The 57671-nt window shown below is 68.8% G+C and carries 48 protein-coding genes and 6 pseudogenes (1 of these 54 running past the window's edge); 30 read left to right on the plus strand and 24 right to left on the minus strand.

What is annotated here, in order from left to right; genetic code table 11:
• The 3 genes from NCC78_RS01990 to NCC78_RS02000 all read left to right on the plus strand — a co-directional run.
• The coding region (locus NCC78_RS01990; protein ID WP_250791326.1) for an AMP-binding enzyme at window positions 1–710 on the plus strand (710 nt) is incomplete at its 5' end.
• Window positions 707–6307 (plus strand): non-ribosomal peptide synthetase/MFS transporter, encoded by a 5601-nt coding sequence (locus tag NCC78_RS01995; protein WP_250791327.1) that lies wholly within the window; start codon window positions 707–709, stop codon window positions 6305–6307. The genes NCC78_RS01990 and NCC78_RS01995, both read left to right, overlap by 4 nt.
• Before the next feature lie 184 nt (window positions 6308–6491).
• A complete protein-coding gene (locus NCC78_RS02000; protein WP_250791328.1) occupies window positions 6492–7715 on the plus strand; it encodes an MFS transporter in 1224 nt (407 codons plus the stop codon).
• Here NCC78_RS02000 and NCC78_RS02005 read toward each other — a convergent pair whose 3' ends face one another.
• Window positions 7716–8336, minus strand: a complete 621-nt coding sequence (locus tag NCC78_RS02005; RefSeq protein WP_250791329.1) for a YdeI/OmpD-associated family protein — start codon at window positions 8334–8336, stop codon at window positions 7716–7718.
• Between the two features lie 607 nt (window positions 8337–8943).
• Between NCC78_RS02005 and NCC78_RS02010 the strand changes: the two genes are divergently transcribed.
• A complete protein-coding gene (locus tag NCC78_RS02010; protein WP_250791330.1) occupies window positions 8944–9306 on the plus strand; it encodes a YciI family protein in 363 nt (120 codons plus the stop codon).
• A 393-nt stretch (window positions 9307–9699) separates the two neighbouring features.
• Here NCC78_RS02010 and NCC78_RS31935 read toward each other — a convergent pair.
• Both NCC78_RS31935 and NCC78_RS02020 read right to left on the minus strand, forming a co-directional pair.
• Window positions 9700–10046 (minus strand): annotated as a pseudogene (locus NCC78_RS31935) (DUF2267 domain-containing protein).
• 223 nt (window positions 10047–10269) lie between these two features.
• Window positions 10270–11481, minus strand: a complete 1212-nt coding sequence (locus NCC78_RS02020) for an MFS transporter (RefSeq protein ID WP_250791332.1) — start codon at window positions 11479–11481, stop codon at window positions 10270–10272.
• Window positions 11482–11564: 83 nt separating this feature from the next.
• Between NCC78_RS02020 and NCC78_RS02025 the strand changes: the two genes are divergently transcribed.
• Window positions 11565–11891, plus strand: a complete 327-nt coding sequence (locus tag NCC78_RS02025) for a DUF4326 domain-containing protein (protein ID WP_250791333.1) — start codon at window positions 11565–11567, stop codon at window positions 11889–11891.
• 17 nt (window positions 11892–11908) lie between these two features.
• On the opposite strand, the gene NCC78_RS02030 is transcribed toward NCC78_RS02025, so the two are convergent.
• Together NCC78_RS02030 and NCC78_RS02035 are read right to left on the minus strand one after the other, a co-directional pair.
• Window positions 11909–12304 (minus strand): nitroreductase/quinone reductase family protein, encoded by a 396-nt coding sequence (locus tag NCC78_RS02030; protein ID WP_250791334.1) that lies wholly within the window; start codon window positions 12302–12304, stop codon window positions 11909–11911.
• A gap of 86 nt (window positions 12305–12390) precedes the next feature.
• Window positions 12391–12624 (minus strand): annotated as a pseudogene (locus NCC78_RS02035) (aldehyde dehydrogenase family protein); the annotation flags it as partial.
• Here NCC78_RS02035 and NCC78_RS02040 point away from each other — a divergent pair.
• Complete coding sequence (locus NCC78_RS02040) at window positions 12587–12802, plus strand: hypothetical protein (protein ID WP_250791393.1); 216 nt, start codon at window positions 12587–12589, stop codon at window positions 12800–12802. The pseudogene NCC78_RS02035 and the gene NCC78_RS02040 sit on opposite strands and share 38 nt — an antisense overlap.
• A gap of 366 nt (window positions 12803–13168) precedes the next feature.
• Here NCC78_RS02040 and NCC78_RS02045 read toward each other — a convergent pair whose 3' ends face one another.
• From NCC78_RS02045 to NCC78_RS02060, 4 genes are all read right to left on the minus strand, one after another.
• On the minus strand, window positions 13169–14638 hold the full coding sequence (locus tag NCC78_RS02045) for a dihydrolipoyl dehydrogenase family protein (protein WP_250791335.1): 1470 nt from the start codon (window positions 14636–14638) through the stop codon (window positions 13169–13171).
• A gap of 468 nt (window positions 14639–15106) precedes the next feature.
• The gene (locus tag NCC78_RS02050) at window positions 15107–15580 is read right to left on the minus strand and encodes a VOC family protein (protein WP_250791336.1); all 474 of its coding nucleotides are present in this window, start codon (window positions 15578–15580) and stop codon (window positions 15107–15109) included.
• 470 nt (window positions 15581–16050) lie between these two features.
• Window positions 16051–17583 carry an amino acid permease gene (locus NCC78_RS02055; RefSeq protein WP_250791337.1) on the minus strand — a complete coding sequence of 511 codons (1533 nt, stop codon included), beginning with the start codon at window positions 17581–17583 and terminating at the stop codon, window positions 16051–16053.
• A gap of 117 nt (window positions 17584–17700) precedes the next feature.
• Complete coding sequence (locus NCC78_RS02060) at window positions 17701–19659, minus strand: beta-propeller domain-containing protein (protein WP_250791338.1); 1959 nt, start codon at window positions 19657–19659, stop codon at window positions 17701–17703.
• Between the two features lie 218 nt (window positions 19660–19877).
• Between NCC78_RS02060 and NCC78_RS02065 the strand changes: the two genes are divergently transcribed.
• Entirely contained in the window at window positions 19878–21029 is a 1152-nt protein-coding gene (locus NCC78_RS02065) for a hypothetical protein (RefSeq protein WP_250791339.1), read from the plus strand.
• Between the two features lie 27 nt (window positions 21030–21056).
• On the opposite strand, the gene NCC78_RS02070 is transcribed toward NCC78_RS02065, so the two are convergent.
• Both NCC78_RS02070 and NCC78_RS02075 read right to left on the minus strand, forming a co-directional pair.
• On the minus strand, window positions 21057–21407 hold the full coding sequence (locus NCC78_RS02070) for a PRC-barrel domain-containing protein (RefSeq protein WP_250791340.1): 351 nt from the start codon (window positions 21405–21407) through the stop codon (window positions 21057–21059).
• A 96-nt stretch (window positions 21408–21503) separates the two neighbouring features.
• A complete protein-coding gene (locus NCC78_RS02075; protein WP_250791341.1) occupies window positions 21504–21953 on the minus strand; it encodes a VOC family protein in 450 nt (149 codons plus the stop codon).
• A gap of 113 nt (window positions 21954–22066) precedes the next feature.
• On the opposite strand from NCC78_RS02075, the gene NCC78_RS02080 reads away from it, so the two are divergent.
• Window positions 22067–22501: a TIGR03668 family PPOX class F420-dependent oxidoreductase gene (locus tag NCC78_RS02080; protein WP_250791342.1), complete on the plus strand. Its 435-nt coding sequence runs from the start codon at window positions 22067–22069 to the stop codon at window positions 22499–22501.
• A gap of 16 nt (window positions 22502–22517) precedes the next feature.
• Here NCC78_RS02080 and NCC78_RS02085 read toward each other — a convergent pair whose 3' ends face one another.
• From NCC78_RS02085 to NCC78_RS02105, 5 genes are all read right to left on the minus strand, one after another.
• Entirely contained in the window at window positions 22518–23429 is a 912-nt protein-coding gene (locus NCC78_RS02085; protein ID WP_250791343.1) for a TIGR03619 family F420-dependent LLM class oxidoreductase, read from the minus strand.
• Between the two features lie 40 nt (window positions 23430–23469).
• Window positions 23470–23862, minus strand: coding sequence for a DUF2267 domain-containing protein (locus NCC78_RS02090; RefSeq protein WP_250791344.1), 393 nt, complete (start codon window positions 23860–23862; stop codon window positions 23470–23472).
• 125 nt (window positions 23863–23987) lie between these two features.
• Window positions 23988–24407 (minus strand): DUF2267 domain-containing protein, encoded by a 420-nt coding sequence (locus tag NCC78_RS02095; RefSeq protein ID WP_250791345.1) that lies wholly within the window; start codon window positions 24405–24407, stop codon window positions 23988–23990.
• 672 nt (window positions 24408–25079) lie between these two features.
• Complete coding sequence (locus tag NCC78_RS02100) at window positions 25080–25955, minus strand: flavodoxin (RefSeq protein ID WP_250791346.1); 876 nt, start codon at window positions 25953–25955, stop codon at window positions 25080–25082.
• A gap of 213 nt (window positions 25956–26168) precedes the next feature.
• Entirely contained in the window at window positions 26169–26393 is a 225-nt protein-coding gene (locus tag NCC78_RS02105; RefSeq protein ID WP_250791347.1) for a hypothetical protein, read from the minus strand.
• 603 nt (window positions 26394–26996) lie between these two features.
• Here NCC78_RS02105 and NCC78_RS02110 point away from each other — a divergent pair.
• The 4 genes from NCC78_RS02110 to NCC78_RS02125 all read left to right on the plus strand — a co-directional run bounded on the left by NCC78_RS02110 (window position 26997) and on the right by NCC78_RS02125 (window position 30809).
• Entirely contained in the window at window positions 26997–28199 is a 1203-nt protein-coding gene (locus NCC78_RS02110) for an NAD(P)/FAD-dependent oxidoreductase (protein ID WP_250791348.1), read from the plus strand.
• Between the two features lie 14 nt (window positions 28200–28213).
• Window positions 28214–29110, plus strand: a complete 897-nt coding sequence (locus NCC78_RS02115; protein WP_250791349.1) for an RNA polymerase sigma-70 factor — start codon at window positions 28214–28216, stop codon at window positions 29108–29110.
• Between the two features lie 475 nt (window positions 29111–29585).
• Entirely contained in the window at window positions 29586–29909 is a 324-nt protein-coding gene (locus NCC78_RS32350) for a TetR-like C-terminal domain-containing protein (protein WP_372495034.1), read from the plus strand.
• A gap of 90 nt (window positions 29910–29999) precedes the next feature.
• A complete protein-coding gene (locus NCC78_RS02125; protein ID WP_250791351.1) occupies window positions 30000–30809 on the plus strand; it encodes a carotenoid biosynthesis protein in 810 nt (269 codons plus the stop codon).
• Between the two features lie 392 nt (window positions 30810–31201).
• Here NCC78_RS02125 and NCC78_RS02130 read toward each other — a convergent pair whose 3' ends face one another.
• A complete protein-coding gene (locus NCC78_RS02130; RefSeq protein ID WP_250791352.1) occupies window positions 31202–31795 on the minus strand; it encodes a TetR/AcrR family transcriptional regulator in 594 nt (197 codons plus the stop codon).
• A 124-nt stretch (window positions 31796–31919) separates the two neighbouring features.
• Between NCC78_RS02130 and NCC78_RS02135 the strand changes: the two genes are divergently transcribed.
• Window positions 31920–32306, plus strand: coding sequence for a DoxX family protein (locus NCC78_RS02135; protein ID WP_250791353.1), 387 nt, complete (start codon window positions 31920–31922; stop codon window positions 32304–32306).
• A gap of 448 nt (window positions 32307–32754) precedes the next feature.
• On the opposite strand, the pseudogene NCC78_RS32665 reads toward NCC78_RS02135, so the two are convergent.
• A pseudogene (locus NCC78_RS32665) lies at window positions 32755–33821 on the minus strand (IS110 family RNA-guided transposase).
• Window positions 33822–34274: 453 nt separating this feature from the next.
• On the opposite strand from NCC78_RS32665, the gene NCC78_RS02145 reads away from it, so the two are divergent.
• The 9 genes and pseudogenes from NCC78_RS02145 (at window position 34275) to NCC78_RS02185 (ending at window position 41810) form a co-directional block, all read left to right on the plus strand.
• A complete protein-coding gene (locus NCC78_RS02145) occupies window positions 34275–34484 on the plus strand; it encodes a hypothetical protein (protein ID WP_250791354.1) in 210 nt (69 codons plus the stop codon).
• A 283-nt stretch (window positions 34485–34767) separates the two neighbouring features.
• Window positions 34768–35121, plus strand: coding sequence for a PadR family transcriptional regulator (locus tag NCC78_RS02150; protein WP_250791355.1), 354 nt, complete (start codon window positions 34768–34770; stop codon window positions 35119–35121).
• The gene (locus NCC78_RS02155) at window positions 35118–36188 is read left to right on the plus strand and encodes a hypothetical protein (RefSeq protein ID WP_250791356.1); all 1071 of its coding nucleotides are present in this window, start codon (window positions 35118–35120) and stop codon (window positions 36186–36188) included. Before NCC78_RS02150 ends, NCC78_RS02155 begins: the two co-directional genes overlap by 4 nt.
• Window positions 36189–36255: 67 nt before the next feature.
• The gene (locus NCC78_RS02160) at window positions 36256–36459 is read left to right on the plus strand and encodes a sigma factor-like helix-turn-helix DNA-binding protein (RefSeq protein WP_284706205.1); all 204 of its coding nucleotides are present in this window, start codon (window positions 36256–36258) and stop codon (window positions 36457–36459) included.
• Entirely contained in the window at window positions 36456–37112 is a 657-nt protein-coding gene (locus NCC78_RS02165; protein WP_250791358.1) for a hypothetical protein, read from the plus strand. Before NCC78_RS02160 ends, NCC78_RS02165 begins: the two co-directional genes overlap by 4 nt.
• Window positions 37113–37800: 688 nt before the next feature.
• Window positions 37801–38235, plus strand: a complete 435-nt coding sequence (locus tag NCC78_RS02170; protein ID WP_250791359.1) for a hypothetical protein — start codon at window positions 37801–37803, stop codon at window positions 38233–38235.
• 560 nt (window positions 38236–38795) lie between these two features.
• Window positions 38796–40366, plus strand: a pseudogene (locus NCC78_RS02175) (replication initiator).
• Window positions 40363–40559, plus strand: a pseudogene (locus NCC78_RS02180) (excisionase family DNA-binding protein). Before NCC78_RS02175 ends, NCC78_RS02180 begins: the two co-directional pseudogenes overlap by 4 nt.
• Window positions 40559–41810 (plus strand): annotated as a pseudogene (locus NCC78_RS02185) (tyrosine-type recombinase/integrase). The pseudogenes NCC78_RS02180 and NCC78_RS02185 overlap by 1 nt, the downstream one beginning before the upstream one ends.
• A gap of 1017 nt (window positions 41811–42827) precedes the next feature.
• Here the strand turns inward: NCC78_RS02185 and NCC78_RS02190 are convergent.
• From NCC78_RS02190 to NCC78_RS02200, 3 genes are all read right to left on the minus strand, one after another.
• A complete protein-coding gene (locus NCC78_RS02190; RefSeq protein WP_250791360.1) occupies window positions 42828–43406 on the minus strand; it encodes a hypothetical protein in 579 nt (192 codons plus the stop codon).
• A gap of 368 nt (window positions 43407–43774) precedes the next feature.
• Complete coding sequence (locus tag NCC78_RS02195) at window positions 43775–44443, minus strand: hypothetical protein (RefSeq protein ID WP_250791362.1); 669 nt, start codon at window positions 44441–44443, stop codon at window positions 43775–43777.
• A 405-nt stretch (window positions 44444–44848) separates the two neighbouring features.
• Window positions 44849–45067 (minus strand): hypothetical protein, encoded by a 219-nt coding sequence (locus NCC78_RS02200; protein ID WP_250791363.1) that lies wholly within the window; start codon window positions 45065–45067, stop codon window positions 44849–44851.
• A 481-nt stretch (window positions 45068–45548) separates the two neighbouring features.
• Between NCC78_RS02200 and NCC78_RS02205 the strand changes: the two genes are divergently transcribed.
• From NCC78_RS02205 to NCC78_RS02220, 4 genes are all read left to right on the plus strand, one after another.
• Window positions 45549–46370 carry an esterase/lipase family protein gene (locus tag NCC78_RS02205; RefSeq protein WP_250791365.1) on the plus strand — a complete coding sequence of 274 codons (822 nt, stop codon included), beginning with the start codon at window positions 45549–45551 and terminating at the stop codon, window positions 46368–46370.
• The gene (locus tag NCC78_RS02210) at window positions 46367–49504 is read left to right on the plus strand and encodes a hypothetical protein (protein WP_250791366.1); all 3138 of its coding nucleotides are present in this window, start codon (window positions 46367–46369) and stop codon (window positions 49502–49504) included. Before NCC78_RS02205 ends, NCC78_RS02210 begins: the two co-directional genes overlap by 4 nt.
• A 739-nt stretch (window positions 49505–50243) precedes the next feature.
• Window positions 50244–50759, plus strand: a complete 516-nt coding sequence (gene ybiA, locus NCC78_RS02215) for a riboflavin biosynthesis intermediates N-glycosidase (RefSeq protein WP_250791368.1) — start codon at window positions 50244–50246, stop codon at window positions 50757–50759.
• Between the two features lie 81 nt (window positions 50760–50840).
• Window positions 50841–51293 carry a hypothetical protein gene (locus NCC78_RS02220; RefSeq protein ID WP_250791370.1) on the plus strand — a complete coding sequence of 151 codons (453 nt, stop codon included), beginning with the start codon at window positions 50841–50843 and terminating at the stop codon, window positions 51291–51293.
• Between the two features lie 590 nt (window positions 51294–51883).
• Here NCC78_RS02220 and NCC78_RS02225 read toward each other — a convergent pair.
• A complete protein-coding gene (locus NCC78_RS02225) occupies window positions 51884–52480 on the minus strand; it encodes a hypothetical protein (protein WP_250791371.1) in 597 nt (198 codons plus the stop codon).
• A gap of 269 nt (window positions 52481–52749) precedes the next feature.
• Between NCC78_RS02225 and NCC78_RS02230 the strand changes: the two genes are divergently transcribed.
• The 3 genes from NCC78_RS02230 to NCC78_RS02240 all read left to right on the plus strand — a co-directional run bounded on the left by NCC78_RS02230 (window position 52750) and on the right by NCC78_RS02240 (window position 55191).
• Window positions 52750–53589 (plus strand): hypothetical protein, encoded by an 840-nt coding sequence (locus NCC78_RS02230; RefSeq protein WP_250791373.1) that lies wholly within the window; start codon window positions 52750–52752, stop codon window positions 53587–53589.
• A 1074-nt stretch (window positions 53590–54663) separates the two neighbouring features.
• Window positions 54664–55002 carry a hypothetical protein gene (locus NCC78_RS02235; RefSeq protein ID WP_250791374.1) on the plus strand — a complete coding sequence of 113 codons (339 nt, stop codon included), beginning with the start codon at window positions 54664–54666 and terminating at the stop codon, window positions 55000–55002.
• Window positions 55003–55191, plus strand: a complete 189-nt coding sequence (locus NCC78_RS02240) for a hypothetical protein (protein ID WP_250791376.1) — start codon at window positions 55003–55005, stop codon at window positions 55189–55191.
• A 580-nt stretch (window positions 55192–55771) separates the two neighbouring features.
• On the opposite strand, the gene NCC78_RS02245 is transcribed toward NCC78_RS02240, so the two are convergent.
• Window positions 55772–56506, minus strand: coding sequence for a protein kinase family protein (locus tag NCC78_RS02245; protein ID WP_250791377.1), 735 nt, complete (start codon window positions 56504–56506; stop codon window positions 55772–55774).
• A gap of 148 nt (window positions 56507–56654) precedes the next feature.
• On the opposite strand from NCC78_RS02245, the gene NCC78_RS02250 reads away from it, so the two are divergent.
• Window positions 56655–56960, plus strand: a complete 306-nt coding sequence (locus tag NCC78_RS02250) for a hypothetical protein (RefSeq protein ID WP_250791379.1) — start codon at window positions 56655–56657, stop codon at window positions 56958–56960.
• 205 nt (window positions 56961–57165) lie between these two features.
• On the opposite strand, the gene NCC78_RS02255 is transcribed toward NCC78_RS02250, so the two are convergent.
• A protein-coding gene (locus NCC78_RS02255) for a DUF7002 family protein (RefSeq protein WP_250791380.1) crosses the window boundary here: on the minus strand, window positions 57166–57671 show its 3' portion. The gene runs 127 nt beyond the window's last position; 506 of the gene's 633 nt are visible here — the last part of the coding sequence; its start codon lies beyond the right edge, outside the window; its stop codon occupies window positions 57166–57168.

The raw sequence follows: 57671 nt of genomic DNA on the forward strand, positions 1-57671 counted from the left end.
ACCCGTTCTCCGGCGAGCCGGGCGCCCGCCTCTACCGCACCGGCGACCTGGCCCGGTGGCGCGCCGACGGCACGCTGGAGTACCTGGGTCGCCGCGACAACCAGGTCAAGATCCGCGGCATGCGGGTCGAGCTGGGCGAGATCGAGGCGGCGCTGCTGGCCCGCCCGGACGTGCGGGCGGCGGCGGTCGTGGTGCGCGCCGACTCCGGCGAGCCGACTCTGGTCGGCTACCTGGTCGGGACCGTCGACGAGTCGGCGCTCGCCGCTGACCTGGCGCGTGAGCTGCCGGCGCATCTGGTGCCGTCGGCGTTCGTCCGGCTCGACGCGCTGCCGCTGACCCCGAACGGCAAGCTGGACCCGGCGGCGCTGCCCGCCCCGGCCGCCGGCGAGGCCGCCGACGCGTTCGTCGCCCCCCGCACCGACGCCGAGGCGCTGGTCGCCGAGGTCTACGCCGAGATCCTCCAGGTGGACAAGGTCGGGGCGCTGGACGACTTCTTCGCCCTCGGCGGCAACTCGCTGCGCGGCATGCGGGCGATGGCCCGCATCCGCGCCGAGGTGGACGTGGACCTGCCGATGCGGGCGCTGTTCAGCACCCCGGTGGTGGCCGACCTGGCCGCCCAGATCGAGCAGCGGATCGCCGCCGAACTCGACGAGCTCTCCGACACCGAGGTCGCCGCGCTGCTCGCGGCGGAGAAGGACGCCCCGTCATGACCGACCTGAAGGATCCGGCCCGGGACGCGGCCCGGCAGGCGCTGATCGCGCAACGCCTGCGCAGGCGGCAGGCCGCCCCGCCCACGGCCCGGATCACCCCGCGTCCGCCGGACGCCGAGGTGCCGCTGTCGTATGCCCAGGAGCGGGTCTGGTTCATGGACCAGCTCGCCCCGGGCGAGGCGGCGTACCACATCGCGGTGCCGCTGCGGGTGCACGGGCCGCTTGACGTCGCGGCGCTGCGCCGGGCGCTGGCGGAGCTGACCCGGCGGCACGAGTCGCTGCGCACCCGGTTCCCGGCCGACGCCGACGGCCGGCCGACCGTCGTGATCGAGGAGGCGGTGACCGTTCCACTGGCCATCGTGGACGCCGCCGACGAAAGCGCCGGGCAGGCGCTGGTGGACGCCGCCGCCGCCGAGCCGTTCGACCTGGCGAACGGGCCGCTGCTGCGGGCCCTGCTGATCCGGCTGGCCGCCGACGAGCACGTGCTGTTCCTCGGCAAGCACCACATCGTCGGTGACGGCTGGTCGGTCGACGTGCTGCTGCGTGACCTGATCACCCTCTACCGGGGCGGTCAGCCGCCCACCCTGCCCGTCCAGTACGGCGACTTCGCCCACTGGGAGGCCCGGGAGCTGGACGGGCCGCAGGCCCGCCGGCACCTGGACTTCTGGAAGCAGCGGCTGGCCGGGATCACCCCGCTGGAGCTGCCGCTGGACCTGCCCCGCCCGGCCACCCAGACCTACGCCGGCGACTTCGTCGAGTTCCAGCTGGACCGGGCGGGCACCGACGGGCTGAACGCGCTCACCCGCTCCTACGGCGGCACGCTGTTCATGACGCTGCTCGCGGCGTACCAGGTGCTGCTGTCCCGGCACACCGGGCAGGACGACTTCGCCGTCGGGGCGTCGGTGGCCGGTCGTTCCGCGCCGGAGCTGGAGAACGTGGTCGGCATGTTCATCAACATGCTGCCGCTGCGGGCCGAGCTGGCCGGTGACCCCACCTTCACCGAACTGCTCGCGCGTACCCGGCGTAGCGTGCTGGACGGCCTGGAGCACGCCGAGGTGCCGTTCGCCAAGGTGGTGCACGAGCTGGGGCTGCCCCGCGACGTGAGCCGCTCGCCGGTGTTCCAGGCGATGTTCGTGCTGCAGAACTACGAGATGGGCCGGTTCACCGAGGTGTCGGACGCCGCCGGGGTCACCTTCGAGTGGACGCCGATGGAGCTGCGCGCCACCCGCTTCGACTTCGAGCTGCACGCCGTCGAGACGACCGACGGGCTCTGGGGCAAGCTGGTCTTCAACACCGACCTGTTCACCCGGGACACGGTGCAGCGGATCGCGCAGCGGCTCACCACGCTGCTGCGGGCGGTGGTGGCCGCCCCGGACACCCCGGTCTCCGCGCTGGACCTGCTCCCGGCGGGCGAGCGGGAGCTGCTGGCCGGGTGGAACGACACCGCCGCCGACTTCCCGACCGCCCAGACGCTGCACGCCCCGATCGAGGAGCGGGCCGCCCGTACCCCCGACGCCGTGGCGCTCACCTTCGAGGGCCGTGGTGTCACCTACGCCGAGCTGAACGCCGCGGCGAACCGGATCGCGCACCGGCTGCGCGGCGCCGGGGTGGGCCCGGAGACCCTGGTCGGGGTCTGCGCGGAGCGGTCGGTGGAGCTGGTCGCCGGCCTGCTGGGCGTGCTCAAGGCAGGCGGCGCCTACCTGCCGCTGGACCCGGAGTACCCGGCCGACCGGCTCGCGTTCATGCTCACCGACGCGGACGCGCCCGTGGTGCTGGTGCAGGAACACCTGCGCGACGTGCTGCCGGCCACCGGCGCGCAGGTGCTGGCGCTGGACGACGCGGCGCTCTGGGCCGACCAGCCCGCCGAGGACCCGACGCCGTCGGCCGGGCCGGAGCACCTGGCGTACGTCATCTACACCTCCGGCTCCACCGGCCGCCCGAAGGGGGTGCCGAACACCCACCGGGGCATCGTCAACCGGCTCGACTGGATGCAGCAGACCTACCGGCTGGGCGCCGACGACGCCGTGTTGCAGAAGACCCCGGCCAGCTTCGACGTCTCGGTGTGGGAGTTCTTCTGGCCGCTGCGCGAGGGCGCCCGGCTGGTGGTGGCGAAGCCCGGCGGGCACAAGGACGCCGGCTACCTGCGCGACCTGCTGGTCGGCGAGCGGGTCACCACCGCCCACTTCGTCCCGTCCATGCTGACCGTCTTCCTCGTCGAGGACGGCGTCGAGGCGGCCACGGCGCTGCGCCGGGTGATCTGCTCCGGTGAGGAACTGCCGCTGGCCTCCGCGGTCGACTTCACCGCCCGACTGCCCTGGTGCGGGCTGCACAACCTGTACGGTCCGACCGAGGCGGCCATCGACGTCAGCTCCTGGCGGTGCGATCCGGCGCTGCTGGCCGGGCTGACCGGCGTGCCGATCGGCGCGCCGATCGCCAACCTGCGGCTGCACGTGCTGGACGCCGCCGGCAACGAGTGCCCCGTCGGGGTCGCCGGTGAGCTGCACATCGGCGGGGTGGGGCTGGCCCGCGGCTACCACCGTCGGCCCGCGCTCACGGCGGAGAAGTTCGTGCCCGACCCGTTCTCCGGCGAGCCGGGCGCCCGCCTCTACCGCACCGGCGACCTGGCCCGCTGGGTGGTCGCCCCGACCGCGTCCGGGGTCGCTCCGGCCGTACCCGCTCCGGCGGTCGACGCCGGGCCCACCGCGACCGGCCCGACGGCCGGGACCGGCGACGTGGCCGGCCGGCCGACCGGGGTGATCGAGTTCCTCGGCCGCATCGACCACCAGGTCAAGCTGCGCGGCCTGCGCATCGAGCTGGGCGAGATCGAGAGCGCGCTGCGCGAGCAGCCCGGGGTCACCGAGGCGGCGGTGATCGTCCGCGAGGACAGCCCCGGCGACAAGCGGCTGACCGCCTACCTGGTGGGCGCAGCCGAGCACGCCGAGGTGAAGGCGGCGCTGAAGGAGACGCTGCCCGAGTACATGGTGCCGAGCGCGATCGTCGGTCTGGACGCGTTGCCCCTGAGCCCGAACGGCAAGCTCGACCGCCGGGCGCTGCCCGCCCCGGTGGTCACCCGCGAGGCGTCGGTGGCGCTGGTGGAGCCGCGCGACGACACCGAGCGCCTGCTGGCCGGGATCTGGTCGGAGGTGCTCGGCGTCGACACGCTCGGCATCGACGACGACTTCTTCGACCTCGGCGGGCATTCCATGCTCGCCACCCAGGTGGTCGCGAAGATCCGCAAGGCCGGGCACGGCGGGCGGCCGGTGGGCGTGATGGACCTGTTCCAGCAGCGGACCATCCGCGACCTGGCCGCCTTCATGGCCGGCAGCGCCGGGTCGGAGGGGCCGCGCCGGCTGCTCTACGAGCTGACCAAGCCGATCCCGGCGGCGCAGCGGGTGCTCACCTACGTCTGCGTCCCCTACGGCGGCGGCAGCGCGATCGTCTACCAGCCGCTGGCGGACGCGCTGCCCGCCGGGTACGCGCTCTGGTCGCTGGCCATCCCCGGCCACGACGTCGGCCTCACCGAGGACGGCCTGCCCTTCGACGAGCTGACCAGCCGGGTCGCCGAGGAGATCCTGGAGCGCATCGAGGGCCCAGTCGCCCTGTACGGCCACTGCGGCGTGGGCAGCGCGATCGTCGCCGAGGTGGCCCGCAAGGTCGAGGTGGCCGGGCGGAACCTGACGGCGCTCTACATCGGGGCGATGTTCCCGTTCGCCCGCCCGAAGGGCGTGTTCGCCGCGATGCGCAACCGGCTGGAGCAGCTGCGCAGCAACCGGCACTACGCGAGCTGGCTCAAGTCGATGGGGGTGGACACCGACGAGCTGGAGCCGGAGCAGGCCGACCGGATCATCAGCAACATGCGGGCCGACTCCCGCGCCTCCGAGGAGTACTTCACCGGGCTACTCGACCGGCGGGCGCCCAAGCTGCGCGTGCCGATCATCTCGGTGGTCGGCTCCGAGGACCCGGTCACCGACTACCACACCGAGCGGTACGCCGAGTGGCAGTTCCTCAGCGACACCCTCGGCCTGGTGGTGCTGGACCAGGCCGGGCACTTCTTCCTGAAGTACCGCGCCGACGAGCTGGCCGAGATCGTCACGCGGGTCCACCCCGCGGTCGTGGCCGGCGACGTCGCGGAACTCACCCCTGCCGCCAGGGGCGAGGACGCCGGTTGGGTGGTCGCCGACCACCAGCGGATCGGCCTGGACGACCGGCCGGAGAAGGCGGTGGTCACGCCCTCCATGGCCCGGTTCGTCGCGGTCACCGCCGGGCAGCTCGTCTCCACCACCGGCTCCGCGCTGACCGCGTTCGCCCTGCCCATCTGGCTGTTCACCCGCACCGGCTCGGTGGCCGACCTGGGGATGCTCTGGGCCCTGGCGCTGATCTGCGGCGTGCTGATGCTGCCGATCGCCGGCGCGGTCACCGACCGGATCAGCCGCCGGAAGATCATGATGATCGCCAGCTCCAGCGCCGGCGCCATCCAACTGGTCCTCGCCGCGCTGCTCTGGACCGACAACCTCCAGCTCTGGAACATCTACCTCCTGGTGGCGCTGAGCCAGGTCGCCGGGTCGTTCCAGCGCATCGCGTTCCAGTCGGCGGTGCCGCAGCTGGTGCCGAAGCGCTACCTCGGCCACGCCATGGGCATCACCCAGCTCACCAACGGCTTCGCCATGCTGCTGATGCCGGTCTTCGCCGCCGGCCTGCTGGCCGCCATCGAGCTCAGGGGCATCCTGCTGATCGACGTGGCCAGCTACGTGGTGGCGGTGCTGACCCTGGCCGTGGTCCGCTTCCCCGACCTGCTCGGCTGGCGGCCGAAGGAACGGCTGCTCGTCGCCATCGCCAACGGGCTGCGCTACTCCTGGCAGCACCGCGGTTTCCGGTTGATGCTCGGCTACTTCGCGCTGGGCAACATCTTCCTGGCGCCCGCGCTGGTGCTCACCACGCCGCTGGTGCTCTCCTTCGGCACCGCCACCCAGGTGGCGCAGGTGGCGTTGGCCGAGGCGCTCGGCGCGGTGGCCGGCGGTGTGCTCATGTCCGTCTGGGGCGGGCCCCGGCGGCGGCGGATGATCGGCGTGCTCATCGGCAACCTGGGCACCGCGGTCGGCTGCGTGCTGATCGGCCTGGACGCCTCGCTGGCGATGATCTGTGTCGGCGCGTTCTGGCTGGCCATGGCGATGACCACGGCGCAGTCCATCTACGCCACCATCGTCCAGGTCAAGGTGCCGCAGCGCTTCCACGGCCGGGTTTTCAGCCTGAACCAGACCATCTCCTGGTCGACGCTGCCGATCGGGTTCGCGCTGCTCGCCCCGGGCGCGACGGCCCTGTTCGAGCCGATGCTCGCCCCGGGCGGGGCGTTGGCCGGGTCGGTGGGCGCGGTGATCGGCACCGGCGAGGGCCGCGGCATCGGTTTCGCCTACGTCTGCTTCGGCGCGGCGTTGGTGCTGATCACCCTCGGCGGGTTCGCGATCCGGCTGCTGCGCCGCTTCGACCTGGAGGTGCCGGATTCGTTGCCGGACGACCTGATCGGCGCGCAGGAGCGGGAGCGCCGGCTGGCGGCCCGCGCCGCCGAACGCGAGCAGGAGCGGGTGCCGGTGGCGGCCTGACCGGCGGGGGACCGCCGCGGTGCCGCATCGGCACCGCGGCGGCGCCCACCGGCCGCGTCCCACAGCCTCCTGGGGCGGCGACGACTGGTCCTGGCTGGCCGATGATCTCGCAACCGCATCGGGACAGCGCCGGACAACACCGTCGTTTCCGCCGCGCCTTGATCCCGCGCCTTAGCGTGGCTGGGTGGCAGCACCCCGCATGGCACCGCCGTCGGAGATGAGCCGCCGGCTGACGTTCCTGTTCGCGGTGGCGGCGGGAGTGGCCATCGGCAACCTGTACTGGGCGCAGCCGCTACTCGGCTTCATCGCCGGCGACCTGCGCGCCGCGACCGCGACGGCCGGCTGGCTCGTCACCGCGACGCAGGTCGGGTACGCCGTCGGCGTGCTGCTGCTCGTGCCGCTCGGCGACACGCTGGACCGCCGCCGGTTCGTTCCGGTGATGCTGCTGACCTCGGCCGCCGCACTGCTGCTGTGCGCGCTGGCGCCGTCGATCGGCGTACTCCTGCTCGCACTGGGCGTGCTCGGCGTGACAACGGTTTCCGGGCAGGTCCTCACCCCGCTCGCCGGGGACCTTGCCGGCGACGCCCACCGCGGCCGGGTCGTCGCTACCATCGGGTCCGGGACCCTCACCGGTATCCTGGCCTCCCGCACGATCAGCGGGTTCGTCGCCGATGCCGCCGGGTGGCGTGCGATCTTCGCTCTCGCCGCGGTCGTCGCCGTCCTGCTCGCGGTCCTGCTTCATCGCGCGATTCCACCGCTGGCACCGCGGACGCGCATGCCGTACCCGGCGCTCATCGCCTCGGTCGGCGCGGTGGTCATGCGCGAGCGGGCGGCCCGATGGACGCTGGTCCTCGCCGCCACCGGGTTCGCCGCGTTCTCGCTGTTCTGGACGGCGCTGACGTTCCTGCTGAGCGGCCCACCGTTCCGGTACCCGGTAGCGGTGATCGGGTTGTTCGGGTTGGCCGGCCTCGCCGGTGTCCCTTCCGGCCTGCACGGCGGTCGTCTGCACGACGGTGGTTGGTCGCTTCCGGCCACCGGCGCGGCCTGGGTACTGGCCCTCGGCGCCTTCGTCGTCGCGGCGTTCGCCGGCCGGTCCGTCGTACTCATCATCATCGTGATCATCGTGATCGATGTTGTCCTCCAGACGCAGGCCCTCCTCAACCGGGCGCGGCTGTTCGCCCTCTCCCACGAGGCCCGCAGCCGGCTCAACACGGCGCTGGCCACCGGCAACTTCATCGGCGCTGCGATCGGCTCCGCCGCCGCGACCGCGCTCTGGTCCGCGGGCGGCTGGACAGCGGTCACGATCGCGGGAGCGGCACTGTGCTGCTTCGCGCTCACCGTGTGGGCGCTCGGACGTCGGGGCCCACTCGTGATCGCTTCGCCGTCTGGGGCAGATGAGTGCACATGATCATGAAGATGTCGATTGCGGGGAGTTCGGAGGCTTGGCCTTCTGCGGGTAGATCGTTTCGTGACGGGCCAGCATGGCAACGAACTCGCCGATCTTCCGCTCACGGGTCTGCGCCCGTTTGACGGCATTGACGCGGTGGATGAGAGCGAACCGGTTGGTTTTGGTGAGTACGTCGAACATGGCCTGGGCGGCGGGGACGGCAGCGATGGCGGCGAGTAGGTCGGCCGGCACCTCGGCTTCCGACGGCGGGGCGTAGGCGGCCGCCCACCGCCCGTCCGCCTTCGCGGCTTCTACCACGACGCGGCCCGGGGGCAGCATTCGCCCCTGCGCCTCCAGCCGGGCCACGTGGGCGACGTTGCGCTGTGACCAGGAACTGCGGGGCCTGCGAGGGGTGAACCGGATCCAGGAGGTTTCCTGATCCCGTTTACGGGCCTGCCCGTCGATCCAGCCGAAACACAGGGCCTCGTCGACCGCCTGCTGCCAGGTCAGCGTCGTGACTGTGCCGCCCTTCTTGGTCAGGGCGAGCCAGACACCGGGCGACGTGGCGTGGTTGGCCGACAACCACGCGCGCAGCGCGTCGGCGTCCGCGACGATCAACTCATCCAGCTCGGCGCTCGTCATGACGGCAGGCTATAGCTACCCGTTGCCGCAGCCTCTGCCTGTGAGCCAGCCCGACTCGCCGGGGCCGGCGCGCCGGTCGCTCGGCGGACCGTCGGAGGCAGGACCTCCATGGTCAGGACGGTCTCGACGTCGGGCCGGCATGTCGGACTCCTCGTGCACGCGCCGGTTGCGGCGAGCGTCGACCACGACCACGGGCCTCTGACAATCGCCAGCGCCATCCACGGTGGCGGCCACACGCCGTACGAGCCGGCGACGCCCGGCGACCCAGCCGCGCACCTCAACCGCCCGGTCGGCGGCGTGACAGCGCGTTGCGGACGAGGTCGCGCCTCGACCGGGGGAATATGGAGCAAGGCGCTGCTGGTGTTGCCGAGGGAGCGTCGTCGCGCTGATCGCGGCTGGGCGCGGCGAACCGTTCGCACCCGCCGGGCTGGTGTTTCGGGGATGGGTGGCCGTCGCGGATGCGCTGGCGCGGCCTGCTACCGAGGGGCGAGACCACGCCGGGGCGATGGTTGGAAAATAGTTCCCCCGGGGGCGTCCAGAACAGGGGTGGCGGCTTCGACCAGGAGCCGCGACCCGGATGAGGAGCGCCGGACGGAGAGGACGCGGTATGAAGTACATGATCATGATGTTCGGTGGGGTCGGTGAGACGCTCGCGAACCGGTCGCCGGAGTGGATTGCCGGCATGCAGAAGCTCATGATGGAGATCGACGGTGAGCTGCGGGAGAACGGCGAGTTGGTGGCGAGCGACGCGCTCGTCGACCCGGCGCAGGCGAGCACCGTGCGCTTCCACAACGGCGCGCCGCTGCCGACGGACGGGCCGTTCGCGGAGGTGAAGGAGTCTCTCGCGGGCTTCTGGATCGTCGAGGTGAGCGAGGAGCGGGCCATTGAGATCGCGTCGCGGGCGGTCGCCTACATCGAGTTCCCGATGGAGGTCCGCCGCCTCATGGACCACCAGCCGCCCCAGTCGTGAAGCGGTGGTGAGCGACCAGTCCGTCGGGGACCTGCTGCGCGAACTCGCGCCGCGGGTCCTCGGCACGCTGGTGCGCCGGCACGGGCAGTTCGGCGCCACTCGATCCACCACCCGGCGAAGCTACCCGACAGGGACCACCACCGCGCTCCCCCAACCTGTGCGCGCGCAGCCACTGGTGATGACTTTGAAGTGCGAGCGACTCTGTCCGCCGCCCGCACGCCGACCCGCCCGCCACAGCGATCGCGGCTCCTTGCCGCAGGCGTTTCGTCATGGCTGGCAGCGGCTCGGCCCAACCCAATAGTCACCGACGGCACCCGGTGCGCGCTCGTCCCCCTCGGGCAATCGCGCGACGCAGGGGGACCTGCCGCCGGACCAGGGGACGGACGGCTCGGCTCACGCCCCGACTCCGCGGCCAACCGGGTAAAGGAGCTGCCGGATGTTCTTTGGCAGCTCGGCTTCCAGGTCCTCGAGTTCCTCGGCGCTCACCGCCTCGCGCAGGGTGATCAATACCGCGCGGGCGCCGTCAGCGGTCCGCTGGTCATCCAGTCCCGTGCGCGCCCGTACCTCATTGAGGAACTCCACGAGGTCAAGCTGTTCGGCGAAGTCCACTTCCTTGTGCAGGTACCCTCGGAACTCCTCGGGAAGCTGCGTGGCCAGGTCGCGGCCTCGCCGCCACTGATCCGTTGCGTCAATGTCGTGAGCGTGGCGCGGATGACGTTCGCTGCCTCCGTCGCCGGCATTCCCGCCCGCTTCCCCACCGCTTCGAGAAACTCGGCGTAGTTCACGGGTTCTCCCTCCCCGGACCGGCGTCGCGTCCCCAATTTCGAGGCGACGAGCGCCGCTTACCCGAGCGCTGTCTGGCAAAACGGCGCCTGTGGAGGCAGGCTGCGCGACGCGGCCGTAACTGCCTGAGGCCAACGGCGGGCCGGAACTCCTCGGCTTCTCGAGCGACGATCCGGCAGGTTACCGGCGAAGAACTCGGGCCTGCGTAGCCGGTCGGACCATGGTGAGGAACATGGCTAGGGCGATGGCCTGGATGCCGGCCACGGTAACGATCACGGCGGTGATCGAGTAGTCGTAGAGGGCTCCGGTGAGCAGCCCGCCGACCAGGGTCGCCGCGCCCAACCCAGCGGCGAAGATGCCGTACGCGGTGCCCCGCCGCGCGGCGGGGACGATGTCGGCGATGGTCGCACGCATAGTGGATTCCTGGATGCCGAGCACCGCGCCCCAGGCCAGGATCCCGGCGACTGCGGTCACCGGGGTCGTGGTGAACGCTGCCAACGGGATCAGGGCGGCCAGCACGGGTACGGCGGCCAGTACCCGGACGCCGGCCCGGTCGTACAACCACCCGGTGGCCAGCGCGGCGAGCGCGTCGACACCCATCGCGGCGGCGTACACGACGGGGACCACCGCCACCGGTACGACGTGGCGGGTGGCGAGGTGGAAGCTGAGCACTCCGAAGGTGGCGAAGCCGGCCGTGGTCAGCACCGTGAACGCCAGATAGGTCCAGAACACGCGGGGCAGCCGGCCGCCCGGCGGGGCGGGCGCGGCGCCGGGTCGAGGGCCCGGTTCGAAGCGACGCGGGTCGGGAACCCCGGCGCGTAGCCACAGCAGCACGAGCATCGCCGCCACGGCGGGTACGGCCAGGGCGAGGAACGCGGGCCGGTAGTTGTGGGCGGTGGCGGCCAGTACGGCGGCGACCAGCAACGGCCCGGCGACGCCGCCGGCCTGGTCGAGCGCCTCATGGACGGCGAAGCCCTTGCCGCGGCCGACTGCCGCAGCGGCGTGCGAGAGCATGACGTCCCTGGCCGGGCCGCGGATCGCCTTGCCGGCGCGCTCCGCGACGAACAGGGCCGCGGCCAGCCACAGCGCGGTGGTCAGCCCGAGAGCGGGCACGGCGATCATGGTCACGGCGTAGCCGACCAGGACGAGCGGCCAGTAGGCGCGGGTCCGGTCCGCGAGGGGTCCGGTGGCCAGCCGCCCGGCCAGGGCGGTCGCCTCGCCGGCGCCGGTGACCAGCCCGACGACGGTCGCGGATGCGCCGAAGGTGGCCAGGTAGGGGCCGATGACCGACCGGGCGCCCTCGTACACCACGTCCGACAGCAGGCTGACAACACCGAAGGCGGTCACGAACCGCCACGGCGTCCACCTGGTGGTGAGCGCGGTGACTCTCACCCGTGCAGTCTGGACTACCGGCAAGCTGCCCGGGTGTGGATCGCCCGACTACCGTTTGCCGGGGAGAACCGAGGAGCCGAGCCATGCAGGCAACCACAGTCGTCAACCTGAAGGGCCACCGCGACGACCCGGCGTACGCCGACGTGGTCTACGTCGGGCGCGCCATGTATCGCGGCGGCTGGCAACTCCCTCGCTCCCCGTTGTCCAGCCCGTACCGCCCCGGCCCGGACGGTACCCGGGACGAGGTCGTCGAGAAGTACCGCGCATACCTGCTCGACAGCCCCGAACTGCTCGCCCTCCTCCCGGGACTGCGCGGGCGCAGGCTCGGCTGCTGGTGTGTGCCGGAGCGCTGTCACGCCGAGGTGATCGCAGAACTCGCCGACTCGCCGCCGGCGTCGAGCCTCCGGTAGGAGTCCGGCGGAGCTGTTTAGTCGACGTGGTCCGCACGGGGCACGGTGCGGAGATGGAGGAACTCCGTCACGCCGATCATGCCGACGAGTTGGCGGACCACCGGCGGCATGTCGCGGCGGGTGGGGTCGTGCACGAGGCGGGGACCGGTGAGGGGCACGCGCCGGCCGCGGATCTCCAGCTCACAGCCGCCGGCGGCCAGCACGTTCCTCGCCCAGTCGCCCACCCCGTAGGTCAGGGCGGCGACGTAACCGTCGGACGTCCGGAAGATGTTGATCGGCGTGCGGTACTCGCGACCGGAGCGGCGGCCGCGATGGATGATGACGCCGAAGCCGGGCAGCCGAGCGGCCAGCGGACCGGTCACCCGGTTGGTGACGACCCGGTTGAACCGCGCCAACCGCTTGGGTAACACCATGGCCACCATGTTCCCCGCAGGGCGATCGAAGCGTCGGCCGACACGTCGATCGCTGCATTTGGTCTTGCTACCGGCCGACCGGTTGCTCAGCTGTTCTGTGGGAAGCCGAGGTTCACGCCGCCGTGGGACGGATCGAGCCACCTGCTGGTGACCACCTTGGCCCTGGTGAAGAAGTGCACACCGTGCGGCCCGTACGCGTGCGAGTCACCGAACAGTGAGTCCTTCCACCCCCCGAACGAGTAGTACGAGACCGGAACCGGGATCGCCACGTTGACGCCGACCATGCCGACCTCGATTTCATTCTGGTACCGCCGCGCGGCGCACGTCGCCGGTGCCGCGCTGCGCTCCCCCGGCACGCAGCTCTACCACCGCTTGGATGACGTGCGACTGCGCGGCCTGCTGCACCTGCTGCGCGAGGACGAGCGGGTCGTGGCGTTGGAGTCGGGCCCTGGTTCGTGGGCCGCGCCGTTTGGAGGCTGTGCGGTTGGCGCCGGGTGATGACGCGGCGGCAGTCACAGCCGGGCACTGCGGGACATCGTGGGGCGGCTGATCGGCTGGCCAGTGGCAGGCGGGTGATTCGAACATCCCAGGTCCGCCGCTGGGACTCCTGGCACCGCCACGCCACCCTCGCCCTGGCCGCCCTCGCCGTCCTGGCGATCTGCGCCGCTGACGCCGCCACCGACGGAGCCGACGATCCCACCGACACCAAATTGATCAAGCTGACCGTCAACGAAGTCCGCCGTCTGATCAACACCTTCATCATCCAGCCGATCCGCGACCTCGCTCACCGTCTGCGCTGGTCACAGTGGCGCCACCAAGTCGACATCCAACACATGCTCGCGGTCGAACAGAGCCGGCAACAACTCAGGCTTCCGGGGGCAGCATTTGATCCTGCTGCCGGCCCCGGAAGGTCTCCAGCAGCCTCAGCCAGACCTCACTGATCGTCGGGAACGCGGGCACGGCATGCCAGAGCCGTTCCACCGGCACTTCGCATGCGACCGTGACGGTGGCCGAGTGCAGCAGTTCCCCGACGCCGGGCCCGACGAAGGTGACTCCCGCTACCGTGCCGCGGTCCACATCGACCAGCATGCGGGCCTGGCCGCGATAGCCCTCGGCGTACTGGTGCGCGCCCGCGACACGTGCGATGTCGTAGTCGACCACCTCGATCCGGCGTCCGGCCCGCTCCGCCTCGCGCGTGGTCAGGCCGACGGACGCGACCTCCGGATCGGTGAAGACGACCTGCGGCACAGCCGCGCCGTCGGCGGTCGTGGCGTGCACGCCCCACCTGGCGTCGTCGACCGGCTCTCTCTTGGCGCGGGCGCCGATGGCGGCACCGACGATCCGGGCCTGGTACTTCCCCTGATGAGTCAGCAGTGCCCGGTGGTTGACATCGCCGGCGGCGTAGAGCCAGCCGTCGGCGACGGCGGTCACCCGCCCGGTGTCGTCCACGGTCAGCCAGTCGCCCGCGGTGAGACCAACGGTCTCCAGGCCGAGGTCCGCCGTCCGCGGGGCTCTGCCCGTGGCGAACAGGATCTCATCGGCGACCAGTTCTGCGCCGTCGGCCAGCGTCATCCGCACCTCGCCGTCCTCGCGCGCCACGTATGTCACAGAGGCCCCGAACCGGATGTCAACGCCGGCTTCGCGAAGCCCGTCCGCGACCAGCTCGCCGGCGAACGGCTCCATCCTCGGCAGCAGTCCGGCGTCGCCGCGGACCAGCATGGTCACCTGGGCGCCGAGCGCCTGCCAGGCGGTTGCCATCTCGACGGCCACCACGCCGCCGCCGACGATCGCGAGACGGCCTGGTACGTGGTCTGCGCTGGTGGCCTCACGGCTGGTCCAGGGGCGTACGGTGTCGAGTCCGGGTGTGTCGGGCAGGGCCGCGCTGGTGCCGGTGCAAATGGCGACGGCGTGCCGTGCGGTCAGCCGGACGGTGTCGCCGTCAGGGGTCTGCACCGCCACCTGGCGGGGGCCGACGAGCCGGCCGTGGCCGCGTATCAGGTCGACGGAAACCGCGTCCAGCCAGTCGACCTGGGCCTCGTCGTTCCAGTACGCGGACATCTTGTCACGATGCGCGAGGACCGCCTCGACGTCCAGCGGCCCGACCACCGCCCGGCGCAGCCCGGGGACGCGGCGGGCGTCGGCGCGTGCCAGCACCGGCCGCAGCAGCGCCTTGCTGGGCTCGCAGGCCCAGTACGAGCACTCGCCGCCGAGCAGTTCGCGCTCCACGATCACGCTGCTGAGCCCGGCGGCGCTGGCCCGGTCGGCCACGTTCTCGCCGACCGGGCCAGCGCCGATGACGACCACGTCGTAGGTGCGCGGTGCCTCGTTCGTCACTGCCACCTCCATCACTGCGTCTGAAACTCTGTCAAGCTTGCGGCTTCCGCAGAAGCGGGGCTGCCGGGCCGAGGCGCCCTGGTCGTGCCTGCGGTACGCCGGCTCGCCGCCGAAGCGCCCGCTGATGCCGCTGCATGCCGGCGATGGTGCCCGAGGCCGCGCCTCGGGTCGCCGAGGAGGGCCGTGAGCCTGGCCTGGATCTCGGCTGAACGCCGTTGTGCCCTGGTCCCCGGTCGGCCCAGCCGCGCCACCGTACGGCGTATGGCTGTGGTCACGCTCAGGCCGCGGAGGGCGCCCCGGCGGCAGCCGCCTCTCGGTGCCTGGCCCTGCCCTGCGACGCACTGGTCCTTCATCGGGGAGCTGCGCGGCGACGCGGCCGACGAGATCCAATGCGCATCGAGGGCGGAGCGGGCCGGCCGCCACGTAGGCTGGTCCCGTCCCGTCGTGCCCTCGGCGACTGAGGTGGTGTCAGCGACCGGGGGCCCGCTTCTTGACCTCCTGGAGTACCCAGCCGTTGCCGTCCGGGTCGCTGAAGGTGGCGAAGGAGCCGTAGTCGGCACGGGCGGGTTGCGGGCCGGCGATCCGCGCCTGGCCGGCGGCGCGGTGGACGATGTCTCCGCCGTCGTGGCCGTGGTATATCAGTCCGCCGGCATCGTGGAACACCTCGCTCACCTCGATGCCGCGACCCACGAGCTCCGCGCGGGCCTCCTCGATGTCCGAGACGACGAGGTACAGGCCCTGGGCCGAGCCGGGTGCGGCGGAAGTGATCCCAGTGCCGAACATGATCGAGCCCTCGGAACCGGGCGGCGTGAAGTGCACCGCCCGCCACTCCTCGCTGACGGCCTTGTCGACATCCAGGCGGAATCCCGCCGCCTCGTAGAAAGCCTTGGCCCGATCGACGTCGGATACCGGCAGCATGATGAGTTCGAGCTTCAGATCCACGGGATGTCCTTCCATCGCCTCGGTCGCATAGCGGACCGTCAGGGCACCTCTGCGGTCGCGGAGTGAAGCATATCGTCCTAGATGTACACCTATTGGCGAATCGTCAGGCGGTCCGGACTGAGCCCCCTTCACGCATGGGAGCAGTTGCTCCTACTCCGGGTTGGGGAAGCTTGGAGGGCCACGATGAGTACTGCGGTGACGAGAGTCATCGACCCGTGCAACAACCTGGCGCTGCGCAAGGCGGCCCCTCGGCGCGACCCGAGACAAGGCGCTGGCCTCGTCCGGTCTTCGTGCGACGCAGTTCAGCACCCGGCAGAAGCTCGGTGCTCACGGAGACATAACATCGGCAGCCTCGCTGACATGATCGCCATGGACTGCACGGCGATGGCCTCGGACCTCAAGCCGCTCGCGAGGGAAACCTTGACCGACGGCGTACGCGCCGGGAGTCCTCGGCCGGGACGATCAGCCGGTCAGCGCGGCGGGGGCGACGAGGAGCCGAAACCGGTGTCGAGGTCCGGCTGGCCAGGCATCGGTGGGCCTTCCTGCCCGCCGTGGGCAAGGCGACTGCGCCGATAGCCGTAGAGGAAGTAGACGACGATCCCCACCGCCATCCAGGCGAAGAACCGCAGCCAGGTCTCGACGGTGAGGAACAGCATCAGCACGGCGCAGGCAACCATCGCGAGAACCGGAATCACCGGCCCCCAGGGGACGCGGAAGCCGCGAGGCAGGTCCGGCCGGGTACGGCGCAACAGAATGACCGCCGCCGCGACGAGGACGAACGCGAACAGGGTGCCGATGTTGACCAGTTCGGCGAGTTCCTCCAGCGGGATGAACCCGGCGAGCACGGCCACCACCACGCCCACGATGACGGTGATGCGGTGCGGGGTGCCGAAGCGCGGATGCACCCGCGCCAACCAGCGCGGCAGCAACCCGTCACGACTCATGGCGAACGCGACCCGGCTCTGCCCCAGCATCAGGATCATGACCACCGTGGTCAGCCCGGCGAGAGCGCCGACGGTGATCAAGTTGGCGATGAACGGCTGCCCGACGGCCTGGAACGCCGCAGCGAGCGGTGCCTCCGTGTCCAGCTCGGCGTAGTTCTGCATGCCCACCACCACCAGTGAGACGGCGACGTAGAGCGTGGTGCAGACAGCCAGCGAACCGAGGATCCCGCGCGGCACGTCGCGATGCGGCACCCGGGTCTCCTCGGCCGCGGTGGCCACGATGTCGAAGCCGATGAACGCGAAGAACACCAGCGCACCCGCGGCGAAGATGCCGCTGATCCCGAAGTTGGCGGGGGCCTGCCCGAAGACGGCCTCCAGCAGGGTCGCATCGGCGCCGGCACCGCCCGACGCGGGCTCGGCCGGCGGGACGAACGGCGTGTAGTTGTCGCGCTTGACGAAGAACAGTCCGGCGACGATCACGAAGAGGACCACCGCCACCTTGATGGTGACCACCACGGCGTTCAGCCGCGACGAGATCTTGATGCCGGCGACCAGGACCGCGGTGAGGATCAACACGATCAACGCGGCGGGCAGGTTGAACGCGGCGCCCTCGCCCCCGGTGATGGCGGGCGGCAGCGTCACCCCGAGCGTCTCCAGGAGCACCGCGAGGTACTGCGACCAGCCCACGGCCACCACCGCAGCGGCGAGGACGAACTCCAGGATGAGGTCCCAGCCGATGATCCACGCGATCAGCTCGCCGAGCGCCGCGTACGAATAGGTGTAGGCGCTGCCGGCGACCGGCACGGTGGACGCGAACTCCGCGTAGCACAGCGCCGCCAGCGCGCAGGCGATGCCGGCCGCGACGAAGGACAGCGCGACCGCCGGCCCGGCAGTCTGGTTCGCGGCCACCCCGGTCAGCACGAAGATGCCCGTACCGATGATGACCCCGATGCCGAACACGGTGAGATCCAGGCCGGAGAGGTCCTTGCGAAGCCGGTGCTCCGGCTGCTCCGTGTCGCGCATCGACTGCTCGACCGATTTCCTGCGCAAGAGACTCACAACCAGTCACCTCACCGTCTCCCCGACCTGATGTTGCCCACGAATGACCCGAATCAGGACGAACAAACCTGGCGCGTCGTGCCTGCCGCGCCTTCTTGCGCAGGACCGGCGTGCCTGTCACGCCGTGCGCAGCCAGCCGAGGGTCTTCATGGTGGAGAGGCTGGTCGCCTCAAGGCCGGCGTCGGAAACAGTCCAGAGGACTCCGTCGACCACCAGTGACCGGCGGATCGGCGCCAGATCCTCGGGGCGCCCCGTGCCCCGCGTGTGGTCGACCGTGCCGACCTCGGTGAACCCGCCGTCACCGACTCGCAGAGCCAGCGCCACGTTGCTCGGCAGGCCCTTGCCGTGGACGGTCAGTGGGACCACCACCAGGCGTTCGGCCGGCCAGTAGAGGAACGCGTGCGGGTCGAACTCCGCCTCGGAGTGCCCCTGCTTGACGTGATGCTGGGCGATCCGGGTCGGCTTGGCCGGATCGGAGACGTCGAAGAGCGAGAGCTGGGTGCCCTGGACACGGCCCTGGTCGGACGCCTCCTGCCCGACACCGAGCAGCCGTCCTTCGCCGGACGGGTGCAGGTACGCCGAATACCCGTTGATCTTCAGTTCGCCGCTCACCTTCGGCGCCCTCGGATCATGCAGGTCGACGGTGTAGAGCGGGTCGGTCTGCCGGAAGGTGACGACGTACCCGGTGCCGCCGACGAACCGTACCGCGTATATCCGTTCCCCCTTGCCCAGTCCGGTGACTCTGCCGACCTGGGTCAGCGCCGTGCCGTCGGCGCGCAGGACGTACACGCTGGAGGTCGAGTTCGGCTTGTCGCCCCAGGTACGGCCACTGGTGGTGGCCACTCTCAGGTGCCCGTCCCACTCGGACATGGCGTACTGGTTGATGAGCCAGCCCGGTACGGACGCGGCGGCGACGTACCGCGGGGCACCCGCGCCCGAGATGTCGAACTGGTAGATCTCGGTGGTCTCGTCTTTGGGATCGGGTGCGATGTTCCGCGCGGTCAGCATCGGCAGCACCCGCCAGCGCTGGTCGTTGGCGACGTACAGCCGGGGTCCGTTGCTGTAGACGGTGTCGCCGTCGGCGATCACGGTGACCGGGTCGCCAGCGCCGAGCGTAGCCGCACCGAGGTCGAAGCTGAGCACGGTCACCAGCGACGTGCCGGAGTAGGCGGCCGGCCGGCTCACCCGTTCGCAGCCGACCCGTCCCGCGCTGGTTCGCCCGCCGGAGGTGACCTCGTACCGGGGCAGCCAGTCGTCGGCGGTGGCGTTGTCGATGATCTCGCGGTTGGCGGTGGTGCGCTGCTCATCGGTGGCCCGTTGCCGGTACGGGAAGTTCAGCCGGGGCGCGGAGCGGACCACGACCCGGACCGTCGTGCCCACCTGGCGGGCGTCCACCAGATTGCCGTCGATCCGGTATTCGCCGATGATCTTCGGCTCGCCGGACAGGTCGACCATGATCAGCTGGGGGCCGACGATGCCGTGCGGCATCGGGGCGCCTCCCGGGACGGCGCGCGCGCCTCCCTCGGGGACGGCCGGTTTCGCCATCCCGGCCCACCCGTCGCGGCGCAGCACCAGCGCCCGGTCACCGTGCAGCAGCAGGGCGTCTTCGGCCCCGCCGAACCCATCGGCACCCGGTGCCAGTTCCAGCTCTCCGGTCAGTCGGCGGGTGGCCGGGTCGACCACGTACAGCTTGCCGTGGCTCACGGTGACAATCCGCTTGCCGTCGGTCTTGACCAGGTCCGGTTCATCGGCCCCGGCCTCGTGGGTGTTGGTGCCCGAGTAGCCCTTGGCCGCCGCATCCGCCCGCCCCGCTGCGGCGGGCGCCTCAGCCTGTTCGGCGCGGCCGAAGCTACGCATGTCCCCGATCGGCCCGAACCCCCAGGGCCCGACGTAGGCCTTGGCAGCCGTCTTCAGCTGCCGCAGCGCCTCCGGGCAGGAGTCGAACGCGACGAGCCGCAACCCGCCGGCGGGCACTCCCCGGTCACGTGGCGGCGCGGGGGCCGGCTCCGCCGTACAGCCGGTGACCAGCGCCAGGCCGGCGACCAGGGCCAGCCCCATGACGCGAGCTGGAGTCATGACTCGGGGGACGCCGGTGGCGGCCGTTGGCTGGGGTACGTGGGCGCTGCTACCCGTCATGCCCCCTACGACGTGGCTGCCCCGGGCTGGGTTCCCGGCCGCTTCACAAAGAGTCCGGTTGATCACATTTGAAGGTAGATGTTGCGTTGCGTACATAGCACAACTCGTATGGCTACTCGCAGAGATGTGAAGCAGCATGTAGGCAAGGGTTTGGTGGGGTGGTTGACGTGGTCAGTACCTGTAAGACAATTCGGAATTTTAGCCGTTTCCCCGCCAAAGCCCAGCGGTTGGCGGATGCGGCGGCGCAGGAGCGCGAGCAGCGGCTCGGGAAGATCACCAAAAAGCGCAGCAGTAAGGCCGCGAAACTGTCAGCCGATGCTGGCGACCGGCTGCAGCGCCTGCTGGGCGACGACAACTGGACGGACTTGCGGCAACTCATGCAGCAGGAGCGGTTGACGTTTCGCGACCTGCTTCAGCCACCGCAAGGGTTGCGGTCGCCCTACGACGAACTCAACGAAGCCAGGAAACATAAGGCTGACGCATTCATGCGAAGTCGGGACATCAGCCGTGAGGCGATTGTCGCGATCGCGACCGACTACCACGAGGCGGTAGCCGACGTCTTCACGGCGGACGAGAACGTCACGGCCGGGTTCCACCTCTCGAGCAACCTCGACAAATGGCTGGGGCTGTCTCCGTTCCACGAGCACGCGCTTCCCTGGGGAGTCTACGAGCCCGACGACAGCGGCCCACACCGGTGGGAACTCTTCCGGCCGCCGTTCTTCGGGTTCAACTTCGGCTTCGTCCCGGTACACAACGACAACTTCGTCGTTGATCGCATCCATACGCTCAACCCGTCCGTCGGCGACGTCGGCATCTCGATCACAATGGACAACGGCGACGCCGGCGACTTCGACTACGCATCCGGCGACGGGTTCAGCTCGATAGCGTTCGCCTTCGTGCCGCCCACCACCGGTCTGGTCGAGGTCCTCATCGACGCGCAGTGCGTCGAGGCGACGCACCGCCTGGAAACAGAGGACGAATGGGGATGGTCGAACTCCCGCACAGGCCAGCTGAACTTCCTGATGCTCGACGTCCTGCATCCCAACGTGTCCGAGCCCTCATATGCCGAGATGTCGGTCCTCGACGAGGCGACCGACGATGACGAGAGCTTCCTGCAGGAGAAGTTGACCCGGGGTGCCCACTACTTCGCACAGCTGTTCAGCGCGGGACCGGTGCCGGCAGGTCAGTCCGTCGTCGTGTGCGCCGGGACGCGTTCGTTCGACAAGAGCGGCACCAACGACGTTGCCATTCACAGCACGTCCGACTTTCGGTGGTTCATCAGCTCCGTAGAGGTACGAGTCTCGCCGTAGGACACACCGGGACGCAGATCGGCGGGCTCAGCGGGGTCGGCTCAGCCGCTGCCATGCGCGGCGCAGGTCCGCCTGCACCGGGTGGTGAGCCGCTTCCTCGACCACTCCAGCCGGCGGGTCCTCGCCCGGATCGCGCATCTCGGCACCGGGTACCGACAGCACGACGCCCCGCTCGTACAGGTCGGCGATCTGCTCCCGGTGGGCGAAGCGGTGGGACTGCTCCGGCCCCGGCGGCGCCACGATGACGCCGTGGAAGATGTCCCACCGTTCGTCGGTGAGCACCTCCTCGACCACGCCGACGGGCGCCGAGTCGACGTCGTAGACCCGGGTGCCGACGGCGAGCGCGAGGTACGACAGCTTCGCGCCGAGATCCTGCACGACGTTCACGCTACCCGCCGCCTGATCACCAGGGGCCCGATCACGATGGTTGGTCTGGCCGTGACCAGGGCTGCCGGCGGGCGCCGATCGTCAGGCTCAGGCGGAGGCTGCCCGACCCATCTCGGCGAGGATCCCGGTGCCCTGACCGAGCTCGATCAGATAGCCGTCCGGGTCCCGCAGGTAGCACCGGATCTCGACGCCATGATCCTTGGGCTCGGTCAGGAACTCCCCACCCCGTGACCGCCACTGCTCGTAGACGGCTCGAACGTCGGTGACCCGGACGTTCATCGCGCTGCTGAGCGTGTTCGAATCCGGCGGCGCCTGTGCCTGCACGCCCGGCTTGTCGTCGGTCGGACCACCTTCGTCGTTGATCACGATGTAGCTGTTGTGCAACCGCAGGATCGCCGGCTGGCGTTCCCGCACCACGGTCGCGCCCAGCACCCGCTGGTAGAACTCCCGGGAACGGTCCACATCCCGCACGATCAGCAGGTGCGTGAGCACCAGCCCAGCCTCGGGCTGGAAGTAGTCGGGCGCCTCGCTGGCCATCACACCTCCCCCGGGTCCGATCGGCAGGGCGTACCCGCATGCGCCGCCGGCACACCCCGCCAGCTCGGCCACAACGAGTCACCAGGACCGGGGTCGGCTGTTACGGTCGGGCCGTGCCCGCCGACGACATCCGGCATCGGGTCCGGTCGGCCAGGGTGGCCCGGCTGACCACCGTCGGAGCCGATGGACGTCCCCACCTGGTGCCCGTGTGCTTCGTGCTGCTCGACGATGTCGTCTACCACGCGGTGGACGAGAAGCCCAAGCGCCACCGGCGGCTACGCCGGCTGGAGAACATCCGGGCGACGGGGCATGCCTGCCTGCTCATCGACGAGTACGACGAGGACTGGTCGCGGCTGTGGTGGGTCCGCCTGGATGGGCACGGCCGGCTGGTGCAGGACCGCGCGGAGGAGGCCGCGGCCCGCGCGGCGCTGGCCGACAAGTACCCGCAGTACGTCCAGCGGCCACCAGCCGGGCCGGTGATCGCGGTGGCGGTGACCGGCTGGTCGGCGTGGTCCGCGACGGACGCGGCAGCCGACCCGGCCGGGTGAGCGCCGGTCGGGGATGTCAGCGGCTCGGAGCCAGGGCGTCGAGCACCTCGTCGGCCCGGCGCAGCGACGCCTGCGCGTCGGCGCGGGGTGAGCCGATCTCCGGATCGAAGTTGAGGTCGACGAACACTTCCGTGATGCCGGCTTCGGCAAGCCTGCCGAGATCCGACCGGATCTGCTCGAGCGTGCCGGTGAGCGGCTCGCGCTCGGGCGGGCTCGTCGGGCGTACCCGGACCGCGCCACGGCAGACGAATCGCAGTGCGCGGGGATCCCGGCCGGCCTCCGCAGCGGCGGCCTTGACGGTCGCGACCGCCTCGCCGATGCCCGTCAGGTCCGCCTGGCTGCCACTGACCCAGCCGTCGGCGAGCCGGCCGGCCCGACGCAGCGCGGCGGGCGCCTGGCCGCCGAGCAGAATCGGCGGGTGTGGCCGCTGCACGGGCTTCGGCTCCAGACGCATCGGGGGGATCTGGTAGAACTCGCCGCGATGCTCGGCGACGTCGTCCTGCCAGAGGGCGCGGAGAACGGCGAGGAACTCCTCGGCTCGACGGCCCCGCCGATGCTTGCTCGCACCCGTCGCCTGGTACTCCTCGTCCGCCCAGCCGAGGCCGAGTCCGACGTCGAGCCGTCCGTCGGCGAGGATGTCGAGAGTCGCGGTCTGCTTGGCCAGCAGCACCGGAGAGATGAACGGCATGTTGAGCACCGCGACGCCGAGCCGGACCCGGGTGGTGTGGGCCGCCAGGAACGCCAGCGTGGTCAGCGGGTCCTGGACGCTGTGGTAAGTCTCGCTCCAGCCGAGGTCGGCGGGGACCAGGAGCCGCTGGAACGTCCAGAGCGAGTGGTATCCGAGCTGCTCGGCGCGGCGGGCAACGTGGACCATGCTCTCCGGGGTCGCCCACGAGCCGGAGACGGGCGGGGCGAATCCAACCTCCACCCGCGCACCGTACCCAGATCGGGCCAGGAAGTGGCTCGGTTCAGCCCCCGACGCCGCGGTCCAAGGGATGAAGCAGCCGCCGGATGTCCTTCGGCAGCTCGGATTCCAGGTTCTTGAGGTCTTCGGCGTTCACCGCCTCGCGCAGGGTCGTCAACACGGCGCGGGCGGCCTCAGCGCTCCGGTCGTCATCCGTTCCCGCGCGGACCCCCACCTCATTGAGGAACTCCACGAGGTCGAGCTGTTCGGCGAAGTCCACTTCCTTGTGCAGGTACCCGCGCAACTCCTCGGGGAGCTGCGTGGCCAGGTGTCGCGCCTCGCCGCCGCTGACCCGTTCCGCCAATGTCGTCAGCGTGGCGCCGACGACGTTCGCCGCCTCCGCCGCCGGCATTTCGGCCCGCTTCCCCACCGCTTCGAGAAACTCGGCGTAGTTCACGCGTTCTCCTTCCAGACCAGTCGGGGTGCGTCGCGGCGTCCGTGACCGGCGTCGAGAGATGCTCGCTCTCCTACGTCTACCTGCGGGCGCCGTTCCGCGCCGGCGCGCGCCCCGACCGGCTCGTGCTACGAGCCGGGACGCTGCCTGCCACCGGCACCCACCGGTTCGATCACCTGCCGGAACTCCTTGGGAAGCTGGGCCATCGCGTCCTCGAACTCGTCGCGGGAAACAGCCTCACGGAGCGTGGTGAGCACCGCGCGGACCCCGGCACCGGCGAGCGCACGGTCGATGGCCGGGTGGTCCGCCACCCGCCGCACGAACTCTTCGAGCCCGAACGACTTGGCATGTTCCTCCCTTCTGTGCGGTGGCGGTTTGCGCAGGTGATCGTCAAGGCCTTCGGGAAGCTGATAGGCAAGGTCCTCAGCCTGGCCGGCGCTGATCCGATCTGCCAATGTCTCCAACGTCGCGCTGGTGAGTGTCGCCGCCTGATCGGTCGACACCTTTGCCCGCGTGGCCACTGCGTTGATGAAATCCTCGTATTCCACCTGATTCTCCTCTCCGGTCCGATCGCCGTCGAACCACCAGTTACGAGCCCCTGACCTCAATGCGCCGCGGTTCGATTCGGTGCGCCTTGCCCACGCGTACGGTCAAACACCCCGCCGGAAAGACTCGCGTCGACGCTGTTCGGGTCGACGTCGCCCGGCGGCGTCACGAACGTGTTCGAACTGGCCGACCCTGCGTGCCCGGCGACGGAGGATCCCCCTGCGTTCCCGCTCCTTGATCTCACCGGTGATCCTCAACTGGTTTGTCGCGCAGCGAACTGGTACCTCGACAGCCTCCCGGGACCGGGGGTGACCCTGCCTCATCCCGATCGGGCGAATCACCAAGGCGCCCTATGGCGACATCCTCGACATCCCGACGGACCGGGACGCGACGGCGAGCGCGGAGCAGATCATCGCCGTCGTCGAAGAGCTCGGCGACGTCGTGAGCGCCCTGCGGACGCCGAGCCGGAACACAAGCCGGAGGTCTACCGCAGCCTCGGGCTACACCTGTCGTACGCCCCGGAAACACAAACGGTGCGGGCAAGTGTTGACCTTGCCGCGCACCGTTGGGATTCGGTTCGTGTCCGAGGGGCGAGTCGAACCCCAAGCACATGATCGAGATAGCCGCTGACCTGCGGCTATTCTGAAATTGCCGCTTTGGGCCGGGTTCTCAGGTCATACCGAGCCCGAGGTAGTCGGGTCGATTCCGGCCGGTCGCCCGACTCGCGCTGCGCTAGACCTCTGGCCGACAGCCAGCTCGAAGACCCGGCGAGCCGAAATGAACCCGCGAATGCCTCGAGGTGGCCGCCTGGCCAAGAGCGGGCCGTCCGCGCCAACCGGGCCATTCTGGCGCATGATCATGCGTCGAGCAGGCCGTATTGCCGAAGCCAGGCTTCGACGGCGGGACCGCCATCGTTGACTTCTTCGCCGCGGACGGCGAGCCCGGCGGCGACGACAGCGCCGCGACAGGAGGCCGCGTAGTCGCATTCGGTGGGTGCCCAGGCCGCTCATGGCGTGGGTGGTGACCGGGTGGACGGTCTTGCCGGTGAAGTCGTAGCTGTCGGCGAACGTCGACATGATCATGGGCGCGCGAACGTTCCGGATCCCGCTGGCCAGGAAAACGGTGTCGTACTGGTCGATCGACGCGAGCGGGTTGCCGATGGCCGGGCGGGCGTTGGCGTTCTGTTCGCGCACGTTGCGCTCGACGGTGTCGTGGTAGTCGTCGGAGTATGAATCGGCTGCTTCGATGCGGTGGACGTCGCAGCCGATGAGCTTGCTGATCATGCCCGCGAGCACTTCAGTGTTGCCAGTCGGCAGGTACTTACGGCCTCCGTAGTGGTAATTCCAGCCGGCACGGGAGAAGTACGCCAACAGCACCCTGGGCCGCTCGCTCGGTGTGGCAGAGGTGCGGGGTGAAGCGCTTGCTGTCGGCTGGCGGGGCGTCTCGGCCCCGCAGCCGCCGAGGGTGCTTCCGACCACGGCGCTGACCGCGCCCAGACCGGCGAAGCGCAGCAGCGACCGTCGTCGTACTGCCGGTGCCGGGTCATGCATGTCGTTCGCCTCCAGGGTCGTCGGCCTGCTGCCGCGGTGGCGGGCGCTAACGTTCGATCATCTGCATCTGGGCTTCGGTGTGGTGGCCGCCCTCGGCCGGGTTCGGCGGTCCAGGAGGGCGATCTGATCGGCGCTGAGCTCGATGGCGTCGGCGGCGATGTTCTCCTCCAGGCACGGTGGACGCGCTTGGTGCCGGGAATGGGAACGATGTCGTCACCCCTGGCCAGCGGCCAGGCGAGAGCGACCTGGGGCCGGTGTGGCACCGGTCTGGTCGGCAACGGCCTGCACTTCGTCGGCGATGCGCAGGTTGCGCTCGAAGTTCTTTCCGGCGAACCGCGGGTTGTTCTTGCGGAAGTCGCTGTCATCGAGGCGCGGGAGGTCAGCGGCACTACGGATGGTCCCGGTGAGGAAGCCGTGCCCGAGTGGAGAGTAGGCCACCAGCCGTTGAGCGAGTGCGCCGTCAGCAGCGCCGCCACCGAGACGTGCAGATCCGCCAACCGCGACGCGCCGCCGGTCACCGACGTAAACGCGTCGGCCACCTGCGGGTGCCAGCTCATCACCTCCAGGATCTGCTCGGACAGGTCGATCCGCGGGAGCATGCCCTCCACCGGTGTCCGCAGGTCCTTCAGGCTCGACGGCTCCTCCAGGGCATCGTCCTTGCCCAGGTGCAGCCGGCCGTCGGCGCCCACCCTCAGGTGCGTGTTGGCGTCCAGGCCCGCGGCGGTCGCTCGCGACGCCTCGTCCAGGTCACCAGCGTGGGCCTCCAGCAGCTCGCTGGGGTCTTCGGGCAGCAGCAACGCGGACAGTACCGGCTGCTTGACCGCCTCCCACGCGTCGTCGGACAGCAGCCGGGCCCGCGGGTCGGCGAACCGGTCGGACTCCTTGGCGAAATGTCGCGGCGCTTGAGGCCGTCGTGTAACAGCTCCAGCACGCAGAACACGTGCTTGACTCGGCGCTCGGCGAGTGATCTGACTCACTGATGTCACAAACCGCCGGACGCGCGGTGTCTTGAGGCCGCACCTTGCAGACGAAGGAGAGACCATGGCTGAGAACACCGATGTCATCGTGGTCGGCGGCGGATACGCCGGCGTGATGGCGGCCAACCGCCTGACGCGGCGCGACGGCGTGACAGTGACCCTGATCAACCCGCGTCCGGCGTTTGTCGAGCGGATCCGCCTGCACCAGCTCGTCGGCGGGTCGGACGACGCGGTTGTGGACTACCAAAGGATTCTGGCCGGCGGCGTCGGGCTGGTGGTCGACACCGTGACCCGGATCGACACGTCCGGGCGTCGCGTGACCCTGGCGAGCGGCGGCACGCTCGGCTACGACTACCTGATCTACGCCGTGGGCAGCGGCAGCGCCGACCCGAGCGTTCCCGGCGCGGCGGAGCACGCCTACCCGATTTCCACCCTGGAGGAGGCGCGGCGGCTGCGGCCGGTCGTCGACGCCGCGCCCGCATCGGCTGCGGTGACGGTGGTGGGAGCCGGGTCGACCGGCCTTGAAACCGCTTTTGAACTGGCGGAGCTGGGCCGGAAGGTGACCCTGGTGTGCGGAAAGGTGCTCGGGCCCTACCTGCATCCCCGGGCCCGGCGCTCGGTGGCCGAGCGGCTCGCCAAGCTCGGGGTGACCGTGATCGAGGGCCCCGGCGCGACGGTGACGGGCGTGACACGCGATACCGTCCAGCTCGCCGACGGCCGCGAGTTGCACAGCGGCGTGACCATCTGGACCGCGGGATTCGGCGTGCCGGATCTGGCCGCCCGCAGCGGGCTGAGCACGGATGCCTTGGGGCGCCTGCTCACCGACGAGACGCTCACGAGCGTGGACGACACACGCGTCGTCGCGGCCGGGGACTCGGCGGCACCGTCGAACCTGCCGGTGCGGATGAGCTGCCAGTCCGCGGTGCAGCTGGGCCCGCAGGCCGCCGAGACGGTGCTGAGCCGGATCGCCGGCAAGCAGCCCGCCGACTTCAACGTCGGGTTTTTCGGCCAGTGCATCAGCCTGGGGCGCCGCGGCGGAATCGTCCAGTACGCCAAGAAAGACGACACCGCGACAGGGGTGTTTTACCTGGGCGGCCGGTCCATGGCGATGCTCAAGGAGACCGTGTGCAAGAGCACCGTCTGGCAGATGGCGCAAGAGGCGCGCAAACCCGGCTCGCTCAATCTCTGGTTCAAGGATCGCCAGCGCCAGGAGTTGCGGCGTGCCAAGGCCGGCGAGGCGCCGGCGGTCACCGGCCGGCGGGCCTGAGGAGAGGTGCCGAGATGAGCGACCACGCCGGTGACCCGGCGACCGAGACCTTCGTTGCCCACCGAAACCTGCTCTTCACCGTCGCCTACGAGATCCTCGGATCGGCGGCCGACGCGGAGGACGTGCTGCAGGAGACCTGGCTGCGGTGGGTCAAGGTCGATCTGGATCAGGTACGCGATCAGCGTGCGTACCTGATCCGGATCACCACCCGCCAGTCGCTCAACCGCCTGCGCACCATGCAGCGGCGCAAGGAGGCGTACGTCGGTCCCTGGCTGCCCGAGCCGCTGCTCACCCCGCCGAACACGGCCGAGGATGTCGAGCTGGCCGAGAGTGTGTCGATGGCGCTGATGCTCGTCCTCGAGACGCTCTCGCCGACCGAGCGCGCCGTCTTCGTGCTGCGCGAGGCCTTCGATGTCAGCTACGACGAGATCGCGGCGGCCGTCGACAAGAGCCCGGCGGCCGTACGCCAGATCGCGCACCGCGCCCGGCGGCACGTCGATGCCCGCCGCCCCCGCAAGGTGGTCTCCCCGAGTGAAAGGCGGGCGGCGCTGGAGGCGTTCCAGCGCGCGGTCGACACCAGCGACCTGCGGGGCCTGCTCGACGTGCTCGCGCCCGAGGTGGTTGTGGTCAGCGACGGCGGCGGCGTCAAACAGGCCGCGCTGCGGCCAATCGTCGGCGCGGAGAAGGCGATCCGCCTGTTCATCGGTAGCATGCAAAAAGTCGGAGGCACGCTCACCACCGAACCGACCGTGATCAACGGCAGCCCGGCACTGCTGTTTCGCCTCGACGGAGAGATCGACGGCGTCGCCGCGCTGCGGATCGAGGACGCTCGCGTCACCGGCATCTACTACGTCCGTAACCCGGAGAAGCTGTCCCGCATCGAGTCCGAAACCCCGCTCACCCTGCACTGAGACGACCTTAAGCATCTACGTCTATCGGGTCGATTGCGGGAACTGCTTTACCCCGCGTTCCGCAGTTCGTAGACAAACGGGACCTCGAAAACGGGGGTTGACCACGGAAATGGGTTCAACAGCCGGAGTCCCGTGTACCCCCTCTATGCCGGTTATGTCCGCATCATTTCGGACATCCGACTCAAACAACGGCGTTCACCAGGGACGTGGATATCACCGTGGTGCCCCAGTCCGGATCGAACGATCCTCGAGGCGACGGTCGAGGCGCTGTCGGTGGCCGACGTCGCGCGGCGAGCCGGGTCGACGCCGGCGATCTATGGCGGTTCCCCGCCAAGCCGGAACTTGTCCTCGCGGCCCTGGACTATGAGCTACAGGCCGCGCCTCGGGCCTTTCCCGATCAAGGCAGTCTCCGCGCGGACCTCGTGGCCTGGACGACCCTGACGTCCGACGCGGTCAACGACAACGCACCCGGATCCTGGCCGGCCTACGGCTCGCCGCTCCCAAGACCCCCGAACCGGCCGAACGGCTCGTCACCGCACTCGGTGAGGCCAGCGCGGCGGGCTGGAGCGCCATGGTCGATCGTGCCCGCGGTGAACTGCATGGCGAGCCCACCGGTCAGCTGCTGCCACGGGTCCCGCCTGCGCTCATCACCAATCGGGCGCTGCTGGGCGAGCCACCATTGTCCGCCATGCAGATCGACGAACTCGTCGACGCGGTCATGCTCCCCGCGCTGCACGCCGCGAATCCACGACCGCAGTCACCACACCCCCGAGACCACCATCACGACATCGAGGTGTAAGCCATGACGACCATAGCGACCCAACGCCCGACCGGGCGCGCACTGGACAAAGTCCAGTGGATCTTCGTCGGGCTCGCCGTAACCACGGCGATGCTGCTGCCGCTGACCGGCACGACCGCCACGTTCAATGCGCTCCTGCTCACGATCCCCTTCGCGGCCATTCACGGCATCCGCCGCTACGGTTGGCGACGATTCCTGGCCTTCTTCGCCGTGACGTTCGTGGTGAGCAACGCCTTCGAGAACCTCAGCATCGTCACCGGTTTTCCGTTCGGCAACTACCACTACACCGGCGACCTGAAACTGTTCTACGTGCCGATCTTCATCGGCCCGATCTACTTCGGCCTGGGCTACATCAGCTGGCTGACCGCCTCCACCGTCCTCGACCGCGCCGACGAACGCCTCAACTGGCGCGAACGCATCGGCAAATTCAACGTCGTCGCCCTGCCTGCCCTGGCCGCCGCCGTCATGACCATGTTCGACGTGGCGAGCGACTCCCATGCATCCACCGTGATCGAGACGTGGATCTGGCACGACGGCGGCGGCGTGTTCGGCGTCCCGTACACCAACTACCTCGGCTGGTGGCTGGTCACCTACATCTTCTTCCAGATCTTCGCCCTCCTCCTGGCAGCAGCACAGACCCGCGACCCCCAGCCGAGCAGTGTCGTCGTGCCGGGGTCACTCACCCAGCCGGTGCTCATCTACGCCGCACTGGGCCTGACCTCGATCCCGTACTTCTTCGCCGCCGAACCGGGCACCGTGGTCGACATGGCCGGCGCCCAATGGGGCATCAGCGCGATCAACGAGACCATGATGACGATCAACATCTTCACCGTCGTCACGGTTGCCTTCCTCGCTCTGACCAAGATCGCACGAGGCGACACGGCCACCCCGCGTCAATAGTGGGCTTGCACGCCCCACGCCGACATCTCGGTAGGCGGGGCGGACGGCCACACTCCCGTCATAGCCAAACTCCTCGACTCGTACTCAGCCTTTGAAAGCGCCGCGGACGAGACGCGCAGTGGTTTCCGCGGCGTGCCCGCCTGCGCTGGTAGCACGGTGGTGCAGGTGTCGGCGGTGAAGGCGTAGCTGGTGGCACCGCCTTCAACCCGGCGCGCGCCCAGGGCGAGATGGCCGCGCCGCGGGCCGTGTAGCCGCACCGCCGCAACGGACCTCGAGACCCGGCCAGGCGCGTTGTCGCGGAGGCACACTTCGACACAGGCCTGCCCATTCAGGGGTCGGTTGTGACCGTACCAGCCGCGCGAAGGAGGGTCATGACGCATGAGCGGGCACGATCATCGGGTTGAAGGCTGAGCGTTGAAGGCGCGCAGGGCGTGCGCTATGAGCGTGTGGAGTTGCTCGGGGTCGGGCATGCCGAGGTGAAAGACGAGCCGGTGGTAGATCGGCCCGTAGAGCAGGTCGAGTGCGACGTCCAGGTCGGCGTCGGCGGGTAGCTGGCCGCTCTGCTGAGCTTTGCGCATGCGTTCTTTGAATTCGGTGATGCGCGGTTGGATGAGTCGTTCCCGCAGGTCGTGTGCTAGTTCGTTGTCGTGGAGGGCTTCGGAGATGAGCCCGGTGACGGCGGAGTTGTTCGGCGGGTTGAGCAAGTTGATGACGGCCGTGAGTTGGGTGTGTAGGTCGGCGGCGAGATCACCGGTGTCGACGTGTTGGGCGACCACGTTCGCCGCGTCGTCGACGGCTTCCAAGATGACGGCTCCCTTGGAGGGCCACCACCGGTAGATGGTCTTCTTGCTGACGCCGGCGCGGGCGGCGATGGCCTCAATCGTCAGCCGCCCATACCCTTCCTCATCGCACAGGTGTAGCGCCGCTTCCAGGATCGCCCGGCGGCTGGACTCACTGCGGCGGAGCGGGTTTGGCGGTGTGGGCATGTCCACACGATACCAGGAAACGGAACGTGTCGTGTTGACACTCCGGCCTGACGACACGTAGCGTGTCGCCATCCGGGCTGCGCGGCCCACGCGAAAAACACCTCAACCCCGAACGGACATATTAATGAACGCCGCTCTTTGGATGGCTGCTGGAATACTGGCCGCGGTCCTCATGGTCAGCACCGCCAAGATGTTTGTGCCCAGGGAGAAGATCGCCGCTATGGGCGGTGCCGCCGCGCAGTGGGTGCTGGACTTCAGCCCCGGCGCGCTGAGGACCATCGGCACCCTCGAAATCCTCGGTGCGGCAGGCCTGATTCTGCCCGCAGTCCTGGACATCGGACCCATCATGGTGCCGGTGACCGCCACATGCGTGGCGCTGCTGTTCACCGGCGCGGTGATCGTGCGCCTGCGTCGTGGCGAGAGGAAGACGGTCGTAGGCGACTTGGTCTACCTGGCCATGGCCGTCTTCGTGGCCTGGGGCCGCTTCGGCCCCGAGGCTTTCACCGGCTGACCCGGAAGCTCCCACACAGGCCGCCCTGGCCGGGGCGGCCTTTGTGGTGCGTCTCCGTTCCGACAGCCTGGCGACGGCCCGGCTCGGGTCTTCGCTTGTCTCGGCCCTCTGGATGGCACAACCTCGGATGGTGAGCGAAGCATCCGATGGGCGGCGCAGACCTGGTGCGACCTCGCCGTACTCGTCGGCGTCCTAGTGGTGCTGGAGGGCGAGTTGATGGCCGGCGAGGCTCCCCGGCACCTGGCCGAGAGGCTCCGGGACCGGTTCGCTCGGAAGGGCCTTCTGGAGCCTGGCGCAAGCGAACGAGACCTGCGGCAGGCGATCAGTGCCCTGAAACATTGACTCCGCTACGGACTCGGCGAGTACCGGGGTTGCCACGGCAGTTGCAGTTCCTGACCGAGCGCCTGATAGGGCGAACACCCACGCTTGTCTTGCCATCCCGATGCTCCTATGGAGGTCGAGGGGCGAGGGCGGCGAGGGCGGCGCGTAGGGCGGTGTAGACGTCGCGGACGATGTAGCGCTTGAGGCAGCGCAGGATCTCCTGCTTGCTGAGGCCTTCGGTGATGCGGCGGTGGACGTAGGCGCGGGTGCGCTGGTCGTAGCGCATGCGGCAGAGCGCGATGGTGTGCAGGGCGTGGTTGGCGCCGCGGTCGCCTCCTCGGTGGAGGCGGTGGCGGCGCACCCGTCCGGAGCTCGCGGGGATGGGTGCGGCGCCGCAGAGGTGGGCGAGGGCGGCTTCGGAGTGCAGCCGGTCGGGGTTGTCGCCGGCGGTGGTGAGCAGCTGCGCGGCGACATCGGGGCCGACGCCGAACAAGGCCATGGTGCGGGGTGCCGCTTTCCGGACGATGGGTGTCACCTGCCGGTCGAGGGTGGTGATCTCCTCGGTGAGGGCGGTGAGACCCGGCGGGCGAGCCCGACCAGGGCTGCGGCGGTGGCGTGCTCCGGTTCGTGGAGTCTGGCCGGGTCGTAGGTCAGGGCAGCGCAGCGGCTGACCAGCACGGCGGCGCTGGCCCTGGTCAGGTGGGCTCGCAGAGGTTCGGGGGCGGCGGCGACCAGGCCGCGCATCTGATTCAAGGCGGCGGTGCGGGCCTTGACCGCTCCTCGGCGGGCGACCCTGAGGGCGCGGATCGCCTCGACCGGTCCGGTGCGGGTCTTCGGGGTGCCCATGGCGGTGCCGGCGAGGGTGGCCCGGGCGGCGGTGATCGCGTCGATCGGATCGGACTTGCCCTGGTTGCGGCGGGCGCAGCGGTCCGGCCGGTCCACCTCTATAACGGTGATCTTTTTGCTGGTCAGGTAGCGGGCCAGGCCGGCGCCGTAGCTGCCGGTGCCCTCCACGCCCACGGCAGTTACCCGCCCGAAGGAGCACATCCAGGCCAGCAGATCCACGTAGCCGGCGGTGGTCGCGGGGAACTCGGCGTCGGCCACGAGACCGCCGGTGCTGTCGATGACAGCGGCGTGGTGGGTGTCGCGGTGGGTGTCAACACCACCGATGAGAGATCGCTTCTTGGCTGCCATGCTGGCGTGGTCCGCCCTTCTCGGTCACTTCGAGAACACGTGGACACGTCACCGGTCAGGCGATGCGGACAACACAGTGGTGGGCGCCTCTCGCACAGGCTCCTATCAGGTCACGACACCTGACCGGTGACCTGCAGCTGCCGGGGCCACCAAGCTGGCCGACGAATCGGGATGAGGACAGCAACCGTCGGTCTGCCGGTGAGTCAGACCAACCCGGCGACCCACCACACCATCCTCACTGTCTGCCATCGACCCGCCCTCTGGGGAGCGCGCCGCCGCCTGGCCCGCCACGTCATCCATGAAGGAGCGGGGCCGGTCAAGGCCGGGGTTGTTACCTGCTGGCGTTGTTTTGCCCGTCTTCCGGCCGGGTTTCGAGGCAGGCGTATGTGCGGCGTCGGGGTCAAGGCTGGGCCGTAGGCCCACCCGGTAGGGCTTGGCCTTGAAGCCGGCGTCGTGGACGCCATGCTGGTGATGCCGGAAGCGGCGTTGTGGCCTCGTGCTCGTAGCAACAATGCGCAGCCCCTCGAAGCGGCTCCCAGCGTCAAACAGCTTGACGGCCTCACCTGCGCCATGAAAGTACCGACGTCGGCGGGCGACCACCTCGATTTTCCCGCATACGCGGCGCCCCGAAGGGACCCGGAAACAGCTTGGGAAGTGCGTTGATTGACGGCTTGGGCAGCCCTGTCAGCTGGCGGAGAAGCCTGGGCAGTTCAGGTTGAGGCTCGTCAACATGCCGCCGGTGGCCCTTGTTGACCGCTAGATCGGGCACGTGACGGGCACGGGCGTCGAGCTATGTGGCGGCTTCCCAGCCGTCGTAATCGGCGTGATGGCGCTCAGCCAGGGCTTCGAAAAGGTCGAGCCGCGTTGGTGGCGGCGGTGACGCTCGCACCTTCAGACACAAGTTGACGGCATATACCGGCAGACGTAATCTACCTGCATGACATCGATGCAAGAGCCGACGTTCTTGATCCTCACCGCGTTGGCGACGGGGCCCAAGCATGGCTACGGGGTGACTCAGGAGGTCGTCGAGCTCTCCGAGGGAACGGTGAAGCTGCGGGCCGGCACCCTCTACGGAGCCCTCGACCGCCTCGTGGAGCAGGAACTCGTCACGGTCGACCGCCAGGAGGTCGTCGACGGGCGGCTACGTCGCTATTACCGGCTCACCGACGCGGGTGCCGGCAAGCTTGCCGAGCGGGCCCGCCGCCTGCGCAAGCACGCGGAGGCAGCGGAAAGCCGACTACAGGCGCGACCGAACGTGGCCCTCGGATTCATGGCTGACCCGTTCGGGGCTCACGCATGACCGCCTCGGGGGAGGTTATGCGGGAGCTGCCGGCGCATGTGAGGCTGGAACGCCGGTACCGGCGGCTGCTGTGGGCATATCCGATCGGATACCGCCGCGCCCACGGCGAGGAGATCCTCACGATGCTGATGGACTCCGCCGAGCCGGGCCGTTGTGTGCCTGCCCGCGCCGAAGTGGTGGATTTGGTGCGCGGGGCGGTGCGGCAATGGTTCCGACTGCCGATCGGCCGTACGGCGGTGGTGGCGGCCGTGCTGTCGGCCGTGATTCTCGGAGCCGTGGGAGCGGGCGTGGGTTCCTGGCTGGCTTGGCAGACGGCTTCGGAACTGCCGTCCGACACGGCGGCCCTGCAGACGGCCGAAACCGTAGCGGCTGCTCCCATGACCGCGCCGTATGTCGCCCGCATGGCTGGTCGACGGGAACCCTTTCCCGAGGCGCACGTGTTCGACCCGCCTCATGAGCGACAGCTTCCGAACTGGACGCTGGAAGCTGCGCAGGCGCGACTGCGGGCCGACGGCTGGACGCTCGGCCCCGTCGGGGAATACACCCTCAAGGCGCGGGAGAAAAAGCCAGAAACGCACGTCCACACGTTCCAGGCCACCCGGAATGGCTACAAACTTGACGCGGTCGCGGGTACCGCCTCCCTGGGAGGCTTCACCAGCACCAACGTGCACGTGGGCATCTACCCGATCCCGCCGAGCTGGGAACCCGGGGCGATCCTGGTGGGCTGGCTCGCCGGCGCGGTCACTGGCTGGCTCCTCACCGGCTTCGCAAGCTACCGCCTCCGAGGCCGCACTCTGCCGCGCCGGCTTACCGCTCTAGCGCTCGGCGTCACCGCGCTGGGGCTCGCCGCCGAATCCACCACCGGCCTGTACAAGACGCTGGCCGACTACGCCTTCCTCGACCCTGAACTCGAGAGGTTCAGGTTCGCCCCGGCCTACAACTGGGTGGCGACCAGTCCCGCCACCGAACATATCGGCGGAGCACTGGCCATCGGACTCATGATCCTTGCCCTAGCCGCCACGGGCCGCCGCCGGCCCACAGCACGGCCCACCGCAGCGGCGGCCTAACGAGGTCGGCGACGCCGCATACGGCACGGTCGACGACCGACAGTCGTTGCTGGCCGCGTTGCGGTAGCTGACCCGGCGGGAAAGGGCCGCCGTCGTCTTGCGCTACTTGGACGACCGCACCGAGGCCGATGTGGCCCACATGCTCCAGACGCGCGTCGGCACGGTCAAGGCCACCTGTCACAAAGCGCTGCGCAAGCTGCGCCGGGAACTTCAGGACAAGCCGTTCGACGGTCTGCAGACCGCAGCACAGGATGGAAGCCAGATCCGATGAAGACCGAGATGGACCTGCACGAAGCGATGGGCGCCATCGCCGCCACCACCCCATCGCTGGAAGCTTCCACCATCATGGCCCGAGGCAAGGAACACCGCAGCCGGCGAAGGGCCCTGCTGGCGGCCGGTGCCGCCGTCACGGTAATCCTCGGCTTCGGTGCCGCGCTGTCGAACCTTCCGCTGGCGTCACGTCCGCCGCACCAGTCAGCCGGCCCCACGGTCGCGGCGACGCCGTCCGGCCCGGTGGCCTCCTCAGCCGTGAGCCCGACTCCCGCCCCGAAGCCGGCGCTGGAGCCGGCGAAGCGTTTCACCAAACGCCGCGAGAAGCCATACAACGGGGCATATGAGTCGGACATCATCGACAAGTCACTGCCGTCCGACTACCCGGGCGGCAGGTTCCTGCGCCTCATCCGGGATCCCCACATCACGACGCTGTCGGATCACGTGGACGACGTGACACCGAAGCATCTGCTCGTCAACGGCGTTGAGGTTCGCATGTACCTCACGGGCAGTGACGAGGGCGTTCAGCAGGCGGAATGGGTCCACAACCGCTCGTTTTATGTCCTGCAATGGCAGCCGCAGCCAGCTCCCTACCGGATTTCCGAATCGGACATCCAGTGGATGATCGCCGCCGCTATCGACGGAAGCTTTTGACCCGATTTGGGGCTGTTTGAAGTGGAATGCTAGCTACTGACCCCAACTCTGTGAAATCACAGCGCGCCAACCTGCCATCCCGTCTGCCGTCGGCCCGCCCTCCTGAGGAGCGGGCCGCCGCCCGGCCCGCCACGTCAAGCGGACCTTGACACAGGTTCGGACGCTGGCGGGTCGGGCGACGGTCTGCTCGGCTTGCCCGGGTCGATGGCAGACGGGATGGCCTACCGCCACCACCCACGAACCTGGCGGCTGCCGGCGATCTTCGGCCATCCTGGAGCCGGAGCGCCCCCGCCGGAGGCGCAGTGACCGTAACCCCGCGACCGCCGCCATCTCGCCGGTGCGGCCGGCGTGCGCTCCCCTACGCCGCGCGGGCTGCTGGCCGCGCGGCCCGGCCGGCTGCCGGCCACCACCCCACCGGTCATCGGCCTGTCGTTATGCGGCGGCCCTTCGGGCTCCCCGCCCCTTCGCGCCAGCCGCCGGGCATCAGGCGTGACGGCCGCAGAGCGACAGCGGCAGCGGCCGGCGCGCGCCCAGGCGGCGGCGCGTGCGGCCCGTTCAGGGCCGCCTTGATAGACGTAAAGAAAGTCCTCCCACACCCAGGTCGGCAGCTTGCCGGCATTGGCGATCGTCGCCGCCTTGACTGGTCTTCATACGCCTGCGATCGGCGGCTCGTGCGAAGATCAGGCCCGTGTCGAGCGGCGAGGCAGGCGGCGCCAGGAGGCTACGCCTGATCGGATACTGGAGCGGACCGGGCGAAGAGCACTGGCCCGATCCCGCCCTGTTCATAGACAGTGGGGCAGACCCGTCGAGACTCCGATGGGTAGGCGAATACCTGCGGTCTGGGACCGTCTTTGTGGCTGCGGCGGGCACATCGCCGTGTCGGCTGTGCGGCATCGCCAACGGATCCACAGAGTTGACCGACGGCGTGCACTTCGTGTGGCCGCAGGGCCTTGCCCACTACGTCGAGGCGCACAACGTACGGCTGCCCGATGAGATCACTCAGCTGATGGTGCAGTCGCCGGCCCCTGTCGACGTAGAAGCGTTCGAGCGTGACATCTTGGAGACGGGGAACGTCGTCATCGACGACGGATGGTGGCGCTCGACATATGGCTCAGGCTCTTGAGCCCGGCTGAGTCGCTGATGCCGTTAGCCGGGCACCTGGGAGACCAGGCGCAAAACCGATCACGGCCGTTGACGTATCGGCACCCGGTGCTACTCTGGCGCTCGTCGAGCACGCCAGCGCAGCCTTTCTGCCGGATCGCTGGACTCGACGTCGGAGATGCCGAGCGGCCTTCCTGCCGCTGATGCGGGCCGCGTCCCGCCGGCTCTCGATCGCACCGGCCGCTACGCCGGTTCCCCGAATCCGTTAAGTGGCTCAGCACGGCCCTTACCTGCCGTCCACGATGCCCCGGATTCGTGAGCTTCCACGGGTGGGGGCAGCCTGCGGCAACCGCCGGATGCCGACATCCCAGGCTCCCCACCCGTGCCGGCCCCACTCATCAGGTCCACGAGCGCGAAAGGACACGACCCATCGGTGGGACGTGGCACCACCACGATTCCGCCCTCCGGCGTCAGCCGCCCTCTCGGCGGTGCCAGGAGACACGACGAACACCACCAGCGGACTGGCGTCCACGGCTGGTGGTGCTTCGTCTCCCGTCCCTGCCACCCCATGAGGAGGAAGTCCTGTCCACCCTGCTCGACCTGTACCGACCCGGCCTCGCCGCCGGCCGTGACGCCCAAGCTCTGCACCGCGCCGCCACGCCGGAGTTCTCCGGCTGGCTGGAGCGTGCACCGCCCCCGCCGGCGGCTGTACCCGCCCAATCCGTCTCGCTGGCACCATCGCCGCCGTCGAGACGACCACCGGCCGCATCACCCGCCAACTGCGCACCGACGAGCTGCCCGACCGGGCTCTCTACAAGGCGTCCGGCAACCGCCGGGAAACGCAGTGTCGCGACTTCGCCTGGGTCTACGCCGGTGACGCCTACCAGGTCGTGCGCTGCGGCCTGACCGGCGGCAAAGGCGTCCCCGCATCGGTCGGCCGACACCCAATCGTCTTCGCCACCTTCACCGCACCGTCCTTCGGCGCGGTCCACCACCGCCACGTCCCCCGCCACACCTGCGCCACCCGGCAGCGCTGCGACTGCCGCCCCGCTCCCTGCCGCGCCCGCAGCACCGCCGGCACCTGCCCGCACGGGCAGCCCGCGGCGTGCTTCGCCCGCCACGACGCCGACGATCCACGCCTCGGGCAGCCCTTGTGCCTGGACTGCTACAACCACGACCACCAGGTCGTCTGGAACTACTTCTCAGGCGAGCTGTGGCGGCGTACCAAGCAGGCGATCGAACGCCACCTCGCCGCCCTCTGCCCCCAACGCGGCATCCCCCTCGTCCGGGTCGCCACCGCCTCGGGCAAGGTCCGCTGGGTGCCGCCGGTCCGGGTGTCGCACGGCAAGGTCGCCGAGATGCAACGCCGGGCAGCCGTGCATTTCCACGCCCTGCTGCGCCTCGACGGCATCGACTCCGACGACCCGGACGCCCTCGTGCCACCACCGGCCGGCATCACCGTCGACGACCTGGACGCCGCCGTCCACGCTGCCGCCCGCCAGATCACCGTCACCACACCGCCGCACCCTGACCAGCCGCAGGGCTGGCTGGTCGCCTGGGGCGAGCAGGTTGACGTGCGCCGCATCAACAGCGCTGGCGGTGAGCTGACCGATAGCAAGGTGGCCGCCTACCTGGCCAAGTACGCCACCAAGGCCACCGAGGTCACCGGCCACTCCTTCACCCGGCTCACCCCCGCCACCATCGACAACTACGCCGACCCCGGAGGCGACCACACCGCCCGCCTCATCGACGCCTGCTGGCAACTTGGACGTCCCACGGACACCGATACCGCCAGCGGCGCCGCAACGGTCAACCGCCGTCAAGCCGGCCTTGACACCGAATCCAACGCCTACGCAGGGCTGCGTCGTTGGGCGCACATGCTCGGCTTCGGCGGCCACTTCCTCACCAAAGCACGCCGCTACTCGGTCACCTTCGGCCTGCTCCGCGACACCCGCGCCACCTACCGCCGCACTGAGGACGACGACACCGCAGACGTCATCACCCTCTGCGCCCTCAGCTACGCCGGGTCCGGGTGGCTCAGCGACGGTGACGCCCTGCTCGCCAACACCGCCGCGAGACAGCGACGGGAGAGCAGACGCATCGGCCGGGAAGAACTCGCCCACGAAGCCTGGCTCACGGGAGCCGCCGCATGAGCCATGACCTCGCCCCGCGCTGGTACTCGCCCGCCGAGGTCGCCGTCCTGCTCGGCTTCGGCATCTCCAAGGTCAAGATGAAGATCGCCACCGGCGAGCTGCGCTCCATCAAGGATGGCAAGTACCGCCGCATCCTCCCGAATGGGTCGACGACTACATCCGCGAACAGGTCGAACGTCAGGAGGCTGCCTGATGCCTGCACGTGCCCGAGCCAACGGCGAAGGCTCGATCTTCCCTACCGTGGGTGGTGATGCCGCCGTCGACCGGGATCACGCAACGGCTTCGCCGCCTACGTCTGGGTCACCAAGCCCGACGGCAAGCGCACCCGCAAATACGTCTACGGCAAGACCCGGGAGGCCGTCCACGACAAGTGGATCAAGTTGCACCAGCAGGCCAAGGCCGGGCCGGTGGCGACCAGCGTCCCGACCGTCGGCAGCTTCCTCACCTACTGGCTGTCGGAGATCATCGAGCCGAACCGGGCACCGTTGACCTACGCGACCTACGAGACGTTCGTCCGCCGCTACATCGCCCCTGGCCTCGGGGCCAAGCGGCTCGACCGGCTCCAGTCACGCGACGTGCAGACCTGGATCAACCAGGTGGCCCGCACCTGCCAGTGCTGCTCACAAGGCAAGGACGCCGCCCGCGCCAAGCAGAAGCGGCGCTGCTGCGCCGCCGGTCGCTGCTGCCAGGCCGTCCCGTCGACGCGCACGGTCAGCGACATCCGGGCGGCGCTGCGGGCCGCCCTCACCCACGCCCAGGCCGAAGACCTCATCACCAAGAACCCGGCCGTGCCGGTCACCCTCGCCACCGTCCGCCGGCGGCGGGGCAAGTCCTGGTCCAGCGACGAGGCCCGCAAGTTCCTGGAGTCCGCCCGCCACGACGAGGACCCGCTCTACGCCGCCTACGCCCTGGTCCTCGTCGTCGGCCTCCGCAAGGGCGAGGCGTTGGGACTCACCTGGAAGGACGTCGACCTCGACGCGGGAGAGCTGACTGTCGGCCGTCAACTGCAACGGGTCCGGGGAAGACTGCTCCACCGCGACACCAAGACCCAGGCATCCGACGCCACACTCCCCCTCCCCGAAATCCGCCTGACCGCGCTCAAGCTGAGAAGCAAACAACGCGACGAGGCACGAGAAACCGCCGGAAAGGCGTGGCAGGAATCCGACCTTGTATTCACCACCCGCGATGGCACACCCATCGAGCCACGCAATTTCCAACGGAGTTGGCAGACCCGGTGCGACAAGGCGGGCACACGGCCGATCACGGTTCACGACGCAAGGCGTACCTGCGCCTCGCTGCTGGCCGACCTCGACGTCCACCCACGAGTCGCCCCATGCAGGTGCTCCGGCACGCCCGCTTTTCCGTGACGATGGACATCTACACCCAGGTCTACTCGAAGGCGACCCGGGACGCGCTCAAGCGCCTCGGCGATTCCCTCGGCTGAGCCGTTGCTGCTTGGCTGCTGTACGAGCAGCAAAAAGGCCACCCCCAATGAATGGGAATGGCCTTTGACCTGCGTGGGCGATACTGGGATCGAACCAGTGACCTCTTCGGTGTGAAACAGGACGCCGCACGGACTCTGACCTGCGAAAACGAGAAGCCGCAGGAAGGGGTGGGTGCAGTTGTGCGCCGTTGCTTGCCGTTCGGTGCAGTTGAAGGCCGTTCGGTGCACCCTGTTGCTCCCAACCTGCTCCCCCGATCCCGGGCTCGTGATCCGACTGCTGCCGGCAGGCTTACATGAAGGGTCCAGCAGGTTGTTCGGCAACGGCTCGTGGCTGCTGGCCCAGCGGCCTTGGCTGGCGGCGGCGTCCGGCCAGCGACCGCTAGCCTCAAGCGCTCCCGACCTGCTCCCACTGCCTTACGTTCACCGACCACACTCACGGGATGGCGCGCCTTATCAGCGGCAGATCAATGCACCCGTGCAGCGCTCGTCGACACAGCGGGGCTGGCGACTTGATGCAGCAGGCTAATATGGTCGCCGGACGTTGGGAGCGTCCACTGCGGTAGACACATGCTCGGGGTGCGGAGGCATACGTAACTCGACGAAAGGTGCGTATGCCGTGGACCTACGTGGGATCTTGCTGTGGGTTGTCCTAAGCGCCGCCGCTGGCGTGGTAGGCAACTTCGCGTATTACCTCCTCAACCGGGCTTCGAGCCGCCGGCGGAGAAAGTAGCCAGCGCTGCATAGCGCGCGCCTCTTGGCTGCAGCGTGCGATGGTAACTAGGTCTGCCCAATCGTCGCCGCCTTGGCCGGCAGGCGCGCTACGCGGCACGAGAGTGCAGGTTCGCGTGTGATCTGCCCGATGACTCTGCAGACGCATCGGGGCTGTGGTCGGCGAATAACCAGGTCGCGACGCCATCCGTGCTTTCCAAGGCAAGATCAAAGACTGTTGCGCAATAGGCATCAACACCGCACGGACAGCCTCACCGGCGGGCGCTGACCGAGGCAACACCCAGGTTATCAACGGAATTGATTAGGATCGAACGCCTGGAGTCCTTCGACGAGGTTTTGACGAACGAGCTCGAAGTCGCATGCCAGTTCTTCAAGTTCACTTACATGCCGGTGCTCGACATCGCGTTTGAATTTCCTACGGATGCTGCGCTCGACGTGATACTCGCCTTCGTTTACCTTTCCACCGTTTGATGCTGCAATTTCGCAGGTGCCGCCCAGTGACGCGGGGCAGACCCTCCAGCTTGCGTGAACTACAGCATTGCGCCGCTTCCACACCCCATTGGCTTCTGAAAGCGCTACGCCAATCTCGGGGAGCGCCTCGTCATTGCAGCGCCTGGTAGCGTAACTGGGTTCCTTCTGGAGTCCGACGGCCATGCTGTGCAACCAGTCCCAACTCTGCCCCATGAGGAGAACATCAACGTCGTTGCCGAGTCCACCCAAGATCGCGACACACTCGCGAAGAACCTCCTCAAGGTACGCACCCTCCCGCACCACCTTGCCGATGAAGTCGTCGAGCTCATTCGGAAAGGCCAACTTCATCGACAACGAAAGGATTTCGGGCTTATTCTTCGCCGATCCGTCACTCATGGAAGCCATCGTGCTCGACTCGTCGTCTCATTTCAATAGGCATCCGCGACTTACTTCGGGGCCGTCGCTGGGCCGGAGAAGTTCGACGCCCTGGTCAAGCCATTGGGTTCGCCCACCAGGGGTGCGGCCGGGAAGGACATGCCGCGGTCCCGGGCGTCGGTCAGCCAGACGAACTTGGTGACCACGGGCGTCGGCAGGGTGGAACTATCGGTACTGCGGGCAGGGCTCGATCTACTGAGCCACCGGTGGGTGGCTCCAAAGTAGGCGAGATTGCTTCGGGGCCACAAAGCGCGCCGTACCCACGGGCTTCCAGGGCGTCATGGCCGTAGCTCGTCGCCCCGCACTGGTAGTCGCAATGCGTCGTTACGTCAATCAACCAATGCCTCTAGCGCGATGGCGATTTTACCGACCGTGAACAGTGTGTCGTCCATGGACTCCGGTGTGAGTATTCGTTCTGCGGTCGGTTGATCCCAGTAGGATCCCGTGAGCGTGTGGGCGAAAGAGTTCCGTCGCTCCCGCACCCTTGAGACCATTTCGATGATGCGTTCCGTCTCATTTGACGAGACGTTCCGTCGCTTCAGGAATTCCTTCAGCGTTTGATCGAGCCCACTCCGCGTATCAGCACTGTCCGACAATTCCTTGAGCAAGAGTTCCAGCGCGGCGACAGCAGCCAATATGGCGGCGCCAATCGCAATCTTCTCTGCATCTTCAACTACGCCGACTGATTCCTCAAGGACGCCGTCGGACTCAGCTTCCCACCCAGGAAAGCGATGGGATCCATCTCGCCGTTGTTGCTGAAGCCTGGCCATCAGTCGCGAGGTGGCAATCCTGGCCGAGCGAGCAACGAGTATTGTGGCGCTCAATCGGCCCTTAAACAGGAGGAACTCGACTCGACCAAAATCGTGAAAATTTAGGTAAAGATCCGCCAGCGACTCCGGGTCATTGTCGGCATTGGCCCAATACACCTGGACATGCTCTAGCTGGTCTAGGGGGCGCGAAAGATCGGGATCCCCTTTTTCGTCGGCGTGAAAGTACATTTGGTCAGCTTTTCAGGGCGATCCGCCATGGTCAAGGTACGATACGGCCAGCGCCCTCGGGCAACGAGAGACGCCCGGCGAGAGGCGCCGAGGTAGACGGCGCGGTCCTTGCGGTAGCCGGTCGCACCTCACTGCAAGCTGAACACACCGCGCCACATTAGGGCTACCGTGCGGCCGGCACTTGTTGTCCTGGCCCATCCTGCGATGGCCGTGCCCAGGGTGCGCTCCGACTCACTCACATCGGCTACTTAGAGACTTGGTCCAGGATCGATGTCCGGCCAAACTCGGTCCATGAGCGTGCGCCTGATCTTGCGGCCAGCGCGCTCCGGATCGCGGCTACTTGTTTCATTGACCTATGACTGTGGCCCCGGCCAGGCTTCGGTTGAGGCGCCCGAGCAGTGAGCCTCACTGGTGATCGGGAATCGGACCGCGCCGAGGTACACACAGCACCGTCAACGTGCATCCGGCGGGCACATCGAGCAGGCCAGCAGGCAGCACCCCGCCGCCTGTCATCCGCAGGATGCTGTGCTCCTGCCCGCCCCATTGCAGCGCAAGCCCGATCACCGGTCCATAATCGGACCCGCTCAGCGGCGGCTCGTGCTGCCACGGCGTCGCGGTCACCATAGTCGGCGGGCCGCCGACCAAGCCCTCGAACGGTCGAACACGTTCTTCGCCGCCGGCCGCGTCTTGGACACCCTACGGCTGTTGCACGGTGCCCTGGCGCGCCTGATCCGCGACGATTCCGGGGTCCGGCTGGTCCACGCCACCCTCGCCACCGCCGAGGCGTACCAGCGGCTGCACCTGTACGCGGCGCCAACTCACCCTCCGGCAGCCGATCGACCTCGCAGCGGTCCGCCACCTGCTGACCGTCCGCTACCGGTGGAACGCCGACGATGTCGCTCACGACGATCCCTTCCTGCCACCGGGACGCGACTGACCCAGCGACCGCACCGGCTTGCGGTGTCCCCGCCGGCCAGTACGGTCAACCCGACTCGGCGATCGGCTGGGCGCAGATCCTCGAGACGGGGCTGCCGCGTAGCGGGCCACGACGTCATTTTCGGAATGCCCTGCCCTAGGCTAGTACGGCTACTCGGGGAGGGCAGTGATGGTCGAGGGGCACGTCGTAATGATCCATGGGCTCTGGTCATCGCCGACGACCTGGGATCGGCTCGAGCAGGTTCTGAGGGCGGACGCCGACCTGTCAGGGATCCAGTGGGCCCGGTACGGGTACCCGTCGCCCAAACTCGGCATCCCGTTTCTTCCCCGCCGGATCCCCGACTACGACGACATCGCCCAGGCCCTGGATTCCTTCGTGCAGGCCCGCGTGCCGGACGATGGACCCTGGGCCGTGGTGACCCACAGCCAGGGCGGCTTGATCCTCCAACGCTATCTCGCCTGGAAGGTGAACGACGGGCGCGGGCGTGACCTTGCCCGGATCCGCTCGATCGTGATGCTCGCGTGCCCGCACGAAGGCAGTGATTACCTGCGCCTTTTCCGGAATGTGGCAGGGTTCGGCTTTCGTCCGCAGACCGAGTCGCTGCAGCAGTTCCGCACCGACGTCGCCGCCTCGAAACGTACGGTACTGAACCAGATCACCAACGCGACTGCGGTCAGTGACCGGACCTGCCCCATCCCGGTCCATGTCTACGCGGGCGACAGCGACAACGTCGTGCGCCGGGTCTCGGCCCAGGCCACCTTCCCCGATGCGGGGGTGCTGCCCGGGGACCACTTTTCGATCCTCGACCCGGCCTGGCCGGGGAATGTCACGGCGGAGACCATCCGGCGACATCTGGTCACCGACTTCTCCGCACCGGCGCCATCGGCACCCGTACCCCCACCCGTAGAACAGAGCACCATCACCATTGCGGATAGCTCCGGGTTTCAGATCGGCAACAGCAACACCCAGATCAACCGGATCGACCGGTGAACGTGACCGTCTCCGGCAGTTCCGGGTTCCAGATCGGTGACGGCAACCTCCAGATCAATGTCGCCGGCGAATCCGCCACCGCCCAGGCCACGAATGTCTGGTGGTCCACCGTTTGGTTGCCGGCCACCGAACCCGTGCTGAGCAGCGACATCGTGCTGGCCGGGCGGCAGGCTGCAGCCGATGGCCTACGAGCGGCCCTGACGAGCGACGAGGCCATCATCTCGGTCGGCGGTGACTTGGGCGTGATGGAGTTCAAAGCGTTCTTGGCCGCCGCGCTGGTCGGCAGCCCGCTCGCGACGCGGGCGTTCTTCGTCGGCGGCGCGACCACGCTCACCATCGACGGCGACGCTGCGGACCCGCCGATCCTGATGCTGGCGGCCGGCACCGAACCGTCAAGTCTTCCGTTGACAGGCTCCCACAAGATCGTCCTGTTTGGTCGGGGTGCCATTCGACCCGACCTGACCGTTCCCGCCGTCGACGGGATCGCCGTCGCGCGAATGCTAACCGCATCGCGCATCGATCAGAGCCAGGAGGTTCGGCTCGGCGCGCTCGCTCGCCGCGGCCTCGAACAGCTACGCCGGGCGCTGTCGCGCTTCCCGCAGTACCCGGAGGCCAGCTGGGCGGTGACCCCGGACCGGGTATGCCGGCGGCTGAGCTTGCTCGGCGAGTTCACCGCTAGGGACTCGCCGATGCTAGCCGGATTCGCGGGCGTGGCCCACGACCTGCTGGAGGACACGGCAGGTCATCTACTCACCGACCCCGACCGGCCGTTGTTCGGCCGGCTCGGCATCCACTGGTACCTGCAGGACCCGGAGGACGCCTTCCTGCTGTTGCGCACCAGATTCACGGCTCAGGACCTGGAATCATTCGCGGACCTTGCGGTGCGGGTGCTACGCGACGGCGAACCAGCTTCGCCGGTCCTGCGCCGTGGCGTGACACGCACCCTGCTCATGCTGGCCGTGCACGGCGACGACCTGCGGTACGACCAATCGGCGCGGCGCGGCTCCGTGATCGTCGATGCGGTCGTCCATGAGGTGCTTGCCAGTAGGTCACCAGCGAGGTGGAGATCGCTGACCGACGTGATCGGGACGATCGCCGAGGCCGCGCCAGGCACCTTCCTGGACGCACTCGCGCACGCACCGGAGTGGCAGGCGGCGATGTTCGGCTCGGAAAGTGACTACCCGGCATTCCTGTGGGCTCTGGAACTCCTGGCCCGAGCCGTCGAGAACTTTGATGAGGCGGTGGACGCGCTAGCCCGGCTGGCCGCCCTGGACCCCGGTGGAAGGCTGTCGAACCGGCCGTCGGAGTCGCTGGCCGGAGTGTTCGACTGCGGGTTCCCTCAGACACGGGCGTCGCGTAGGCACCGGCAGCGGGCGCTGCGGCGGATCCTGCAGGACCATCCCACCGTCGGCCGGCAGCTGCTCCGGGACCTCCTGCCCCACGGCGGCGTCATCCGGACCGCTCACCCGCAACCACAGGTCCGGCAATGGCCGCTGCCGGAAACGGACCCACCGAACGAGGTGTACCAGGCGTTCCGCGACGTCGCCGCGCTCGCCATCGACGACGCCGGCACGGATCCGGTGCGATGCGCGGAACTGGTGCCGTCCATCGACGCGATGCCGGCCGAGGAAGGCGTGGCTTTCCTGCAGGCTCTCGCTGACCTGCCGGTCCCCGACCGGATGCCGCGCCGGCAGCTGTTCGAGGCCCTCACGGATCTGGCGGGGTTGCACCAGGGGCACGCCGACGAAGGTTGGGCACTGCCACAGGAACAGGTCGACGAGGTGGCTCGCATCGCCGGACTGTTCCGACCCGACCACGCCGCCGACCGCCACCATTGGCTGTTCGCCGAATCGTGGCCGCGCCCCGGTCGCGGCGACCGCACCACCGGCCTCGGGCTGTATCAGGCCCGGACCGCGGCGGTCGCGGAGATCATGTCCGAGGCCGACGGCTTCGCGGCCCTGCTTGCCCTCGCGGACGAAACCGGACACGGTGAGCTCATCGGCGAAGTCCTGCCACGCCAGCCCGACGAAGGATCGCTGCTGTCCTGGCTCACCGGCGAACGTCACCATCTCGCCTTCGAATACTTTGCCACCCAGATCCGCAACGGCACACCAGCCCGGCGGGCCGATCTACTCGCCGACGCTGGAGATGCCGCGCGCAGGGCAGCGATCCTGCTCGCGTCCCGGGATGAACGCTGGGCACTCGAACAACTGCCTACCCTGGACGCTCCCACCGCGGACGCCTACTGGCGCAGCTTTCCCAGTCGCGCCTTCGACTCCGAGCTCGTCGCCGACGTCGCGGCCGGTCTGTGCAGCGTCCACCGGTTCACCGCCGCGCTGGAGCTCGTTTCCCTGCACGCAAACGACGCTGACACCGCCGAGGTTGCCCAGCAGGCAATTCGAGCCGCGGAGGGATTCATCGCTGCCGGCACCGACGCCGTAGAGTCTCATCTCGTGTCGCGGCACGATCTGCAGAGCGTGATCGACCTCTTGGCGCGGCATCTCAACGTCCTCGACCGTCACCGGGTCATGAACATCGAACTCGCTTTCAGCGCCAAAATCGGCGGATTGAACCCCCGGCTGCCGGTTACCGCGGAGCTGATGCAGGAAGATCCGGCGGTCTTCGCGACCATCGCGATAACCAGCCTGCAAGGCCCGACCCGCGCATCGAAGATCGCCGCTTGGTATGCGGTCAGGGCACCCCGCCGGTGTCCCGGCTCGGCCCCCGACGGCTCGGTCCAACTGGCGGCGCTGCTGAAATGGACACACGAAGCACGGAAACAGTTCGCAGCGGCGGACGTGCGAGCGTTCGGTGACCGGCGCATCGCGGAAGTCCTTGTGCACGCGATCCCCGCATCGCTGGAGGTGATCGGCGAACTGATCGAAGAGATACGCAGCAAGGACCTCGAACGCGGGATCGCGACCGCGCTCTACAACCGGCGCGGCATGACTATGCGTGCACTTACCGAGGGCGGGATACAAGAAAGGACGCTCGCCACACACTACCGCGACCTGATCGATCGCGCTCAGGACTTCCCTAGGCTACAGGGTGTCCTGCGGCAACTAGCGGACGGCTACGTGGAGGAAGCACACGACGAGGACACACAGGCCGAGGCCTATCTCCGCGACCTTTAGCTAGTGACGACCAGAGTTAAAGCTCCGCACCACACGGAAGCACTCGGTCACTCCTTTTCCTCAACGCTGACACGACAGCAGGCGGGCTGGAGGGGCTTCTCGGCGCCGACGACGAGAGCCGACCTAAGCAGGCGGGCTGACGCCTTCGGTCTTCCCTGGGAGGTCACACCGGCCGGCTCGCCTACATCACCGCAGGTCAAAGGCCTCGTTCCCGTCCGGTGTCGGTGAACACTTCGGGCGTGGTGACCACTTAGCCAACCTGCACCCAATCTGCTCCCACTCGCAAGGCCAGGCCGCCCAGCAGCTCCTTACCGCCGTGACCAGCGCATACTCCCCTGCCAGGCAACATAGATTAACGTCGACTGCTGCCCAGAATCGCGGAGCACTCCGGTGTGAAGCAGGACGCCGCACCTACTCTGACCTGCGAAAACGCAAGACCGCAGGTTGCGGCGTACGCCGTTGGACGCCATTCGGTGCCGTTGAGCGCAGTTCAACGCCGTTCAGCGCACCCGGCTGCTCCCAACCTGCTCCCCCCGAACTGGTTTCCCACCAGGGCCGCCGATCACCGACCGCCGATGGATCGTTAGCCGCCGACCCCCAATGCATCGGCTGGCACCAGGGCCGCCCCGGACGCGGCATCGGTTGACTGGGCGCGCTCACGAACACCGCGCACTGTCAGCGGCAGATCCGGATGGTGGCCAGCGAACTCGGTTGCCGCTCTGTCGATGCCTGTGACACGGTGCAGATCCCCGACCCCCGCTCCGAGGCCCAGATGACGATCTACTTCTACGGTGCCGACGAGGTTCCGTACGGCTGCTTTTCCAACTTCTCCGGCCACGGCTTCGACCTCGACGGCCACTGGTGGACGACCTCCGAGCACTACTTCCAGGCCCAGAAGTTCCCCGGTACCCGCCACGTCGAACTCATCCGGCGGACGGCGACCCCGTTGCGGGCCGCCGAGCTGGGCCGCGACCGGTCCCGGCCGCTGCGCCGCGACTGGGAACGGGTCAAAGACGACGTGATGCGCCGGGCCGTGACGGCCAAGTTCACCGCACACGCCGACATCCGCGCCATCCTGTTGGACACCGGCGACGAGGAGATCGTCGAGGACACCAGCACTGACCACTACTGGGGACGCGGCCGGAGTGGCACCGGCAAGAACATGCTCGGACGGATCTTGATGCGCACCCGCACCCAGCTACGCGCCGACCTCACCCAGAACGCCAACACCCAGGGCCGCCGACAGCGGCGATAGCACTGAGCGCAACCATCGCGAACGCGCTGTCCGCGGCATGTGCGGATATCGGCTTGGCGTCAGCTGGTACAGGGTATGGGCGTGGGCGAAAGTCTCCTTCGTGTCGTGCCGACGGTGCCGGATTGGGTGCCGGCGCAGGACGCCGCGGATGCTGCGGCCGAGGTCGTCTTGGCGATGTGTCCGGGCGCGGGAGAGTTGGTCGCCTGCCGGTACGCCGAGGTTACGTTCATCGACCAGGGCGCCAACTTCGAGGCAGTCGGCTGCCCGGTCTGCACGGCCCCGCTGGATGCCGACTGGTGGCAGGAGCGCATGGACGATGCCTATGCCACTCGCTTCGCAACATTGGACACGGTGACACCGTGCTGCAGCGCCACCGTCTCGCTCAACGACCTGGAGTACCACTGGCCGGCCGCCTTTGCGCGATTCGAACTTCAGGTTCGCAATCCAAGCCGCGGCTGGTTGTCGCCCGACGAGGCAGCGCAAGTGTCGATCGTGCTCGGCATCACGGTTCGTCAGGTCTTCAGTCACTACTGATGGAGCACCGCAGGCAACGCCGCCCGCTCGGCGGCTACTTAGATTAAGGGTGAGCAATTCGCCGGCCTGGCCGTGCTCGCTGCCCGACCATCGCAACCGCACCGTCCGTGCCGGCACCCCTCGTTGCGAGCTGCCTGAACTGGCACGTACGTGGCGAACCCGGCCCTCCCTGACACCGGCAACGCCGCCGCCCGCTCCCGCACCCCTCACACGGGTACATGAGTCTCCGCACCCAGATGCTCTCGGCCGTCGCCCGTCGTCGGATGACCTACATCTTCCGCAGCGCGATCGCTCAGCAGTATTTGCGGGCGCTTCTTGAACCCCGGGGTTGCTTCGTTACGCGCGTACGAGCGCCCCTGGAGAACCTTCTGAGCGCGTACCAGGAGGCGTTCGGTTCGCTGGAGTGCTGGCCGAACGTCCCCGCCTACCAACGGCCGGTGTCGTGCCCGGAGTGGAATCTGGCAGCGGAGCACCAGCGACAACTCCCACAGCCAAACAGCCCGGCCGAAGCGAATGCTCCGCCCGGGCCGTTTTCGGTCAGGCGAGCCGAGGAGGCACTGCTGCCGGACTCGCTCTCGACGGCACCGACATCAACTACTGTCGCGGCTGCGATAACGGTCAACGATGATGAGAATCATGGCGACCGAGCCCGCCAACGCAGCGAAGGTCAGCAACCACAGCCCGGACCCGACGCTCACCTGCACAGCTGCGCTCATCGCCTTTCCGAGGCCGAAGACATCGTCCTCCCCGGACATTTTCGCTCGCATTTCCGCCTCAGTCGCCTGCAGGTCAACGATCTTCCATACGCCTACACCAAGCAGCCCGAGGGCAGCAAGGACGGCAAGGACGGGCACGGCCATGTGGGTGCGCTGGCCGCGCAAGGTCATGCCGGCGTAGGCGACCAGCACCAGGCCGAGACCCACCGTGATCCAACCGTCCGATCCGTCGACACCCGACACGGTGACCGTGCCGAGGATCGGTGCGCTCACCTTGCCCCACGGCATGAATGACCCGATGACGGCTGCAATACCGGCTCCCAGCACGGCCCATTCACGGATTGGTCGTGCGGCGGTGGGCGCAACAGCCGGGGCCTCGGCGGGTTGGTCACCGGACGGCGGCTGGTTGAGCGACGGCGGTACGGGCGGGGAAGATTGCGACACTAAAATTCCTTTGTTGTCGATGCCCACTCACCTTTTTGAGAGACATGAGGAGAGCAATCTAGATCAACGCTGGAGCAGGAACTAGCAGCCGTATGGGTGGCAGAGCCAAACGAAAGTGCGCCCGGAGTGGCCGAGAGACGCGAAAGTCGATCTTTTCAGCGATGGAAGGGCCGATAGGTTGCCAGACCGTTGCGTCGGCGACCCAGGGTCAGCAACGTGGCGAGCGTGCGGGCCGTCGACGGACGGCATGGCGGTGTCAGTGGGCGGCGGCCATTGTCGACGTACGGTGTGTTCGGATGGGCCGGCTCGCGCGGCGATTTCCGCCGATGCAGATCGTATCCCGCCGGGTCGGCCTGGTCGCCATCCTCAGTCCCACCGAAACCCTCGGCCTCCTCGCAACGCTGGCTGAGGCCCACACCGGCGAGGCACCCACCGCGGCCTCCGTCATGTTGAAGCGGTGGCCCATCCACCTCGACGTTGCTGACGGGTTACCGCCGCTGAAGGCGTACTGGTTGCCGGTGAATGGATCCGCGTTGAACTTCCCACCGGCGGCGCCGTCGTCGTTGGGTAGTCGCCGGGCAGGTGTGCCCAAGAATCCCGGTGTCTCGGAGCTCGACAGTTGGGAAATTTCCGTGCGTCGATGGACGGCCGTCCTGACCTTGATCGTGCTGCTCGCCGGGTGTGGTACAGGCGAACAGGTCGACCCGCAAGCTCCAGCGCCGGTTTGGCAGAGTGCCGCGCCGACCACCCCGGCCGCGCTGACGCCTGCGGAGGCGAAGTGCCGCTACCTGGCGATCGTGGCACCGTACAACACCGCGTTGGAAGACCTGGAGGACGCGGTCAACGCCGGGAAGCCGTGGCGGACGGTCCGCACACTGGTCGCCGACGTGGCCCGGACGAACGCGGCGCACGCGGTTGAACTGCGCGAGACGGTCTGGCCGGCAGAGGTCCGGGCGCCGATGGACGGACTCCTCAAGGAGAACGACGTCGCGTTACGGCATTGGCGGCGGGCCGGCCAAGCGGCGGACGCCGATGCGCTGATGCGGGAGATCCGCGCAGCAGCGGCACACAGCGGAGCCAAGGAGGACGGCAGGATCCGCACCGCGCTCGGGCTGCCCGCCTACCGGGAAGGCTGACGGCCTGCTGCCCGCCGACCATCGGCCAAGTGCGGCCGCAGCACCGGGCGCCGCTGCGTGCAAGGAGCCGGTTCAACTCGCACCGAGACTCGCGCTGCCTCCTGGCCTCGCTACCTGACGGCTTACCTATAAATACTCCGTGCACCTGTCTACCGATCGCACGCGTCACAACTCGCTAAGCCAGTGAGGCCATCGTTGCCGAAGTTGGCAGAATCTTCGCCTATTGACGCTTGCCTAGACCCACCGGACCGGCGATCGGCACATAGCCATAGCGAGCCATCCTCTCACGGCGCCAAATCTCATCACGGCGTCGTCTCTCAAGCCGCCGGCGCCGCGTCTTCTCACATTTCTCGCACACCACAAGCGAGCCGCGCAGCTTGGCGCCAGGTACCAGAGTCGCATTGGTGATGTCAGCACCGCAGACTGCAGAGATCGACAGCTTATTCAGTCGGTGGGCGACAGGCGGCGTTCCTTTCCTTCCGTCCAATCTGGATCCTGACGGCGGGACGATAGCCCAATCCATCCACGCAATGTACAGTCGCAGTCCCCGCCTGAGCGATCCTACGATTGGCCCCAGATGGCCCGATCATGGGGCGTCCTCCGCTCACCTGCGCCCCACGCCGACCGCTCACGGTCAACCACTCCCCCGTCATGACGTCAGGAGCAACCCGCGAAGGACGGCGTGGTAGTTCGGGCGCCACCCGCTCGTGGACCCCGTCCGCAAGCTCGGCGACAACCGCACATCCCAAAGGCCCTAGCCGAGCAGACCGACGAATGGACCGAAGGCCGCCGCTACATGGGCCTGGAACTGCTCACCAATGCCCGCGCGGACGTGACCCCAGGCGCCGTGTTTGATAGTGGCGGCTCGTCACGGTGATCGGATCCCGTCGGACGTGCGGCCTACCATGTACGCCGTGACGAGGATGCTCGAAGCGCTCCCCTGCTAACTCGGAAGGCGGGCAGGCCCCGCTCTCTCGCGTACCCGCTCCACTCCCAACCTCGGAGGTGATCGACATGTCATCAAGGCGTTAGTCCCGCGCACGGTGCGCGGGCTGCCGAAGGGCAGGTCGTCACATGGCCCGTACCGACATTCACCGACCCGAGCGAGTGCAGCGACGGGACTCGCTGCTGCGTCACTGGTTCACCGACACCCACGAGCACGGCTCCGGCCCCTGCGACATTGACGAGTTCCTCGCCTCGCCCCACCGGATCCGCACCCGCTGCTACCGGCAGCCGTCGACCCAGGCGCCGAACCTGTGCGGCTGCCAGCTCTGCAGCTTCCAGTCGCACCGCAAACTCGCCCGCCGGCAAGAGCGCGTCGCCTGGCGGGCGATCCGTCGGCAACTCCTCGCCGAGCACCGCGGCGACGAGCGCGACCTCGACGTCCCCCCGATCCGCGGAAAAGCCTGGTAGGTGAAGCAGAAGCTCATCAGCGGCGACGAGCAAGACGTCATCGGGCGCAACCAGCGCACCTCCACGTACCTGCAGTCCGCGCAGGTCGAGCACTTCAATTGCCGGCTGTCGTTGGCCGCTGTTGCCCCTCGGCCGCCGGATCGGGCACGCAACGGGCACGCGCCGACGGCTGCCGTGATGCCTCCCTGACAAGGCGGCTTCGGCAACGGTCGCAGCGTCCGCCGACGTCCATGAGGCCCGGCTCCGAGGCGGCGCCCGTCCGCACTCGTTCGACCTCGGCCGCCACCATTGATGTCAACGACTGATGTCAGGCCGCCGCTGGTCCGCTCCATGCCTACCGTCGGCGCCGGCCGCCCGCCATACCGCCCTCGACCACCGACTCACCCGCCTGTGACACCGGCCGTTGAGATCGGATCGGGTGGGTACCGCTTGGGTCGAAGACTCATACGCCGCGTCCCGGCGCTGGTGGGTTGCGTACGGTCGTGGCTGTGGACGTGCTGCTGCGCGGCGGATCCGGTGACGGCCAGGTGGTGCCCGGCGGTGGGGAGGTCGTCGTCTGGCAGGCCTGCCTGTACGAGATCACGCGCGAGTACGGCCGCCGGCACGGACGCGACCTGCGCGTGTACCGGCACCGCCCTGACTGCTGTAACCCGTACGGCCGAGAGCTGCACTGGGCCCGCTCACGCAGCTTGCCCCTCCCGCGAGTCCCCCTGAGTCGGGATCTTTCGCTCAGGAGGTGCGCCACCACTGTCACAGGCTTCGGCGCGCGTTACGGGTTCGGCAGGGTGGTGCGCCAGGCGGCGGCGAGTGCTGCCACGTCGAGGTATCGGTCGGCGGGTGTCGTGGTGGTGGCGCGTACGGCTACCTGTTGTTGGTGGTGGGAGCCGCGCCAGCCGTGTGGGGAGTCGAGGAGGTGGTGGATGGTGCGGCCGAGGATGTACACGGTGGTGCGCTGGTCGATGACGGCGCCGCGGACGAATTCTTCGGGGGCCATGTACCGGCGGGATCCGGGGAGGCGGTCGGTGTCGAGAGTGAACGGCCCGGGACGGTACTCGTCGAGGTCGATCAGGCGGAGTCGGCGGGCGAGGAAGTCGTAGAGGAAGCAGCCGTCGTAGAGGTCGACCGCGACGTAGCCTGCGGCGGTGACGGCCAGGTGCGCGTCGAGGATGGTGTCGATGGCCCTTTCGACGTCGCGCAGGGGTAGTTGCTGGAACCGGTACAGGGCGCTGCGGTCCGAACCGTGAACGGTGGCGTGGTTCAGCACGGTGCCGTCATGCCACGGGTAGACCAGCGTCGGCCCGTCGAGGACGTGCTCGGGGCGCACGATCGCCGGGTGCTGGACCGCGGCGTGGAACCGGGCGGCCCGCAGCAATGAACGGCGGCTGGGCACGGTGGTGGCTGTCTTGACGAACCAGCGGCGTCCTGACGCCTCGACGCCGTAGGAGACGCAATCCGAGTCCTGGGCGTCAAAGACCGCGATCGCGGAGTGCAGGGGTAGTTCCATCACGTAGAGGAGAGTAGGGGCGTATCCCCTTCGCAGAGCGCGAGTGCCGCCTGCAGCGCCCGTGGTGAGTCGCATGGTTGTGGCATCGGTCCCCGGTTGGGGGGTGGCGCGGGTGGATGTGTCGTCGGCGCCGACGAGGTACGCCGAAGTGTTGCTGTTCACCGCCGAGGTGGTCGATGCGGCCACTCGCCCTCCACACGTTGACCACGGCGGGGGATTGCTGCGCGATCCCTACGTCGCGGGAGATGCTGGGCATCAGAGCGACTGGTCGTGGTGCGACAACCGGCAGGATGTCGACCTGGCCGCCGGCGGGGCGCTGCGCGCGACCGTCGAGTACGTCGCTCATCGTCACGCCACAGCGCTGCCCGACCACACCGGTCGCGCCGGTGAACACTGGCCCGACGTCGATGACCGCCTTGCCCGGCTGGCCTCGGCGCCGCCCCCTTGCTCTTGACAGCCACGCGCGCGTAGATCATTTCTGGTCACTCGACGTCGTCGTAGCACCAGAAGAATGCCCAGCCCTCGGCAGGGCTGTCCAAGTAACGGTGTAACCGATCTGGCCAGACACGCCGAGCGTGGTCAGATTGGCGCGAAGGTGCGCGAGTGCCGGCCTGCCGGGCGAAGCGCAGCGCAGTCCTGTGACCGTGACGGGTGGGGTATCAGTTGATGGCGCCTTCGATCTTGTCGGTGAGGTCGACGATGTCAGGGACGGCGTCCAACACAGTGACCTCGACCAAGGCGCCATGGCGGCCGTAGCGGCGGCGGTACTCGGCATACGGGTAGTCGGCGATCGGCAGCCAGGATCGGTGCCCCCGCATGGGGTGGTTCTTCTGCGTCACGGCGCCGGAGTTGAGCCGGCAGAGTTCGATTCGTGGGCCGTGTCGCTCGACGAGGGCACGAGTGTCGACGTGCAGGACCACCTGGTCCTCAGTGCGGTACTCCTTCGCGTGACGCAGCCGGTCCAGCCGCTCAGCGCTGGCCCAGAAGAAGACCCGGGAGTTGATGGCCGCGAGGTACTCAGTCAGCGAGGAGTTTGGATCGATCTTCTCCGTAACGAATTTCATCGGCTTCTGGTCGCGGATCACGGCAGGCGCTAGGCCGGGAGCGCGCAGAACGGTGGACTGCTTGCGAGGGGCGCTCAGGAGTCGGTCGCGCTCGGCCGAGT

Origin of the sequence: Micromonospora phytophila (assembly GCF_023656545.1) — a bacterium.
Lineage (GTDB): Bacteria > Actinomycetota > Actinomycetes > Mycobacteriales > Micromonosporaceae > Micromonospora > Micromonospora phytophila.

Excerpts from the sequence above, each read along its gene's own strand:
- NCC78_RS02130 (WP_250791352.1), bottom strand. The coding sequence starts at position 31,795 with ATGCCCACACCGCCAAACCCGCTCCGCCGCAGTGAGTCCAGCCGCCGG.
- NCC78_RS02155 (WP_250791356.1), top strand. The coding sequence starts at position 35,118 with ATGACCGCCTCGGGGGAGGTTATGCGGGAGCTGCCGGCGCATGTGAGG.
- NCC78_RS02195 (WP_250791362.1), bottom strand. The coding sequence starts at position 44,443 with ATGTACTTTCACGCCGACGAAAAAGGGGATCCCGATCTTTCGCGCCCC.
- NCC78_RS02115 (WP_250791349.1), top strand. The coding sequence starts at position 28,214 with ATGAGCGACCACGCCGGTGACCCGGCGACCGAGACCTTCGTTGCCCAC.
- NCC78_RS02075 (WP_250791341.1), bottom strand. The coding sequence starts at position 21,953 with ATGGCCAGCGAGGCGCCCGACTACTTCCAGCCCGAGGCTGGGCTGGTG.
- NCC78_RS02040 (WP_250791393.1), top strand. The coding sequence starts at position 12,587 with ATGCCGACCTCGATTTCATTCTGGTACCGCCGCGCGGCGCACGTCGCC.
- NCC78_RS02125 (WP_250791351.1), top strand. The coding sequence starts at position 30,000 with ATGCTGCTGCCGCTGACCGGCACGACCGCCACGTTCAATGCGCTCCTG.
- NCC78_RS02010 (WP_250791330.1), top strand. The coding sequence starts at position 8,944 with ATGAAGTACATGATCATGATGTTCGGTGGGGTCGGTGAGACGCTCGCG.
- NCC78_RS02025 (WP_250791333.1), top strand. The coding sequence starts at position 11,565 with ATGCAGGCAACCACAGTCGTCAACCTGAAGGGCCACCGCGACGACCCG.
- NCC78_RS02230 (WP_250791373.1), top strand. The coding sequence starts at position 52,750 with ATGGGCCGGCTCGCGCGGCGATTTCCGCCGATGCAGATCGTATCCCGC.
- NCC78_RS02100 (WP_250791346.1), bottom strand. The coding sequence starts at position 25,955 with ATGCATGACCCGGCACCGGCAGTACGACGACGGTCGCTGCTGCGCTTC.
- NCC78_RS02110 (WP_250791348.1), top strand. The coding sequence starts at position 26,997 with ATGGCTGAGAACACCGATGTCATCGTGGTCGGCGGCGGATACGCCGGC.
- NCC78_RS02235 (WP_250791374.1), top strand. The coding sequence starts at position 54,664 with ATGGCCCGTACCGACATTCACCGACCCGAGCGAGTGCAGCGACGGGAC.
- NCC78_RS02030 (WP_250791334.1), bottom strand. The coding sequence starts at position 12,304 with ATGGTGTTACCCAAGCGGTTGGCGCGGTTCAACCGGGTCGTCACCAAC.
- NCC78_RS02205 (WP_250791365.1), top strand. The coding sequence starts at position 45,549 with ATGGTCGAGGGGCACGTCGTAATGATCCATGGGCTCTGGTCATCGCCG.
- NCC78_RS02245 (WP_250791377.1), bottom strand. The coding sequence starts at position 56,506 with ATGGAACTACCCCTGCACTCCGCGATCGCGGTCTTTGACGCCCAGGAC.
- NCC78_RS02005 (WP_250791329.1), bottom strand. The coding sequence starts at position 8,336 with ATGACGAGCGCCGAGCTGGATGAGTTGATCGTCGCGGACGCCGACGCG.
- NCC78_RS02165 (WP_250791358.1), top strand. The coding sequence starts at position 36,456 with ATGAAGACCGAGATGGACCTGCACGAAGCGATGGGCGCCATCGCCGCC.
- NCC78_RS02060 (WP_250791338.1), bottom strand. The coding sequence starts at position 19,659 with ATGACTCCAGCTCGCGTCATGGGGCTGGCCCTGGTCGCCGGCCTGGCG.
- NCC78_RS01995 (WP_250791327.1), top strand. The coding sequence starts at position 707 with ATGACCGACCTGAAGGATCCGGCCCGGGACGCGGCCCGGCAGGCGCTG.
- NCC78_RS02150 (WP_250791355.1), top strand. The coding sequence starts at position 34,768 with ATGCAAGAGCCGACGTTCTTGATCCTCACCGCGTTGGCGACGGGGCCC.
- NCC78_RS02135 (WP_250791353.1), top strand. The coding sequence starts at position 31,920 with ATGAACGCCGCTCTTTGGATGGCTGCTGGAATACTGGCCGCGGTCCTC.
- NCC78_RS02200 (WP_250791363.1), bottom strand. The coding sequence starts at position 45,067 with ATGGTGACCGCGACGCCGTGGCAGCACGAGCCGCCGCTGAGCGGGTCC.
- NCC78_RS02190 (WP_250791360.1), bottom strand. The coding sequence starts at position 43,406 with ATGAGTGACGGATCGGCGAAGAATAAGCCCGAAATCCTTTCGTTGTCG.